Raw genomic sequence first — 57,671 nt, 5'->3', positions numbered from 1 at the left:
TCAGGTGCGCCAGCTGATCGCCGACGGTCGGCTGGGCGATTACCTGAGCCAGCGTTACCCGCAAAAGCATGGGGTGCAGAGTGACAAGGCGCTGTACACCTATGCCCTGGACCTCAAGCAGGAGTTCCTGCGTAATGCTCCGGCCATCGACAAGGTGCTGTTCGACAACCGTCTGGACCTGACCCACCGTGCCCTCGGCCTGCACACCACAATCTCCCGGGTGCAAGGCGGCAAGCTCAAGGCCAAGAAGGAAATCCGCATCGCTTCGCTGTTCAAGGAGGCGCCGTCCGAGTTCCTGAAAATGATCGTGGTGCATGAGCTGGCGCACTTCAAGGAGTCGGACCACAACAAGGCGTTCTACAAACTGTGCGAGCACATGCTGCCGGGTTATCACCAGGTGGAATTCGATGTGCGGGTGTACCTGACGTGGCGGGATTTGTAGGCGCTACCGCAGGCTGCGATCTTATAAGGAGCATTGGATGGACGTAAGCAAGACCAAGAGCAGCTTCTATCGCCGGTTGTACGTGGCGTACCTGATCGACAGCGGGCTGGCCAGCAGCGTCCCGGCGCTGACCGATGTCACCGGTATGCCCCGGCGCACGGCACAGGACACCATTGCGGCGTTGGCGGATTTGGATATCGTTTGTGAATTCGAGCAGGAAGAAGGCGCGCGCAACCATGCGGGGCGCTATCGGATTCGCGAGTGGGGTGCGATCGATCGCGGGTGGATCGAGCGTAACCTGCGGCAGATCAAGGCGGTGCTGGAGTATCCCTGAAGTCTTTCAGTGGTTTGACTGACGCCTTCGCGAGCAAGCCCGCTCCCACATTAGATCAGCAGCGAACACAGGTTTTGTGTGCGATAGATATCAAATGTGGGAGCGGGCTTGCTCCGGGCGGCGTTCCGACGAAGAGGCCCTTACGGACGGCGCATCCCTATGTGCGGAATGCCATCTTCCACATATTCCTCGCCCGTCACGACAAACCCGTACCGCCCGTAATACCCCTGCAAATGCGCCTGGGCCGAGAGGTAGATCGGCGTTTCCGGCCAGCGTTCTTCAATCTGCTTCAACGCCTGCTCCATCAACTCATGTCCAAGCCCGGCGCCTCGTGCGTGGGGAGCAATGATCACCCGACCGATCACTACGTCCCCGCCTTGCAGTTCCGGGTCGAGCAGCCGCAGGTAGGCTACAAGTTGATTGCTGTCCCAGGCCATCAAGTGGCAAGTGTCACCTTCCAGGTCCTGGCCATCCACATCTTGATAAGCGCATTGCTGCTCGACGACGAACACTTCTGCACGCAGCTGCAAAATGGCGTACAGCTGCTCCTTGCCCAGGTCGCTGTGGTGTTTGCAGATCCAGTCGACTGTCATGTTTTGATTCCCTGAAAACGTCGTTCCGATACTAAGCGCACTCACGTCAGAAGTCTTTATGGCGGAAGAATCTGTGACATAGGCCAAAATGCCATCATTCATTTCTCGCGCGGATGTCTTCTTTGTGTAATCTGGATCGAAGCGCTGTGCTGTGGCTTCGATGAGCTAATGTTTAGCACCCGGGTCTTGCCGGTACGGGGCCTTGGGGTTTTGGCTGAAAACACGCCGGGCAATCCGCCCGCTAAGGATTTTCTAGCATGCCGCGATTGCATCGAGCTTTTGCCTTGATTGGATTGCTGTTGCTGGTTCAGGGAGCGGCGGCAGAAAAACTGCGGCTGGTCGCTGATGCCTGGCCCCCCTTTACCGATTCCACGCTCGTCAACGGTGGTCTGGCCACGGACATTGTCAGTACCGCGCTCGCCAGGGCCGGCTATGCCAGTGAGTTCGAACAGGTGCCCTGGGCACGGGCCTTGATGGGATTGGGCGAGGGCCGATACGACGTGCTGGTAAACGCCTGGTACAACGACGAGCGTACAAGACTCGGCCAGTTTTCCGGCGAGTACCTGCTCAATCGCGTACGCTTTCTCAAGCGCAAAGACGTGCCCATCGAGTTCAACAACCTGCAGCAATTGCACACCTATCCGATTGCCATCGTGCGCGGTTACGCCTATTCGCCCGAGTTCGACAAGGACGACTCATTGCAGAAAGTCCCGGTGCACAGCTTCGCCATGGCAGTGCGCATGGTCGCGGCCGACCGGGTCAAACTGACGCTGGAAGATGAGTACGTTGCCCGCTACTACCTGGCCCGCGAGTCACCCAAGGTACGCAACGCCGTGGAGTTCCTGCCCAAGGCTTTGAGCGAGAACAGCCTGCACATTCTGGTCAGCCTGAAGAATCCGCAGCATGAGCAGATCGTCGCCGGTTTCGACCGCGAGATCGCGGCCATGAAGGCGGACGGGAGTTATGAAAAGTTGATGAAACAGCACGGGATGTAAGTGAGTTGATCCGGATTCTGTGTTGTTGCTGGTGGCCTCTTCGCGAGCAAGCCCGCTCCCACACCAGATTTCGTCGTTCACATAACCAATGTGGGAGCGGGCTTGCCCGCGAAGGGGCCCGCCCAGACACCACAAGTCTCAATCTTCGCTGGTGTCCTTGATCAGATGCGCCGCCAATGTCCGCAACGGTCCGAGCTGACGGCAAATCAGTGCCAGTTGCGTCTGCACCAGCCGCTGGCCTTCATCGATTTCATCAGGCATCTGTTCCAGTTCATTGGCCAGTGCTTCCTCTTCATCGCTCTGAATCGCGATCGAAGACTTGCTCGCCAGCCCTTGGGCGATCTCGTCGATGCTGGCGGCCAGTTTCACCCCGGCGCCCTCGATCAAGTGCTCATGCACGCCCGCCGGAAGTTGGGTTTCACGGTGCGCGCCCAGGCCCGACAGGTAACTGAGTAGCGTGTGCGACAGCACCAGGAAGCGAAAGCCCACATCCGCCTCCTTTCGGAAATGCCCGGGCTCCATCAGCATGTTGGCCAGTGTGGTCGACAGCGCCGCGTCGGCGTTGTGCGCGTTGCGGCGGGCCAGGCGGTAGGCCAGGTCGTCGCTTTTGCCCGCCGCGTATTGCTGCATGATCTGGCGCAGGTAAATGCTGTTGCAGGCCAGGGTGTTGGCCAGCACTTTGTTCAGGCGCCGCCCCTGCCAGTCCGGCAGGAACAGAAACACCGCCAACCCGGCGATCAGGCTGCCGAGCAAGGTATCGAACAACCGTGGCAGGAACAGCCCGTAACCGTCACCCACCTGGTTGAAGCAGAACAGCACCATCAAGGTGATTGCTGCCGTCGCCAGGGTGTAGCGGGTGGTGCGGTTGGTAAAGAACACCACCCCGGCGGCAATGGCGAAACACGACTGGATCAGCGGGTTCGGGAACAGGTCGAACAGCGCCCAGGCCAGGGTCAGGCCGATGGCGGTGCCGATGATCCGTTGACCGAGTTTGCGGCGGGTGGCGCCGTAGTTCGGTTGGCAGACGAACAGCGTAGTGAGGATGATCCAGTAGCCTTGGGACGGGTGAATCAAATGCACCATGGCGTAGCCGATGCTCAGTGCCAGGGGCAATCGCAGGGCATGGCGGAACAGCAGCGAGGTCGGCGTCAGCTGCGTGCGCAAACGAAGCCAGACGTCCTTGAGGTTGCGCGGTGAACGGTCAAGCAGGCTGCTGTCGGTGGCGTCGGCCAGGGCGTCAGGGTTACTGGCATCGCTGAGCAAGCGGTCGAGGGTGCCGAGGTTGGCCGCCAGTGCCCGCAGTGAGCGCAGCAAGCCGCGCCAGGCCGGGTTGCTCTGGATGCGCAGGTGTTCGAGGGAGGCATCCAGGTCGCTCAGGGCTTCGGCGAAACCGGCGTCATAGGTGAACGGCTGGCGCATCTGGATCGATTCGGCCAGGGCCCGGCAGGCTTTGCCTTGCTGGCGCAACAGGCGCTGGCAGCGGAACATCACGTCACTGTGGAAGAAGGCCTCGGCCAGGGCGTTGTAAGGGTAGTGCGAAGAGCTGGCACGTTCGTGGATGTCTTGGGCGAGGAAGTACAGTTTCAGGTAGCGGCTGACTTTCGACCCAGGTCGACCGTTACCGACCCGGTGCAGGATGATCTCCTTGGCGGCATTCAGTGCCGCCACCACCCGGCCGTTCTGCTGGGCCAGTTCCAGGCGCCGCGCCTCCACGTCCATCTGCCGGACCGGCTCGAACAGCGAGGATTTCAACTTCAGGTAAAAGCCCAGTTCGCGGAACAACCGCGCCAGGCTCTGTTGTACCGGCTGATTGGAAAACAGCGCCTGCCACAACACCGAGAGCAGGCCGTACCAGGCAGCGCCGGCCACCAGCAGCACCGGCTCATGCCAGACATCGGTGACCGCACCGCCACGCTGGTCCACGCCGATCATGGTGTAGACCGACAGAATCAACGTCGCCGAGGCAATCGCGCCATAGCGCTCGCCGAGGGCGCCGAGCATGGTCAGGCAGAACGCGGCGAGGGCGAAGGCGATGATAAACAGTGAGGGATAGGGGAAGAGCAGTTCGACAGACAGGGCGGCAACGGCGAAACACACCAGCGTCACGGCCAGCGCGTTGAGACGGCCCTGCCAGCTGTCGTCGGTTTCGGCCAGGGCGCTGGCGATAATCCCCAGGAACAACGGGATCAGCAGGCCCATTTCGTCCTGATACCAACACAGCGCCATGGTGCCGGTCAGGGCAATGAATACCCGCACGCTGTAGCTGAACTTATCCAGCGCCCAAAGGCGGCGCAGAGACTGGCGGAATGAAGTCGATGACATGAAATGCGAAGGCCTTCCGAGGCAATGACGCTAAATTGAGCCACTAATGACGCCGACGCAATGGCGCCGATCACATCAGACAGCAAAATCTGTTCCTTTACCGAACAACATAAAACAAATGTGGGAGCGGCGGTGCGACGATTCGACTTGCTCGCGAAGAGGTCAGTACATTCAACATAGATGTTGACTGTCAGTCCGCTTTCGCGAGCAAGCCCGCTCCCACATGTTGTTATGTGTACGGTCAGACGTATTGCGCAGCCGCGTACCCTGACGCCCAGGCCCACTGAAAGTTGAACCCGCCCAGATGTCCGGTCACGTCGAGCACTTCGCCGATGAAATACAGCCCCGGGCTTTTCAGCGATTCCATGGTCTTGGACGACACTTCATTGGTATTGACGCCGCCCAGGGTCACCTCGGCGGTGCGATAGCCTTCGGTGCCCGCCGGCACGACTTTCCAACTCGCCAGTTTTTCCGCGACATCGGCCAGTTCGGCGTGGGTGTACTGCTTCATCGGTTTGGAGACAAACCAGTTGTCCGCCAGCAGGTTGGCCATCTTCTTGGTGAAAATTTCCCCGAGCAGGGTTTTCAACTCGCTGTTGGGGCGTTCGGCCTGTTGCTGTTGCAGCCACTCCGGCACGTCGTGATCCGGCAGCAGGTTGATCTCGACGGTATCGCCGGACTCCCAGAACGACGAAATCTGCAAAATCGCCGGGCCGCTGAGGCCGCGGTGGGTGAACAGGATGTTCTCGCGGAAGCTCTGGTCGTTGCAGCTCACCAGGCAATCCACCGACGTACCGGATAACTCTGTGCACAAAGCCTTGAGCTGGTCGGTGATGGTGAACGGCACCAGGCCTGCGCGGGTCGGCAGCAGCTCGTGGCCAAACTGCCTGGCCACCTGATAGCCGAAACCGGTGGCGCCCAGGGTCGGGATCGACAGACCACCAGTGGCGATCACTAGCGATTCGCAGGTAATCTGGCCCATTGTGGTGTCCAGCAGGTAGCCCTTCTCAAGCCTCTCGATGGTCTGGATCGAGGTGTCCAGGTGCAGGCTGACGCCGACCTGATCGCACTCGTTGAGGAGCATTTCGAGGATGTCGCTGGACTTGTTATCGCAGAACAACTGGCCGAGTTTTTTCTCGTGGTACGGCACGCCATGCTTGGCCACCATACCGATGAAATCCCATTGGGTGTAACGGGCCAGGGCGGATTTGCAGAAGTGCGCATTCTGCGAGAGGAAGTTGCCCGGCTCGGTGTACATGTTGGTGAAATTGCAGCGGCCACCGCCCGACATCAGGATTTTCTTGCCGGCCTTGTTGGCATGGTCAAGCAGCAACACCTCGCGCCCGCGCCCGGCGGCGGTCAGTGCACACATCAACCCTGCGGCGCCAGCGCCAATGATCACGACTTCGGTAGAGCGCAAAACGGTGTCCTCTAAATGTCTCACCACAAAACAGACCTGTAGGAGCGAGCATGCTCGCGATGGTCGTCAACGATAACGCTGGCTGTCTGATGCCCAGCGGTGTTTCATCGTCCATCGCGAGCATGCTCGCTCCTACAGGGGGGGCGTGTTGTTACAGGATGCGCACGCGCAACGAACGGCCCTTGATCTTGCCGTCGTTCAGGCGCTGCAAGGCCTGCTTGGCGACGCCGCGCTCCACGGCCACGTAGGCCTGGAAGTCGAAAATCGCGATCTTGCCGACCTGGGCACCGGGGATGCCGGCGTCACCGGTCAGTGCGCCAAGAATGTCGCCCGGACGAACCTTGTCCTTACGGCCGGCAGCGATGCACAGGGTGCTCATCTGCGGCAGCAGCGGGCCGCCGCCCTTGGAGGTGAGGTTGTCCACCTGATCCCAGGTCAACGGCGTCTTCTGCAGTTGTTCAATGGCTTGTGCACGCTGCGCTTCGGACGGCGCGACCAGGCTGATGGCCAGGCCTTTCTCGCCGGCACGACCGGTACGGCCCACGCGGTGGATGTGGATTTCCGAATCACGGGCCAGCTCAACGTTGATCACCATGTCCAGCGAGTCGATGTCGAGGCCGCGGGCGGCGACGTCGGTGGCGACCAGTACCGAAGTACTGCGGTTGGCGAACATCGCCAGCACCTGGTCGCGGTCACGCTGTTCCAGATCGCCGTGCAGGCCAACGGCGGAAATGCCTTTGGCGGTCAGGTGATCGACGGTTTCCTGAACCTGTTGCTTGGTGAAGCAGAAGGCCACGCAGGACGCCGGGCGGAAGTGACCAAGCACCTTGGTCACCGCACTCATGCGGTCATCCGGGGAAATTTCGTAGAAGCGTTGCTCGATCTGCGTGTCGTCGTGGAACGCTTCGGCCTTGACCTGCTGCGGATTGCGCATGAACTTCGAGGCCAGCTGCTTGATGCCGACCGGGTAGGTGGCAGAGAACAGCAGGGTCTGGCGACGCTCCGGGGCCTGCATGATGATTTCTTCGATGGAGTCGTAGAAACCCATGTCGAGCATGCGGTCGGCTTCGTCGAGGATCAGCGTGTTGAGGCCGTGAAGCACCAGCGAACCCTTGCGCAGGTGCTGCTGGATGCGCCCCGGGGTGCCGACGATGATGTGCGCGCCGTGTTCCAGCGAAGCGATCTGCGGGCCGAGGGACACGCCGCCGCACAGGGTCAGGACCTTGATGTTGTCTTCGGCACGGGCCAGGCGACGGATTTCCTTGGCGACCTGGTCAGCCAGTTCGCGGGTCGGGCACAGGATCAGCGCCTGGCAACCGAAGTAGCGCGGATTGATCGGGTTCAGCAGGCCGATGCCGAACGCGGCGGTCTTGCCGCTGCCGGTCTTGGCCTGGGCGATCAGGTCCATCCCCTTGAGGATCACCGGCAAGCTTTGCGCCTGGATCGGCGTCATCTGGGCATAACCGAGGGAGTCCAGGTTAGCCAGCATGGCGGCGGACAGCGGCAAAGTATTAAATTCGGTGGCGATGGTGGTCACGGGACTGGCCTGCAAAACAAAATGTCGCGCAGTGTACCAGTCCGATGGCCATTCGCCCTAAGGCTCTATGTGTTCTTCCGGACGTTTGACTCGCCGTCCGTCATTCTTTGACAGTTGCGAGAAGATAGTCGCGGCCAGCATGGCCATGATTCCGACGGTCACAAATGTCAGCTGGAAGGCTCCCAGGACCGTGTCTACCCCGTCGTTGCCAATCTCCGCCGTAAAGCCACCGAGCAGCGCGCCCGCACACGCAACCCCCAGGCTCAGGGACAATTGCGCGACCACCGACAGCAGGCTGTTGCCGCTGCTGGCGCTGGCATCGTCGAGGTCGATCAGGGTCACGGTGTTCATCGCGGTGAACTGCAAGGAGTTGATCGCGCCAAGGATCGCCAGCAGGCATAGCAGCAGCCAGTACGGCGTCTGCTCGCTGACCAGGCCCATGGTGGCCAGCATGATCCCCAGCGCCAGGGTGTTGCCGGTGAGCACGATGCGGTAGCCCAGACGCTCGATCAGTGGCCGCGCGACCCACTTGGCGATCATCGCCGCCGCCGCCAGCGGCAGCATGCTCATCCCGGCCTGGGACGGCGAGTAACCCAGCGCCACTTGCAGCAACAACGGCACCAGAAAGGGCAGGGCGCCGCTGCCGAGGCGGGCGAACAGGTTGCCGAGAATGCCCACGGCAAAGGTCCGGGTCTTGAACAGCGACGGCGCAAACAGCGGATTCTCGACATGCCCGGCGCGCAGCCAGTATGCCGCCAGGCAAGCCATGCCGCCGAACAGCAGCAACATCACCCGCAGGTGCGGCAGGTGCAACTCGCCCAGGCCTTCCATGGCGATGGTGATCAGGATCATCGCCGCGCCGAACAACACAAAGCCCAGGCTATCGAAACGGGTGCGCTCGGTACCGCGCAGGTCCGGGATGAATTTCCACACGGCGTAGCAACCGACCACACCCACCGGCAGGTTGATCAGGAAGATCCAGTGCCAGGTCAGGTATTGCACCATCCAGCCGCCCATGGTCGGGCCGATCAACGGGCCGAGCAGTCCGGGAATGGTGATGAAGCCCATGATCCGCACCAGCTCCGAGCGCGGGTAGGCACGCAACACCACCAGCCGCCCGACCGGTAGCATCAACGCGCCACCCAGGCCCTGGATCACCCGGGCACCGATCAACAGGCTCAAGCTGGTCGACAGCGCGCAGAGCAACGAGCCAAGGCTGAACAGCAGGATCGCGCCGAAGAAGATTTTCCGGGTGCCGAAGCGATCGGCAATCCAGCCTGAAGCGGGAATCAGCAAGGCGACCGTGAGCATGTAGGCGATGATCACACCCTGCATGCGCAATGGGTCTTCGGCCAAGTCGCGGGCCATGGCCGGCAGGGCAGTGTTGAGAATCGTCCCGTCGAGGGACTGCATGAAAAACGCGATGGCGACGACCCACGGCACCCAGCGGGCGGTGACGGCGTCGAGAGGCGGGCGGTTGGGCATGGGACCTCTTGTGGATTGGAGTTCTGAGTGCAAAGTCATTGTCGGTCGCACTCACTGTGGGAGCGGGCTTGCTCGCGAAAGCGGTGGGTCAGTCAACATTGATGTCGAATGTTATGGCCCCTTCGCGAGCAAGCCCGCTCCCACAGGGGCCTCTGTGTTTCGTGGAGTTGTGTTTACAGCGTCAGAGTCAATCGGCTGACCAGTGCCCCCGGCAACAACGCCGACGCCGTCGCCCGCTGGCTATAGGTGCTCGCCGACAGCAACAACTCCCGCTCTGCGGTCAGCGCTTCGAGCTGCGAACCGAGCAGGCTGAAGGCGCTGTCATCAAAGCGCATGGTGCTGACCGGCGCCTGAATCTCGCCGTTCTCGACCCAGAACGTGGCAAAGCGGGTCATGCCGGTCAGGCGTGCGGCCGGTTGATCCGAGAAGTTCAGGTACCACAGGTTGCTGATGTACAACCCCGTGCCCAGTTGCTTGAGGATGTCGGTGTCAGGCAATAGCCCGGCTTTCATGTTCAGCGCGCTCGGCGATTCACCGCCGCTGGCGCCATTGGCGGTCAAACCGTATTCCGCCGCGCTGCGCGAGCTGACCAGTTGTGCCCCGGCCTTGCCACCGACGATCAACTCCAGATCACTGCGTGGATAACCTTCATCGGAAAACGCCGGGCTCAGCGAGCCGCTGACTTTTTCATCCAGCGAGACCAGCGGGCTGAAAGCGCTGTCGCCACCATAGAGCTTTTGCAGCGGGCTGCTTTTGCTGGCAATCGACTGTGCCGAGAAGCCACCCCAGCACAGCATGCCCATGATTTCTTCCAGCGCCGCCGGTGCCAGGTAAGCGCGGTACTGGCCGGGCGCCAAAGTGCGCAGTGGTCGGCCCAGAAACTCAAGCTGTTCGCGGGCTTGCCGGAAGCGTTTGGCAAAGCCTTCGCTGCTCCAGTCGTGCCCGGCGTAGCTGGCTTTCACGGCCTGGCCGTTCTCGTGGAACAGGCTGAAGTCGAAATTGAAACTGTTGGCCTGATGCCAGCCGAAGGCACCCGAAGAACTGGCAAAGCCCCGGCTGATCGGTCCGGCAGCGTAAAAACCGACAAGATCCAGTCCTTCGGCGGCCTGGGTAATCTGCGCGACCACCTGCTCGGTGTCCGGCAGTGGATGCGACTGCACGTTGTTGCTCTGCCAGCCATTGTGGTTGAGCAGCAGATAAGGATCCTGAGGCAGCAGCGGCAAGGTTTCCCGCAGCTGTTGCAGGCCTTCGGTCAAGCGTTGCAGATCGACCTGGGGATCGCCGGCCAGGGTGATGTGCAGGTCGGCATGCCGACCTTCGTTGATCAGCTTCAGGCCGATACTCGCCTGCTGCACCTGACCGGCCTGACGTACCTTGGCGTGATTGAAACGCACGAAGGCCGACGATTCGGCAGCATAGCTGAGGGTGAACTGCTCGGGTTCGCGAAGCGCTTCACGCAGGCTGTTGACCAGTGCCTTGAACGACGCGGACGAACTGTTTGAAGGATTCATCAGGCGTCTCCTCCGAATACATCAACGTTGCTGAATACGCAGGCCGGTGACGCGTGGCCGACGCGGATCACCTGGTTCGGTTCACCCTTGCCGCAGTTCGGTGTGCCGAGGACCCTGAAGGTACTGGCATCGCCGACGGCGCTGAGGCTTTTCCAGAACTGTGCGGAGATGCCCCTGTAATTGGGATTCTTCACCACACCCTTGAGTTCGCCGTTTTCAATCAGTTGGCCCCACTCACAGCCGAACTGGAATTTGTTGCGGGCATCGTCGATCGACCAGGAGCGGTTGGTCGACATCAGCACGCCGTGCTCGATGCCGCCGATCAGTTGTTCAATGGACTGGTCGCCCGGCTCGATGTTGAGGTTGGCCATGCGGTCGATCGGCGGACGGTTCCAGCCGCAGGCACGGCTGTTGGCGACGCCGTCCATGCCGGCACGGAATTGTGACAGTGCGCCGCCCAACGGGCGCAGCAACAAGCCTTCGCGGATCAGGAACTGTTTGCTGGCGGGCGTGCCGTCGTCGTCATGGCCGTAGCTGGCGAGCTCCTCGGGGATGTCCGGGTCGAAGGTCACGTTGAGCAGGCCGGAACCGTATTGCAGGCGGCCGAAATCTTCGGCTTTGACGAAACTGGTGCCGGCGTAATTGCGCTCGTCGCCGAGGATGCGGTCCAGCTCCAGCGGGTGACCGATGGATTCGTGGATTTGCAGCATCATCTGGTCGGGCATCAGCAGCAGGTCACGCTGGCCTTGCGGGGTGTTTGGCGCCAGCAGCAATTGCAGGGCCTGATCGGCCACCTGGATACCGGCACCGATCAGCCCGCAGCGGCTGATGACGTCCGCCGCGCCTTGCTGACCGAAGTTCTCGCGACCCAGGCTGCGGGTCTGGCTGTCGTTGCCGTCGTAGGCCGTGACATCCAGGCCGGGGTACACAAAGCGTTGGGCCTGACGCAGTTCGGCACCGGCGCTGTTGAGGTAAATCTGTTCGACGTGGGTGATGCCGAGGCTGACCTGCCAGTTCACCAGGCGCTCGTCCTTGGGCACGGCGGCGGATTCGGCACCGAGTAACGTGTAGCAGTCGCTCAGGGACGGGAAGGCCTGGTCGAGGTTGGGCGAATAGTAATCGGCGCGGTCGCTGGAAACAGCTTGCTCGCGCAGGTCCAGCAAGGCGTGGGGCTTGAGCCGACGGGCCTGGAGTTCGGCGCGTTCGAGGGCGGCTTGCAGGCCTTGTTGCGACAAATCACTGGTCGCCGCATAGGCCTCGACGCCATTGACTCGCACGGTCAGCATCGCCCCTTCGTCACGGCTCAGGCTTGGCGGTTCGGCGACGTTCTTGCGCACCGACAGGTACTGCCCGGATTCGCGCACATAACGCAGGGAAAAGAATTCAGCACCCGTGCGCAAGGCGGCGAAGCGCTGCTTGAGCTGGGGGTAGAAATCGAACATTCGTGAACCTCCTGGGTATGGAGTGGCGGCGCAGCGGTGTTGCGAGGGGGAAGAGGTGAAACGTTTGCGTGGCGCTAGATTAGGCCTGCAAGGGGGGAGGATCAAGGGTGGAGCGGTGTAGAGAGGGATTACCGGGAAGAGGGTGTTGTCTGGTCGGCCCCCTTCGCGAGCAAGCCCGCTCCCACATTTGATTCCGGTTGTTCACAAGATCTGTGTCCACTGGAGATCAAATGTGGGAGCGGGCTTGCTCGCGAAGGCAGCACCGCGGTGTAACTGTCTTACTGTGCAGTAGCGCTCACTTCCCGCACCGGCTTGCCCTTCACCGGCGCTCCAGCCGCCACATAGTAAGTGGCTGTGCTGCGCGGCAACGGCTTGCGGCCACGGATCTTGTCGGCGATTTTCTCGGCCATCATGATCGTCGGGGCGTTGAGGTTGCCGGTGGTGATGATCGGCATGATCGAGGCATCGACCACACGCAGGCCCTGCATGCCATGCACGCGACCTTCGCCATCGACCACGGCCATTTCGTCGGTGCCCATCTTGCACGAGCAGGACGGGTGGAACGCGGTTTCGGCGTGTTCGCGGATGAACTTGTCCAGTTGCTCATCGGTTTGCACTTCGATGCCCGGGCTGATCTCGCGACCACGGAAGGCGTCCAGTGCAGGTTGCTGCATGATTTCACGGGTCAGGCGGATGCCGTCGCGGAATTCCTGCCAGTCCTGCTCGGTGGCCATGTAGTTGAACAGGATGCTCGGGTGCTGGCGCGGGTCCTTGGACTTGACCTGGATGCGACCACGGCTTGGCGAACGCATGGAGCCCATGTGCGCCTGGAAGCCGTGCTCTTTCACACCGTTGCTGCCGTTGTAGTTAATCGCCACCGGCAGGAAGTGGTACTGGATGTTCGGCCATTCGAATTCCGGGCGGGTGCGGATGAATCCGCCGGCTTCGAACTGGTTGCTGGCACCGATGCCGGTGCCGTTGAACAGCCACTCGGCACCGATGGCCGGCTGGTTGTGCAAGAGCAGCGACGGGTACAGCGAGACCGGTTGGGTGCAAGCGTATTGCAGGTACAACTCAAGGTGGTCCTGCAGGTTTTCACCCACGCCCGGCAGGTCGTGGACCACCGGAATGTCGAGGCTTTGCAGCAGTTTCGCCGGGCCGACGCCGGAGCGTTGCAGGATCTGCGGCGAGGCGATGGCGCCGGAGCACAGCAGCACTTCCTTGCGAGCCTTGACCTCAACACGCTCTTCAGCCGCGCCGACCAGGTAACGCACGCCGACCGCACGCTTGCCTTCGAACAGGATCTTGTCGGTCAGGGCGTGGGTGACGATGGTCAGGGTCGAACGCTTTTTAGCCGTGTCCAGGTAGCCGCGAGCGGTGCTGGAACGACGGCCTTTCGGCGTCACGGTACGGTCCATCGGGCCGAAGCCTTCCTGCTGGTAGCCGTTCAAGTCTTCGGTGCGCGGGTAACCGGCCTGCACGCCTGCTTCAACCATGGCGTGGAACAGCGGGTTGTTGCCGGCTTTCGGCGTGGTCACGCTGACCGGGCCTTCGCCGCCGTGGTAGTCGTTCGGGCCGATGTCGCGGGTTTCCGCTTTTCTGAAATAGGGCAGGCAGTCCAGGTACGACCAGTCCTCGAGACCTGGCAATTTTGCCCAGCCGTCGTAGTCCATGGCGTTGCCACGGATGTAGCACATGCCGTTGATCAGCGAGGAACCGCCGAGGCCCTTGCCGCGACCGCACTCCATCCGGCGACCGTCCATGTGTGGTTCCGGATCGGTTTCGTAGGCCCAGTTGTAGCGACGGCCTTGCAGCGGAAACGCCAGGGCGGCCGGCATTTGTGTGCGGAAGTCCAAACGGTAGTCCGGGCCGCCCGCTTCGAGCAACAGGACGGTGACGCCTGCGTCTTCGGTCAGACGGGTCGCCAGGGTGTTACCGGCGGAGCCGGCACCGATGATGATGTAATCGAATTCTTGGGACATTGAATGCACCCTCTTTGAAGTTGGTCAGGTCAGGCCATGGCGAGTGCTGCGCACTCGATTCGCGAGTAAGCCCGCTCCCACATTGGAACGCGTAGTCCTGTGGGAGCGGGCTTGCCCGCGAAGTGGCCTTCGCAGGCAATACAAGGCTCGGGTCTTAGAACACCGAGGCGTAATCGCCCAGCTCGACCTGTACCGATTTGATGCGGGTGAAGTTGTTCAGCGAGCTGATGCCGTTTTCACGACCAACACCCGACTGCTTGTAGCCGCCGACCGGCATCTTCGCGTCGGACTCGCCCCAGGCGTTGATCCAGCAGATACCGGCTTCCAGTTGATGAATCACGCGGTGCGCGCGGTTCAGGTCCTTGGTAACGATACCGGCGGCCAGGCCGAAGTCGGTGTCGTTGGCGCGGCGGATCACTTCTTCTTCGGTTTCGTAGGTGAGGATCGCCATCACCGGGCCAAAGATCTCTTCACGGACGATGGTCATGTCGTCGGTGCAGTCGGTGAACACGGTCGGGGCCACGAATGCACCCTTGGCGAATTCACCGTCGGTCAGACGCTCACCGCCGCACAGTACGCGGGCGCCTTCTTCCTTGCCCTTGGCGATGTAGCCCAGCACGTTTTCCATGTGGGCGAAGCTGACCAGCGGGCCGAAGTTGGTGTTTTCGTCTTCCGGGTTGCCGATGCGGATGCGTGCAACGCGCTCGACGATCTTGGCTTCGAAGGCTGCTTTCAGGTGAGCTGGCACGAACACGCGAGTGCCGTTGGTGCAGACCTGGCCGGAGCTGTAGAAGTTGGCCATCATCGCGGTGTCGGCGGCGCGATCGAGGTCGGCGTCGTCGCAGATGATCAGCGGGGACTTGCCGCCCAGTTCCATGGTCACGTCTTTCAGCGAGGAAGCCGAGGCGCTGGCCATGACTTTCTTGCCGGTGTCGGTGCCGCCGGTGAAGGAGACTTTCTCGATGCGCGGGTGCTCGGTCAGCCAGGTGCCGACTTCACGGCCGCTGCCGGTCAGGACGTTGAACACGCCATTCGGCAGGCCGGCTTCGGTGTAGATCTCGGCCAGTTTCAGGGTGGTCAGCGAGGTGACTTCACTCGGCTTGAAGATCATCGCGTTACCGGCGGCCAGGGCCGGTGCGGATTTCCACAGGGCGATCTGGATCGGGTAGTTCCACGCGCCGATACCGGCCACGATGCCCAGCGGCTCGCGACGGGTGTAGACGAACGAAGTGGTGCGCAGCGGGATCTGCTCGCCTTCGATGGCCGGTACCAGGCCCGCGTAGTATTCCAGCACGTCGGCACCGGTGACGATGTCGACGTATTTGGTTTCGGAGAATGCTTTACCGGTGTCCAGGGTTTCCAGGGCAGCCAGTTCATCGTTGCGCTCGCGCAGGATTTCCACGGCGCGACGCAGGATGCGCGAACGCTCCATGGCGGTCATCGCAGCCCAGATTTTCTGGCCCTTTTCGGCGCTGACCACAGCGCGCTCGACGTCTTCCTTGGTCGCACGTTGTACTTTTGCGAGGACTTCACCGTTAGCCGGGTTGATGGCTTCGAAAGTGGCGTCGCTGCTGGCGTCGCTGTAAGCGCCATCGATGTAGAGTTTTTGCAGTTCGAAACGGGCCATATTGTCCTCGCAAGTGCATTGGTTGTTGGCGCGATTCAGGTGTCGAGCGTTCTATGTGTGCTCTAACTCACCTGCTTGGCCAGTTGTAGATCCATGTATTCGTAAGCGATCCGGTGCGCCTGCTCGGTGTCGAAAGAGTCTCCCGACAGCGCGCCGCGCAACCACAAGCCGTCAATAAGGGCTGCCAGGCCACGGGCTGCACTGCGCGCATCTTCGAGCGGCAGTACGCGGCGGAACTGGCAACACAGGTTGGAATACAGACGGTGATCGTTGATCCGCTGCAACCTGTGCAAAGACGGGTGGTGCATGCTGGTGGCCCAGAAGGCCAGCCAGGTTTTCATTGCCGGGCCATTGACCTGGCTGGCGTCGAAGTTGCCTTCGATGATCACCTGAAGGTGAGCCCGTGGGCTGTTGTCCTTCAGCGCCTGACGGCGCGCGGTGACGTTCTCGCTCAGGACACTCATCAGGTACTGCGCCGTGGCAGCTATCAGGCCATTCTTGTCCTGAAAGTAGTGACTGATGATGCCGTTCGAGACACCGGCCAAGCGGGCGATCAGCGCAATGCTGGCGTCCCCCATTCCGACCTGATCGACGGCCAGCAAAGTGGCTTCGATCAATTGCTGGCGGCGGATGGGTTGCATACCGACCTTGGGCATCTTGCACATCTCCTTAGGCCTTGCGGCAGACGTCAGACGGCTACCGGCTTGAGGGCCAGTCTATTTTGTTTTGATTGAACGTTCAATCAACAAAGAATAAGATCTGCGACAATTCGTCGCTGCTTACAGATTTTTCCTGCGTGTAAATGGCGGCAAACCGACATCCGAAACGGCTCGAAGCCTGTACGCCACGGCGTCTCATGGGCTTCGGGCTTTTTTCGGGCTGTCTTTATATCACCCGCCGGTCGGCTGCCCACTAACCGATTGGTCGGGTAACCCGTTTGTCTTGCGTTCTTCTCTCGCACTGCCCGGAGCATCTGTGCCATGAGTTCTGCCTCGCTAATAAAGACCCCACCCGAGAAGGTGACGGTCAACGGTTGGGTGTTCTACACCTCTACCGCGTTGATTCTGTTGTTGACCGCCATTCTGATCATCGCCCCGCAAGAGGCCGGCAGAATGCTGGGTACGGCGCAAGCCTGGTTGTCCCGCAGCTTCGGCTGGTACTACATGGTGGTGATTGCCGCCTACCTGATTTTTGTCGTCGGCCTGGCGTTTTCGTCCTACGGCAAACTCAAGCTCGGCAGCAAGGATGACACCCCGGACTTCAGCTACGGCGCCTGGGCGGGGATGCTGTTCTCCTCGGGTATCGGTATTTCGCTGCTGTACTTCGGTGCATCCGAGCCGCTGGACCACTACTTCAACCCGCCGGAAGGCGTGGCCGGCAGCAACCTTGCCGCCCGTCAGGCAGTGCAACTGACCTTCTTGCATTGGGGCCTGCATGGCTGGGCGATCTACGCGCTGGTCGGCCTGGCCGTGGCGTACTTTGCCTACCGGCATAACCAGCCGCTGGCGTTGCGCTCGGCGTTGTACCCGCTGGTGGGTGAGCGTTGGGTCAAGGGCGCGGCCGGGCATGCGGTGGACGGCTTCGGCATGTTCGTGACCCTGCTGGGTCTGGTGACCAACCTGGGGATTGGTTCGCTGCAAGTGTCGTCGGGGCTGGAAAACCTGTTCGGCATGGAGCACAGCAACACCAACCTGCTGATCGTGATCATCGTGATGAGCACCGTGGCGACCATCGCTGCCGTGTCGGGTGTGGAAAACGGCATCCGTCGTCTGTCCAACCTGAACATCGTGCTGTTCAGCGGCCTGCTGATTTTCGTCCTGTTGTTCGGCCCGACCCTGCACCTGCTCAACGGCTTCGTGCAGAACGTCGGTGACTACCTGAACGGCGTGGTGCTGAAGACTTTCGACCTCTATGTGTACGAAGGCGACAGTGAGAAGTCCGACCGCTGGCTGGGCCTGTGGACCCTGTTCTATTGGGCCTGGTGGATTTCCTGGGCGCCATTCGTGGGCATGTTCATTGCGCGTATTTCCCGTGGTCGCACCGTGCGTGAGCTGGTCGCGGGCGTGCTGTTGATTCCGCTGGGCTTTACTCTGGCGTGGCTGTCGATCTTCGGTAACTCGGCCCTGGACCTGGTGATGAACCATGGGGCGGTAGAGCTCGGGAAGACTGCGCTGGAACAGCCATCCATGGCGATCTACCAGTTGCTTGAGCATTACCCGGCGTCGAAAGTGGTGATCGGCGTGTCGATCTTTGTCGGTTTCGTGCTGTTCCTGACCCCGGCGGATTCCGGCGCGGTGATGATGGCCAACCTGTCCTGCAAAGGCGGCACCGTCGACGAAGACGCACCGCACTGGCTGCGGATCTTCTGGTCGGTGGTGATCACCCTGGTGACCATCGGCCTGCTGTTCGCCGGCAACTTCGAAGCCATGCAAACCATGGTGGTACTGGCCGGTCTGCCGTTCTCGGTGGTGCTGGTGTTCTTCATGTTCGGCTTGCACAAGGCCATGCGCCAGGACGTACAGATCGAACAGGAACAAGCGGAGCTGGCGGCACGCGGGCGCCGTGGTTTCACTGAGCGTTTGACCCAGTTGGACCTGCAACCGAGCCAGTCGGTGGTCCAGCGTTTCATGGACAAGCACGTGACTCCGGCGCTGGACGATGCGGCTGTGCAGTTGCGTACGCAAGGGCTGCAAGTGCAGACGCTGCTGGGCAAGTCCAAGCGTTGCATGGGCCTGCGGATCGAGATGGATGAGGGCAACCCGTTTGTCTACGAAGTGAGCCTGGACGGCTACCTGGCCACGCCAACCGAATCGGCTCAGTCCGATGAGGCGCGTCAGCGTTACTACCGCGCAGAGGTGTACCTGCACAACGGCAGCCAGGACTACGACTTGATGGGCTTCACCCAGGATCAGATCACCCGTGACGTGCTCGACCAGTTTGAAAGCCATCGGCAGCTCCTTGGCCGGGTTTATAGCTGAGTTCTGAACTGATGCGGTGTTTCTGTCTGAAGCACCGCGTCGCATTCTTCGCGAGCAAGCCCGCTCCCACATTGGATTTGTGAACACCGCAGATCAAATGTGGGAGCGGGCTTGCTCGCGAAGGGGCAATCAGCCGCAAAGCTGCATCACCCGATACCCCACAAACAAAAACGCCGCGATACTCTCGCGGCGTTTTTGCATCTGTTGCCTTACCCCAGGTTCTTGCCGAGCAGTGCGTGATACAGCTCGCTGTCGCCAAGAATCCCCACCACATGGTTGTTATCGTGCAGCACCAGTTTGTTGCCGGTCTGATAACGAATCTGCAGCGCGTCGCGCATGCCGATGTTGGAGTCCACCAGAGTCGGCTTGCGTTCCAGGCCTTCGACGGCTTGCCCCGGCATCCAGTTCTGCAGGTCCATGCTCGAGCCGTTCTTGCGCGCGCCTTTGATGGTGTTGCCTTCTGCCAGGTCCAGCCACGAATCGCCGCCCGGATCCAGGCATACCGAGCCGTTGATGCGTTTGCAGTTGTCCAGGGTGCGCATCAGGCTGCGACCGCACAGTACGTTCAGCGGGTTGGTGTGGGCCACGAAGGTCCGCACGTAGTCGTCCGCAGGGTTGAGGACGATTTCTTCCGGTTTGCTGTACTGGATGATCCGGCCGTCTTTCATGATCGCGATACGGCTGCCCAGTTTCAGGGCTTCGTCGAGGTCGTGGCTCACGAACACGATGGTCTTGTGCAGCTTGCGTTGCAGTTCCAGTAGTTCGTCTTGCAGGCCCTGGCGGATCAGCGGGTCGAGGGCCGAGAACGGTTCGTCCATCAAAAGGATGTCGGCGTCCATCGCCAGCGCACGGGCCAGGCCCACGCGTTGCTGCATACCACCGGACAGCTCGTTGGGCTTCTTGTTGCGCCACTGGGTCAGGCCCACCAGCTCAAGTTTGTCGTCCACCAGCTTGCGGCGTTCTTTCTCGGGACGACCCTGCATCTCCAGGCCGAAGCTGATGTTCTCGCGAACGGTCAGCCAGGGCATCAGGGCGAACTTCTGGAACACCATCGCAATGCGCTTGGTGCGCATCATTTTCAGTTCGGCGGCGGAGCAGGAAGCAATGTTGATCTGCTTGCCTTCGTGCTCGACGAACAGCTTGCCGCGGCTGACGGTGTTGAGGCCGTTGATGCAGCGCAGCAGGCTGGATTTGCCGGAGCCGGACAAGCCCATCAGCACACAGATTTCACCTTTTTCGATATCCAGGCTGGCCTTTTCGACGCCAACGATCTGCCCGGTCTTTTTCAGGATCTCGCTGCGGGTCAAGCCTTGATCGAGAAGTTTCAGTGCCTCGCGTGGATCTTTGGTGAAGATCACGTCGACGTCTTCGAAGCGAATAATGCTCATGCGTCACCCCCTACTTTGGCTTCGGGTTGTTTGCAGATACGGTCGAGCATGATCGCCAGCAGTACGATCGCCAGGCCCGCTTCGAAGCCCAGGGCGATATCAGCGGTATTCAGTGCGTTGACCACCGGTTTACCCAATCCGTCGGCGCCTACCAGTGCCGCGATCACCACCATCGACAACGACAGCATGATGCACTGGGTGATGCCGGCCGCGATGCTCGGCATGGCGTGAGGCAGTTCGATCCGCGTCAGCAGTTGGCGACGCGAGCAGCCAAAGGCCTTGCCGGCGTCCATCAATTCTTCCGGGACATCGCGGATACCCAGGTAGGTCAGGCGGATGGGCGCGGCAATCGCGAACACCACCGTGGAGATCAGGCCCGGGACCACACCCAGCCCGAAGAGGGTCAGGGTAGGAATGAGGTAAACGAAGGTCGGTACGGTCTGCATCAGATCGAGTACCGGACGCATTAAAGTGTAGAACATCGGCTTGTGCGCCGCGACGATGCCCAGTGGTACGCCGATGACCACGCAGACCAGGGTGGCGAACATCACCTGGGCGAGGGTTTCCATGGTTTCCTGCCAGTACCCCAGATTGAGGATCAGCAGAAAGGAGGCAACGACAAACGCGGTCAGGCCCCATTTTCGTTGAATGAAGTGTGCCAGTAGCGCGATCAGGCCGATCAGTGCCAGCGGGTTGAACCAGGTCAGCGCAAACGTCACGCCGTGGATCATCGTTTCCAGTGACACGGCGATTGCGTCGAAGGTGCTGGCGCCGTGTTGCGTCAACCATTCAACGAAGCTCGCGATGTACTGGCCTAAAGGGATTTTCTGATCAATCAGCATGGTAGTGAACGTCCGCATGCAAGGAAATAAACAGCCCGGACGGCCGAAGCCGTCCGGCATAAGCGATTACTGATTCAGCTTGGCTTTCACGGCTTCCAGGCCAGGTTTACCGTCAGTGGTGGTCACGCCAGCGAGCCAGGTATCGAGCACCTGTGGATTCTTTTTAAGCCAGGCCTTGGCGGCCGCGTCAGGCTTCATCTTGTCGTCCAGGATGTTGCCCATGAGTTCGCTTTCCATGTCGACGGTGAACTCCAGGTTTTTCAGCAGTTGGCCCACGTTGCTGCATTCTTCGGCGTAACCCTTGCGGGTGTTGGTCGCCACGGTGGCAGCACCGAAATCCGGGCCAAAGAAATCGTCGCCGCCGGTCAGGTATTGAATCTTGAAGCGCTTGTTCATCGGGTGCGGCGCCCAACCGAGGAAGACCACGGCGGTGTCGCGTTTCTGAGCGCGGTCGACCTGCGACAGCATGCCGGCTTCGCTGGACTCTACGACCTTGAAGCCCGCGTCCTTGAGGCCGAAGGCGTTCTTGTCGATCATCGTCTGGATCAGGCGGTTACCGTCGTTGCCAGGCTCGATGCCGTAGATCTTGCCGTCGAGTTCTTTCTTGAACTTGGCGATGTCGGCGAAGTCATGCAGCCCTTTGTCGTATAGCGCCTGGGGAACGGCGAGGGTGTACTTGGCGCCCTTGAGGTTGGTGCGCACGGTGTCCACGGTGCCGGCATCGCGGTAGGCCTTGATGTCGTTTTCCATGGTCGGCATCCAGTTGCCGAGGAATATGTCCATGTTCTTGCCGTCGGCCAGGGACTTGTAGGTCACGGGCACGGAAATCATGGTGGTCTTGGTCTTGTAGCCGAGGGCGTTGAGCACGACGCTGGTGGTCGCGGTTGTCGCGGTGATGTCGGTCCAGCCGACATCGGAGAAGTTTACGGTACTGCACTGCGCCGGTTCTGCGGCTTGCGCCAGAACCGGCAGACTAAGCATGGCGGCCAACAACAACGACGGGGAACCTTTCATGGATGGACTCCTTGGTGTTTTTTTTGGCAGTGTTCCGACTGGACCACCGCACTTATAGGTTGCGGTTGGATGGCGTTCTGGAGACAGCTCTACCACGGCGCCTTGCAATCGAGTCGATATGATCATGTACCAGTGAAAATCTGACGCCTACAGGGTGCGTCGTATCCAGTACAGGGATGGTCGCATCCAGTGTCGGTGACGTCGTTTACAGATTTTTTCAGCCCATTTTCTCGCTCTGAATCGCAAAAAAACGGCGAAAACACGGCGTAAAAGACACGCGGCGCTGTTGGGCATGAGTGCGTCGGTTAGAGACGTCGAACAACACGATAAAAGCTTGATGATGCGGTCATCTCGGCGGATTGCAGCTTGAGCGTAGCAGCTCCGTTACCGTGCGCTTTTGCGTGCGCAGTAGGCCCATCCAGGAGTTCGGCAGTAATGGCTATCAGTGTTTTCGACCTGTTCAAAATCGGCATCGGTCCTTCCAGTTCGCACACCGTGGGGCCCATGCGGGCGGCGGCGTTGTTTGTGCAGGGATTGCGCGAGCGTGGTTTGCTGGAGCAGGTGCGGCGTGTCGAAGTCCGGCTGTTCGGCTCGTTGTCGGCCACCGGCATCGGCCACGGCAGCGACAACGCGGTGATCATGGGCCTGATGGGCGAGTGGCCGGACGCGATCGATCCGTCGCAAATCGGCATCCGCATCCAGGCCCTGCGCGAAACCCACACGCTGTTGCTCGACAGTCGGCTGTCGGTACCGTTTATCTGGGCCAGGGACATGCGCCTGATCGACGAAAACCTGCCGTATCACCCCAACGCCATGACCCTGATTGTCGAAGGCGATGACGGCGAATTGCATCGCGACACCTACTATTCGGTCGGCGGCGGTTTTGTCGTCGATGAAGCCCAGGCCTCCAGTGGTGTCGTCGACCTCGATCGCACCGAATTGCCCTACGATTTCTCCAGCGCCGCCGAGCTGTTGGAGCTGTGTAAAAAACACAACCTGCGTGTGGCTGAATTGATGATGGCCAACGAGAAAGTCTGGCGCAGCGAAGAGGAAATCCGCAGCGGCCTGATGAAGCTCTGGCGCGCCATGCAGGATTGCGTCGAACAAGGCCTGAAACACGAAGGCATCCTGCCCGGCGGGCTGAACGTGCGCCGCCGCGCGGCCAAGCTGCATCGCAGCTTGCAGGAATTGAACAAACCCAACGTGATCGGCTCGACCTTGAGCGCCATGGAGTGGGTCAACCTGTTCGCCCTGGCGGTCAACGAAGAAAACGCCGCCGGCGGGCGCATGGTCACGGCACCGACCAATGGCGCGGCGGGGATCATTCCGGCGGTGTTGCATTACTTCATGAAGTTCAGCGAAGCGGTGACCGACGCCAATGTCGTCGACTACTTCCTCGGTGCGGCGGCGGTGGGAATCCTGTGCAAGAAAAACGCCTCGATTTCCGGTGCCGAAGTTGGTTGCCAGGGCGAAGTCGGTTCGGCCTGCGCCATGGCGGCGGCCGGGCTGGCGGAAATTCTTGGCGCCACGCCAGAGCAACTGTGCAACGCGGCGGAGATCGGGCTGGAACACAACCTCGGCCTGACCTGCGACCCGGTGGGCGGGCTGGTCCAGGTGCCATGCATCGAGCGCAACGCAATTGCCGCGGTCAAGGCGATCAATGCGGCGCAAATGGCTTTGCGCGGCGATGGCCAGCACTTTATCTCGCTGGACCGGGTGATCCGCACCATGCGCGATACCGGTGCCGACATGCATGACAAATATAAGGAGACATCGCGGGGTGGGTTGGCGGTCAGCGCCGTCGAGTGCTGAGATCTAGCTGACTTCATCGCTGGCAAGCCAGCTCCCACAGGTTCTTTGGTGTGGCTGATATCTTGATCACACCCAAATCCCTGTGGGAGCGGGCTTGCCCGCGATAGCGGCAGACCAGTCAAAACTGCGCGCCAAGTGAACACCCGCTCGAAACCGCGCCGCCTTTTAGTGCGTCGCTCATAGATAAATCGTCCTGCCAGCGGTCGGAGTCATTCAAGGCCTCGACCATTCGTCACCCGTGCCTGCGGTGACACTCTTTTCCAGCGGCTCGTAGCCCTGTTCCCACAAGTGCTACCGAATTGCTCACAGCTTGTGGGCCGGGGCGCTTGCCAGCCCTGATGGCCATTTAAATCCCCACTCCCTGCGCGTCATATATAGACACATTCCGACGTCGTTTTTAGGAGTTATTGAACGCGCATTCAAATTTAGGCATGGCAATTGCTCTGTCATTACAAAGCCCGTCTCCCACGCGAGAACGATGGCAATAACAAGAGCCTCCGCCTGAGGCCATCACCCGCTTTGTGTGAGGAGATACCGCGATGACGTCGTTCAACTCCGGGGCCCAACCCCAGAACCGTGCGCCTCAATCCATCGGCTTTCTGCTGCTGGACAATTTCACGCTGATTTCTCTGGCCTCCGCAGTGGAACCCCTGCGCATGGCCAACCAATTGTCCGGTCGCGAGCTGTATCGCTGGACTACCCTCACCGTCGATGGCGGTCAGGTCTGGGCCAGTGACGGCCTGCAGATCACCCCCGACGCCTCCATGCACAAAGCCCCGCCAATGGACACTGTCATCGTCTGCGGCGGTATCGGTATTCAGCGCACTGTTACCCGGGAACACGTTTCATGGCTGCAAAGCCAGGCCCGTCAGTCCCGCCGCCTCGGCGCGGTGTGCACCGGCAGCTGGGCCCTGGCCTGCGCCGGCCTGCTCGACGGCTTCGATTGCAGCGTGCACTGGGAATGTCTGGCAGCAATGCAGGAAGCTTTCCCGCGGGTAGCCATGAGCACCCGTCTGTTCACCCTCGACCGTAATCGTTTCACCAGCTCGGGCGGCACCGCGCCGCTGGACATGATGCTGCACCTGATCAGCCGCGATCACGGTCGCGAACTGTCGGCGGCCATTTCGGAAATGTTCGTCTACGAGCGCATCCGCAACGAACAGGATCACCAGCGTGTGCCGCTCAAGCACATGCTCGGCACCAACCAGCCAAAATTGCAGGAAATCGTTGCGCTGATGGAAGCCAACCTCGAAGAGCCGATCGACCTCGACGAACTGGCGGTGTATGTCGCGGTGTCCCGTCGTCAGCTCGAACGCCTGTTCCAGAAGTACCTGCACTGCTCGCCATCGCGTTACTACCTCAAGCTGCGCCTGATCCGTGCGCGGCAATTGCTCAAGCAAACGCCGATGTCGATCATCGAAGTGGCGTCGGTCTGCGGTTTCGTGTCCACGCCGCATTTCTCCAAGTGCTATCGCGAGTACTTCGGCATTCCGCCGCGCGACGAGCGCGTAGGCTCCAACACTACCCAGCAAGTGGCGATGATGCCGCTGCCGCAAGCGCTGGTGCTGTCGCCGTTGTCCGGGCCGTTGTCGGCGCTGAGCCAGGCGCGTAACGAGTCGACCTTTGCCAGCGTAAGGCTCTAGACCGAGTCGCTCCCTTCGCGAGCAAGCCCGCTCCCACATTGGAATGCATTCCAATGTGGGAGCGGGCTTGCTCGCGAAGGCTTTTTATCGGCCTGTGTGGCTCTGCTGATACTCCGCCAATGCCGGCAACAACTGCTTGTCGATCGCCTGGCGCACCGCCGGCAGGATGGTCGCGCTGCTGGTGTACATCTGCTTGACCATGGTCCGCAAGGTCATCGCCCGTACATCGTTCAAACCCCGTACCGCACACTCGCAGGCTTGTTCTGCGGTGGCGCCGGTGGGCACTTCGAAACCCAATGACTTGAGCTGGCCCAACAGGTCTTCCTGGTCTATCAAATCGGCGTGCATCATGACGCAATCCTTCTTCAGGGAACGGTGTCGTGGTTCGATTCTGGTGGGGGTGCCGGGTGTCGGCAAGGACGATTTGTCGCAATGGCTCAATTGGTTATGAACATGTCGTTTTCGGCTAACCTGGTCCGCGGGGGAGTGGGCACACTGGACTCAGCTCGCTTCACGAAGGTTTGGTCACCCTCGCACGGCGGCTCCTCAACAGTACCCTCTGCCTCGATCCTGTCACGGCTTGATCGGGGTTTTTTTTGTCTGTGAATCAGTGGGTCTTGTTTTGATTGAGATACCGTCTTCGCGAGCAAGCCCGCTCCCACAGGGATTGCGTATAACCTGTGGGAGCGGGCTTGCTCCGGGCGGCGTTCCGACGAAGAACGATGACGCGGCCTAGCGTTGCAACACCAGGATGCGCGACAACAACTCATCCCGGTCGACATAGCAGCCCTGGAAATGCCGTGCCCCGGTGGCGGGGTCGAAGGCGTTGCGGGCATGCAGGGTGCGGCGGTTGTCAAAGCACCACAGCTCACCGGGATTGAGCCGCTGCATCAATCTGAATCGAGGCTCGCGGGTCATCGCGATAAAGCGTCGGTAGGCCTTGTACAGCCTGGGCATCTGCTCTACCGAGGCATCGAATGGTCCGCGCAGAAAGTTCGCCATGCGGATTTCCGACACCTGCCCCTGCGCATCCAGGGCAATGATCGGCGCGAGACAGCGGTAGTCGCTGTGACGGTCCTTGTTGCGAAACTCCACGGGGATTTCGCAGAGGTTTTTGAAGGACTCGGGGTCTTCCCGGCGCAAGGCGTCGGCAATGGCAAAACCGTCGACAAAGATGCTCTCGCCACCTTCGGCGTCATTGACCAGGCAGTGCAGGAATTGCAGCCCCGGTTGCAGCTCCCGGGTCGGCAAATCGCTGTGCAACGGCAGGTTGAAAGCGGTGTAGGCGTTGCTGTCGGCATCGGCCTTGGATTGCACGTTGAACAGCACGCCGAAATTGCTCTCGCGGATGAAGGAAATCCGTTGGGCGATCAGCTTCAGGGAACCTGGCGCGGTGGGCACGCCACGGACCTGGGTCAATCCGACATCCCGCACCGCCAACAACCATTGCAACAAGGCGTCGGAGTCGTTCATCAGCGCTTGATATTCGAACACCGGCAACTGCAAATCGCTGTGCCAGAGCCTGGCTACAGGCTTGCGCTGCTGGCGCTCGGCGCGGGATTGATCGTCATAGGCGTGGGCGCGTAGCCAGCCGGGGTCGAAGCGGCTGCTGTGGCCGTCCTGCCAGGCAATCGCCAGACAGCCATCGTTGTCGATACTGGCGCTCTCGGGCATCAGATCCTGAGCCACATCGACGATTTCCAGCACTTGCTCGCGGGTTACGGTGTAGACGCACTGCGGGCACGGGCAATTGTCCCGTAGCCATTGATGGTGGAAAGGGCTGACACGATCGTCGGCCCAGCTCACCAGAACACGGTCCGCCAGAGTCTGCACGCCAGCCAGCGCGCTGATCAACGGATAGGTACGAAAGTCAGCAAATGCAGCGGCGGTGTTCATGGCGATCTCCTTGTTATTTTTTTGCGGGTAATGCGATCACTCGGCCAATGTATTCGGGTGTCGGCAGGTCCGCCTGTTCGGCGACGATGGCTTGCAGTCGGCTCAGGGATTGCTCGCTGAACGGTGCCGAACGCGGCCCGGCGAGATCCACGTGCAGCAGCATCTGTTCGTTGCCTGCAAGTTCCTCGGTATCCCCGACCAAATGCAGGCTGTGATAGAGGTGCACGCGCTTGCTGTCGTGGGCGACGATTTGGGTATGCACTTCGACCTGGGCGTCGAGCTTCACTTCGTGCAGGTAGTTCAGGTGCAGTTCGAGGGTGAACAGCGAGTTGCCGCTGGCTTCCCGGCTGTTGCTGTCCAGGCCCAGGCGATCCATCAGGGCATCGGTGGCGTAGCTGAAAATCAGCAAGTAGAACGCATCGCGCAGGTGGCCGTTGTAGTCGACCCAGTCGGGGATGATGGTGGTCTGGTAGGTGGTCAGTGCGGGCATGGTTTAACTTCCAATATGTGTGGTGACGGTACCGCCGCTTTCGCGAGCAAGCCCGCTCCCACAAGGGATTTCTGTCGTGAACACTGTCTATGTCACACCGCAAATCCAATGTGGGAGCGGGCTTGCTCGCGAAGGGGGCAGACCTGCTGCCCCATTGGCTTGAGGCTTACTCGCTGAACGCCATCCCATGCTTCTCTTTGGTGGTCTTCACCGCCTCCAGCACCGCCAGCAGGCAGTCATCACGATAGCGCTCCAGCGCCGAAATGCTGTGTTTACCCAGTTGATCGCTGGTGCCATCGACCACGTCGTCGATCAGCTTGTCGGTCAGTTCCGGAGCCGGCAGGTAAGTCCAGGGTAACTGCAATGCCGGACCAAACTGTGCCATGAAGTGGCGCATGCCGGCATCACCACCGGCCAGGGTGTAAGTCAGGAACGTGCCCATGAACGACCAGCGCAAACCGGCGCCGAAGCGGATTGCATCGTCGATTTCGCCGGTAGTCGCCACGCCGTCGTTGACCAGGTGCAGCGCCTCGCGCCACAGCGCTTCGAGCAGGCGGTCAGCGATGAAGCCCGGTACTTCCTTGCGCACGTGCAACGGGCGCATCCCCAGGGATTCATAGACTTTCATCGCCGCTTGCACCGCTTCAGGTGCGGTGTTCTTGCCGCCGACCACTTCCACCAATGGCAGCAGGTAAACCGGGTTGAACGGGTGACCGACCACGCAGCGTTCCGGATGCGTGGCGCTTTCGTAGAACTCGCTCGGCAACAGGCCGGAGGTGCTGGAGCCGATCAACGCATTGGGCTTGGCCGCCGCGCTGATTTTGCTGTGCAGGTCCAGTTTCAGCTCCAGTCGTTCCGGGGCGCTTTCCTGGATGAAGTCGGCATCGCGCACGCACTCTTCGATGGTCGCGACAAAGCGCAGGCGATCCTGCGACGCACCTGGCGCCAGGCCTTGTTTTTCCAGCGCGCCCCAGGCATTGGCGACACGCTTGCGCAGGGCCGCTTCGGCACCGGGGGCCGGGTCCCAGGCCACTACATCCAGGCCATGGGCGAGGGCGCGGGACACCCAACCGCTGCCGATGACACCGCTGCCCAGGGCGGCGAAGGTTTTGATTTCGGTGATAAAGCTCATGGCGATTTCCTAGAGAATTCGGTGATCTTCTGTAGGAGCGAGCTTGCTCGCGATGGTATTCCAGGCGCTGATTGGCGTCGGCTGTACCTTTTTCGCGAGCAAGCTCGCTCCTACAGGGGGGATGTGTGGGATTAACCGCGCTTTGTCAGGCCCATTTTCTTGCGGCCTTCAGCCGGCGTCAGGACGCGTGCACCGAGGCGGCTGAGGATTTCCGTGGCGCGCTCGACCAGTTGGCCGTTGGTCGCCAGTACGCCCTTGTCCAGCCACAGGTTGTCTTCCAGCCCGACCCGCACGTTGCCGCCGAGCAACACCGCTTGCGCCGCCATCGGCATCTGCATGCGACCGATACCGAAGCCGGCCCAGACCGCGTCGGCCGGCAGGTTGTCGACCATGGCTTTCATGGTGGTGGTGTCCGCCGGCGCGCCCCAAGGGATACCCAGGCACAGCTGGAACAACGGGTTGTCGAGCAGGCCTTCCTTGATCATCTGCTTGGCGAACCACAGGTGACCGGTGTCGAAGATTTCCAGCTCGGCCTTCACGCCCAGCTCTTGAATGCGTTTGGCGCCAGCACGCAGCTGCGCCGGGGTGGAGACGTAAATGGTGTCGCCGTCGCCGAAGTTCAGGGTGCCGCAATCCAGGGTGCAGATTTCCGGCAGCAATTCTTCGACGTGGGCCAGACGGGTCAGCGGGCCGACCAGATCGGTGTTCGGGCCGAACTCCATCGGGTTCTCGCCAGCGCCGATTTCCAGGTCGCCACCCATGCCGGCGGTGAGGTTGACGATGATGTCCACGTCCGCCTCGCGGATACGCTCCATCACTTCGCGATACAGCGCCACGTCACGGCTGAACTTGCCGGTTTGCGGGTCACGCACATGGCAGTGAACCACGGTGGCACCGGCCTTGGCGGCTTCCACGGCGGCAGCCGCGATTTGTTTCGGGGTGACCGGCACGTGTGGGCTCTTGGCGGTCGTGTCGCCAGCACCGGTGAGTGCGCAGGTGATGATGACGTCGTGGTTCATTTGGCGGTTCCTTACAGGCGAGTTTTTGGTTTTGGCCGGGCGTGGTGGTCCAGTTCGCAGCCCGTTGGGGCTGCGAGTCGGTGGTTCAAATCAGGGTTATTTACTGGTCAGTTGCAGGTTTTCAGCGGCCGGTTTGCCATCGAAGGTGGTGACGCCTTCAAGCCAGCGTTTTTTGTCCTGCGGGTGATCCTTGAGCCATTGTTTGGCCGACTCGAAAGCGTCCTTGTGATCCAGCAGCGGCTGCATCATCCGGCTCTCGTCTTCGGCGGTGAACGTCAGGTTGCTCAGCAGGCGACCGACGTTCGGGCATTGTTCGGCGTAGGTCGGTGCGGTGACGGTCCACACGGTGGCCTTGCCTTCGTTCGGGCCGAGGGCGTCGTCGCTGCCGGTGAGGTAGGTCATTTTCACGTTGACGTTCATCGGGTGCGGCGCCCAGCCGAAGAACACCACGGCTTCGTTGCGACGAACGGCGCGGTCCACGGCGGCGAGCATGCCGGCTTCGCTGGACTCGACCAGCTGGAACTTGCCGAGGCCGAACTGGTTCTTGGAGATCATTGCCTTGATCTGGGTGTTGGCGCCCGAGCCAGGCTCGATGCCGTAGATCTTGCCGCCCAGTTCTTTTTCGAACTTGGCGATGTCGGCGAAGGTTTTCAGACCCTTGTCGGCGAGGTAGGTCGGCACGGCGAGGGTCGCGCGGGCGTCTTGCAGGCTTGGCGCTTCCAGCACCTTGACCTGTTTGGCGTCGACGAACGGGGTGATGGTCTGGGTCATCAGCGGGTTCCAGTAGCCGAGGAACAGGTCCAGACGCTGATCGCGGATCCCGGCGAAGATGATTTGCTGGGAGGCGCTGGTTTGTTTGGTGCTGTAGCCGATGCCATCGAGCAATACCTGGGTCATGGCGCTGGTCGCGATCACGTCGGTCCAGTTCACTACACCCATGCGCACGTTCTGGCACGCGGCGGGTTCGGCGGCCATGACACTGGCGCTCAGCAAAGCGGTACCACTGAGTGCAAGAACACAGCTGCTGATCAGTCGTTTCATCTCAGGTTCCTCGGCAGTTCGTTTATTGTGAGTTCCGGTGTCTGATGCGCCGGTGATGCCAAGTTACGCAGCTAAGCGCCCCTGAAAGCGCACTGCGGCGACCGACTCTTGCACTGCAGCGACCTGTGCTCTTGAATGCCACGAGCAAGTGGCGTATCAACGTCCACACGCTGCCCGCCCTCCCGTTACCTGGCCTCTTGTTACCTGCTAAGCGAGTGCGCTCCATGTCCCAGGATTTCTACTTCTTGTTGATGCCGGGTTTCTCGGCCATCGGATTCATCTCGGCCATCGAGCCGTTGCGGGTCGCCAATCGCTTTCGCGGCGAGCTCTATCGCTGGCATGTGCTGAGCGCCGATGGCGGGGCGGTGCTGGCCAGCAACGGCATGTCGGTCAACGCCGATGCGGCGCTGGAGCCGTTGAAAAAAGGCGCGACACTGCTGGTGGTCGCCGGGTTCGAACCCCTGAAATTCGCCACCCCGGCGCTGGAACACTGGTTGCGCCGCCTGGACAACGAAGGCGTGACGCTCGGCGCCATCGACACCGGCAGCTTCATCCTCGCCGAGGCGGGGTTGCTCGACGGCCATCGCCTGACCCTGCACTGGGAAGCCATCGACGCCTTCAAAGAGTCCTATCCACAGCTCAGCGTCACCCAGGAGCTGTTCGAGATCGACCGCCGACGCATCACCTCCGCCGGTGGCACCGCGTCCATTGACCTGATGCTGGATCTGATCGCCCAGGCCCACGGCCCCGAGCTGGCGATCCAGGTCAGCGAACAATTCGTGCTCGGCCGTATCCGTCCGCGCAAAGACCACCAGCGCATGGAAGTCGCCACGCGTTATGGCATCAGCAACAAGAAGCTGGTGCACGTGATCGGCGAGATGGAGCAGCACAGCGAACCGCCGCTGAGTACGCTGGAACTGGCGGAATCGATCAAGGTGACGCGGCGGCAGCTGGAGCGACTGTTTCGGTTGCACTTGAACGACACGCCGAGCAACTTCTACCTGCGCTTAAGGCTGGAGAAAGCCCGGCAGTTGCTGCGCCAGACCGACATGAGCGTGCTGGAAGTGAGCATTGCCTGCGGGTTTGAATCGCCGTCGTATTTCACCCGCAGTTATCGGGCGAAATACGAGCGGTGCCCACGAGAAGACCGGCGTACCGCGAAAGCATGAACACTCGAGATCCGCTGTAGGAGCGAGCTCTGCTCGCGAAAAACGCCTGGGCGACGCGTTCATTCAGGTAGCACGCGTAATCGTTAACGTCCATCGCGAGCAGAGCTCGCTCCTACAGGGTTGAAGGTTACTTTTTCAGTAACGCCGAACAGGCAGCCTTATACGCCTCATGCTGATACTTGTTCAGCGTCGCCGGCAGCTCAAACCCGTGCTTCTTGGCCTGAGCATTGATGGTCTGCGGCGACAGCAAGGTCACTTCGCAATTCTCCAGCAGCTGGAAAACCCCTTCGATCTTGAACGTGGTCGGCCCACCGGCGAATTCGCCTTTCTTGCTGCGCTTCTTGATCGCGATGCGATCGATGGAATTCTCACGGACAAACGAAGCGACCTGAGCGGCGAACACTTTGACGTTGGCGGCTTCGTCGTCATCGTCCAGGGCAATTTTCTTGGTAGCGAGCGCGACATGGCTCAGCGCCTGACCATCCAGCGTGGCCAATGCGATGATCGCTTCGATGCCCTTGATTTCGATGCCGCAGACTTTCATGTTGAATCCCGTTAGTGACAGAAGGTGAGCAGCTTACAGCTCAAGCTGTATGGCGATTGCATTACTCCTGCCCGATCGACTCCAAAAACTCCGACCGTTCGTCACTCATCCGCGCAATGCAATCGTTCTGGGCAATGGTGAACGCCTTGCTGCCATTGGTGGCCGGGAAGGCTTCGACGGCGCAGTCGGCATCCCGGGTCTTCAGCCATTGCTGTTGGGCGGCCTTGAGCTTGGCCGTGATGTCGGCCAGTTGCGACGGGTTCTTGCCGTATTGCGACTGCATGCGATCGGTCAGGCCCTGGAGGTTTTCCTTGAGCAGGTCTTCGGCGGTGGTTTTGCTGAACGCCGAGCACTCGAGGGTCTGGACGTCGTTTTCGACTTTGTCGCACGGGTTGTCGTCGGACACCTCCGCTGCGTGTACGCCGGTCGCAATCAGTGCCAAAGCCAGAAGGATGGATTTCATTCAGGTCGCCGCTCTATTCCAGTGATGCGGCGAATTCTGGCCCAAGCCGAGGGCCTTGAACAGGTCGTTGATTGTGCCTGACTACGACCCTTTGTCGCGGATTGACGCTTTCGGCAAACCCCCTGTCGTTTTTGCACCCGGCTGCCCCTGCACCGAGGCATATGCTGGCCCCAAAGCGCCGGCAGACGATTCGGCGCATGAATCGCTAATAAGGGGACAGCCTGATGAGCCCAGCCGAATTGCACGCCGACAGCATCGTTATCGACGGGCTGATTATTGCCAAGTGGAACCGCGAGCTGTTTGAAGACATGCGCAAAGGCGGTCTGACCGCGGCCAACTGCACCGTGTCGGTGTGGGAGGGCTTCCAGGCCACCGTCAACAACATCGCCGCCAGCCAGAAACTGATCCGCGAGAACAGCGACCTGGTGATTCCGGTGCGTACCACCGCCGACATCCGCAAGGCCAAGGAGCAGGGCAAGACCGGTATCCTCTTCGGCTTCCAGAATGCCCACGCCTATGAAGACCAGATCGGCTACGTCGAGGTGTTCAAGCAGCTCGGCGTCGGTATCGTGCAGATGTGCTACAACACCCAGAACCTGGTGGGCACCGGTTGCTACGAGCGCGATGGCGGCCTGTCGGGCTTTGGTCGCGAAATCGTCGCCGAGATGAACCGGGTTGGCGTGATGTGCGACCTGTCCCACGTCGGCTCCAAGACTTCCGAAGAAGTCATCCTCGAGTCGAAGAAGCCGGTCTGCTACTCCCACTGCCTGCCGTCGGGGCTCAAGGAGCACCCGCGCAACAAGTCCGATGAAGAACTGAAGTTCATTGCCGACCACGGCGGTTTTGTCGGCGTGACCATGTTCGCGCCGTTCCTGGCCAAGGGCATCGACTCGACCATCGACGACTACGCCGAAGCCATTGAATACACCTTGAACATCGTTGGCGAAGACGCCATCGGCATCGGCACCGACTTCACACAGGGCCATGGCCAGGACTTCTTCGAATACCTGACCCACGACAAGGGCTACGCCCGCCGCCTGACCAGCTTCGGCAAGATCATCAACCCGCTGGGCATCCGCACCGTGGGCGAGTTCCCGAACCTGACCGAAACACTGCTCAAGCGCGGCCATTCCGAGCGCGTGGTGCGCAAGATCATGGGCGAGAACTGGGTCAACGTGCTCAAGGACGTCTGGGGCGAGTAAGCCGCAGCACTTCTGAATCTTTTCCCCCGGCCATCCGCGCCGGGGGCAATACCAAAATTCTTCTGGAGTTAAGTTTCCATGGCCAAGATCGCCCCGCAATTGCCAATCGAAGTCGACAGCGAAACCGGTGTCTGGACCTCCGACGCCCTGCCGATGCTGTACGTACCGCGGCATTTCTTCGTCAACAACCACATGGGCATCGAGGAAGTGCTGGGCGCCGAAGCCTATGCCGAAATCCTCTACAAGGCCGGCTACAAGTCCGCCTGGCACTGGTGTGAAAAAGAAGCCGAATGCCATGGCCTGGAAGGCGTCGCGGTTTTCGAGCACTACATGAAGCGCCTGTCGCAGCGCGGCTGGGGCCTGTTCAAGATCCAGGACATCGACCTCGACAAAGGCACCTGCAGCGTCAAGCTCGAGCACTCGGCGTTCGTCTACGTGTACGGCAAGGTCGGGCGCAAGGTCGACTATATGTTCACCGGCTGGTTTGCCGGCGCGATGGACCAGATCCTCGCCGCTCGCGGCAGCAAGATCCGCACCGTGGCCGAGCAAGTCTACGGTGGCTCCGAAGAGGGCCACGAAGACGGCTTGTTCATCGTCAAGCCGTTGTAAGTCGAGGAACCCGCCATGGCTTTCGAAGCAATGTTCCAGCCGATCCAGATCGGCAAACTGACCATCCGCAACCGCGTGCTCAGTACCGCGCACGCCGAGGTCTACGCGACCGACGGCGGCATGACCACCGATCGGTACGTCAAGTATTACGAAGAGAAGGCCAAGGGCGGGATCGGCCTGGCGATTTGCGGCGGTTCGTCCGTAGTCGCCATCGACAGCCCGCAGGAATGGTGGAGTTCGGTGAACCTGTCCACCGATCGCATCATTCCGCACTTCCAGAATCTGGCCGACGCCATGCACAAGCACGGCGCCAAGATCATGATCCAGATTACCCACATGGGCCGTCGCTCCCGTTGGGACGGCTTCAACTGGCCGACACTGATGTCGCCGTCTGGCGTGCGCGAGCCGGTGCACCGTGCCACCTGCAAAACCATCGAGCCGGAAGAAATCTGGCGGGTGATTGGCAACTACGCGCAAGCTGCGCGTCGCGCCAAGGCCGGTGGCCTGGACGGCGTCGAACTGTCGGCTGTGCACCAGCACATGATCGACCAGTTCTGGAGCCCTCGGGTCAACAAGCGTACCGACGAATGGGGCGGCACCTTCGAAGGTCGCATGAAATTCGGCCTGGAAGTGCTCAAGGCCGTGCGCGCCGAGGTCGGTGACGATTTCTGCGTGGGCATGCGGATCTGCGGTGACGAGTTCCACCCGGACGGCCTGTCCCATGAAGACATGAAGCAGATCGCCAAGTATTACGACGACACCGGCATGCTCGATTTCATCGGCGTCGTGGGTTCGGGTTGCGATACCCACAACACCCTGGCCAACGTGATTCCGAACATGAGTTATCCACCGGAGCCGTTCCTGCACCTGGCGGCCGGTATCAAGGAAGTGGTCAAGGTTCCGGTGCTGCACGCGCAGAACATCAAGGACCCGAACCAGGCCACCCGTATTCTGGAAGGCGGTTACGTCGACATGGTTGGCATGACCCGCGCCCACATCGCCGACCCGCACCTGATCGCCAAGATCAAGATGGGCCAGATCGACCAGATCAAGCAGTGTGTCGGTGCCAACTACTGCATCGACCGTCAGTATCAGGGCCTGGATGTGTTGTGCATCCAGAACGCGGCAACCTCCCGTGAATACATGGGCCTGCCGCACATCATCGAAAAAACCACCGGTAAAAAACGCAAGGTGGTGGTGGTCGGTGCCGGCCCGGCGGGGATGGAAGCCGCTCGTGTGGCCGCCGAGCGTGGCCACGACGTGACCCTGTTCGAGAAGAAGGAATTCATCGGCGGGCAGATCACCACGGCGTCGAAAGCGCCGCAGCGCGACCAGATCGCCGGTATCACCCGCTGGTATCAGCTGGAACTGGCACGGTTGAAAGTCGACCTGCGCCTGGGCACCGCGGCGGATGCGCCGACCATCATGGACCTGCGTCCGGATGTGGTGGTACTGGCGGTCGGCGGTCATCCGTTCATCGAGCAGAACGAGCACTGGGGCGCGGCTGAAGGCCTGGTGGTCAGCAGCTGGGACATTCTCGATGGCAAGGTAGCGCCGGGCAAGAACGTACTGGTCTACGACACCATTTGCGAATTCACCGGCATGTCGACCGCCGACTACATCGCCGACAAGGGCAGTCAGGTCGAGATCGTCACCGACGACATCAAGCCTGGCGTGGCGATCGGCGGTACGTCGTTCCCGACTTACTACCGCAGCATGTATCCGAAAGAAGTGATCATGACCGGCGACATGATGCTGGAGAAGGTCTACCGCGAAGGCGACAAGCTGGTGGCGGTACTGGAAAACGAATACACCGGCGCCAAAGAGGAGCGGGTGGTGGACCAGGTGGTCGTGGAAAACGGCGTGCGCCCGGACGAAGAAATCTACTACGCGCTGAAGGAAGGCTCGCGCAACAAAGGCCAGATCGACGTCGAAGCCTTGTTCGCGATCAAGCCGCAGCCATGCCTGGAGCAGAGCGGTGACGGCTACCTGCTGTTCCGCATCGGTGACTGCGTGGCCCAGCGTAACGTACACGCGGCGATCTACGACGCGTTGCGGCTGTGCAAGGATTTCTAAAACCACACCGAACCAATGTGGGAGCGGGCTTGCTCGCGAAGAACGATAACGCGGTACACCTGATACACCGCGTCGCCCGATTCGCGAGCAAGCCCGCTCCCACATGAGACCCCGAGGTCTTTGGGAGCTTCACCATGTTGAACACCCTTCTTCCAATCCTGTTGTTCGCTGCCCTGGGCCTTGCGGTTCTGGGTGCGTTGCGGCGGGTGGCCATGTGGCGCCGAGGCCGGGCTTCGAAAGTCGACCTGATCGGTGGCCTGTTCGCCATGCCCAAGCGCTACATGGTCGATTTGCACCATGTGGTGGCGCGGGACAAATACATTGCCAATACCCACGTCGCCACGGCTGGCGGTGCGGTAGCGTCTGCCGTGCTGGCGATTCTGGTGCACGGTTTTGGCCTGCATAACCGCTATCTCGGCTATGCCTTGTTGTTGATGTCGGCGGTGATGTTCGTCGGCGCGATCTTTGTTTACCTGCGTCGGCGCAACCCGCCGTCGCGCCTGTCGAAAGGCCCGTGGATGCGCCTGCCGAAAAGCCTGCTGGCGTTCTCGGCTTCGTTCTTCCTGGTGACCTTGCCGGTGGCCGGGATCCTGCCGGAAAACTTTGGCGGCTGGCTGGTGGCGGCGATTCTCGGGGTTGGCGTGTTGTGGGGCGTGTCGGAACTGTTCTTCGGCATGACCTGGGGCGGGCCGATGAAGCACGCCTTCGCCGGTGCGCTGCACCTGGCCTGGCACCGTCGCGCCGAACGCTTTGGCGGCGGTCGCTCCACGGGGTTGAAACCGCTCGACCTGAACGACCCGAGCGCGCCACTGGGCGTGGAAAAACCCAAGGATTTCACCTGGAACCAGTTGCTCGGCTTCGACGCCTGCGTGCAGTGCGGTAAATGCGAAGCAGCGTGCCCGGCCTTTGCTGCCGGCCAGCCGCTGAACCCGAAAAAACTGATTCAGGACATGGTCGTCGGCCTGGCTGGCGGCACCGATGCGAAGTTCGCCGGCAGTCCGTATCCGGGCAAACCGATTGGTGAGCACGGGGGTAATCCGCATCAGCCGATCGTCAACGGCCTGGTGGACGCCGAGACCCTGTGGTCGTGCACCACCTGCCGCGCCTGCGTCGAGGAGTGCCCGATGATGATCGAGCACGTCGATGCCATCGTCGACATGCGCCGTCACCTGACCCTGGAAAAAGGCGCGACCCCGAACAAGGGCGCGGAAGTCCTGGAAAACCTGATCGCCACCGACAACCCGGGCGGCTTCGCGCCGGGCGGGCGGATGAACTGGGCGGCTGACCTGAACCTCAACCTGCTCAGTGAAAAGAAATCCACCGACGTGCTGTTCTGGGTTGGCGACGGTGCCTTCGACATGCGTAACCAGCGCACCCTGCGTGCGTTCGTCAAAGTGCTCAAGGCGGCGAAAATCGACTTCGCCGTGCTCGGCCTCGAAGAACGTGACAGCGGTGACGTGGCGCGACGCTTGGGCGATGAAGCGACCTTCCAGCTGTTGGCCAAACGCAACATCCAGACCCTGGCCAAATACAGCTTCAACCGCATCGTCACCTGCGACCCGCACAGCTTCCACGTGCTGAAAAACGAGTACGGCGCATTTGATGGCAACTATCTGGTGCAGCACCACAGCACCTACATGGCGGAAATCATCGATGCTGGCGCGCTCAATCTCGGTCAGCACAAAGGCGACAGCGTGACCTACCACGATCCGTGCTACCTCGGCCGCTACAACGGCGAGTACGAGGCGCCGCGTCAGGTACTGCGCGCCCTCGGGATTGAAGTGAAAGAAATGCAACGCTCCGGTTTCCGCTCCCGCTGCTGCGGCGGTGGTGGCGGCGCGCCGATCACCGACATCCCTGGCAAGCAACGTATTCCCGACATGCGCATGGAAGACATCCGTGAAACCGGTGCCGAACTGGTGGCCGTGGGTTGTCCACAGTGCACCGCGATGCTTGAAGGCGTGGTCGAACCGCGTCCGCTGATCAAGGACATCGCCGAACTGGTGGCCGATGCGTTGCTCGAAGACGCCGCGCCGGGAAAGCCATCGGCACCGGCCAAACGTGAACCTGCGGAGGTGCATTGATGAGTGACATTATCCGCCGCGACCCTCGCGCTGAATGGATCGCCCGCAACCGTCTGCACCCGCTGCACGCGGCCATGCAACCGGCGCAACACAGCTGGATGGGGCCGAACGGTGTCATCCGCAAGAATCCCCACGGGATCGGTTTTATCGGTCCCAACGGGATCAAACGAATCGACCGCAGTGGCGCTCAGCAGGGCGGGACGACTAAACGTTCGGCCGCGGTTGAAGTGCAGTTGCCGCTGCATCAAGTGACTGCACCCGCGTTTTACATCAGCGTGGTGCCGGACATGGTCGGCGGTCGCTTGAGCAGCCACGACCGCGACTTGTTGGGCCTGGCCCACCAGCTGGCTGGCAAGGACGGCGCGGTACTGGCCGTAGTCTTCGGCGAGCACAAGGAAAACGCTTTCGCCACGGCGGGCGTCGACCGCTTGCTGGTACTGGAAGGTGACGAATTCAGCGGTTATGCACCGGAACAACGCGTCCAGGGCCTGCGGGCTGTGGATAACCAGTTCAGCCCGCGTCACTGGTTGCTGCCGGACAGCCGCAGCGGTGGCGGCGAACTGGGGCGGCGCTTTGCCGCGGCACTGGGCGAACGCCCGGCCACACGGGTCTGGCAGGTCAAGGATCAGGAGTGCATCGGCCGCGCCGGCGCGGGTCTGCAGGACCTTGCCCGTCCACTGGCGCGACTGATCCTGGCGGCTGCCGAGTGCGCCGAACCGGTCAGCGAAACCCGTCACGAAGCACTGCCCGTGGAGTTATCCACAACCGTGGCGCGCAGCCTGTCGCGGATCGAAGACCTGGGCGCGGTGGCAGTCGATCCGGCGGCCATCCCCATGGCCGAAGCCGAGTTCATTTTCTCCGGCGGCAACGGGGTCAAGGACTGGGGACTTTTCCACCGGACCGCCGAAGCCCTCGGCGCGACCGAAGGCGCATCGCGGGTGGCGGTGGACGACGGGTTCATGGCCCGTGACCGTCAAGTCGGGGCATCCGGCACCTGGGTCACCGCACGGGTCTACGTGGCGGTGGGGATTTCCGGGGCGATCCAGCACCTGCAAGGCATTGGTGCCTGCGACAAGGTGGTGGCGATCAACCTCGACCCTGGTTGCGACATGATCAAGCGCGCGGACCTCTCGGTGATCGGCGAGAGCGCGGAGATTCTTCAAGCCTTGATCGAGGCGGTAGAGGCTTACCGCAACGACGCCAAGCGCGATGCGGCTTAAGGGAAGGAAAGGGTTATGAGCACGAAAATCATCAGCCTGGTGTCCATCGGCGCCCACCCGACATCCGGTCGGCCGCGTCGCGCGGAACAGGATGCGCGGGCGGTAGAACTGGGCCTGCAACTGGCTGGGGATAACTTGCAAGTGCTGCATGCTGGCGACATCGCCGAGCCTGCATTGCGCGCTTACCTGGGCATGGGGCTTGAACAACTGCATGTGCTGGAGCAACCGCAAGGTGCCGATGCGCTACCGGCGCTGACCGAGTATCTGCGTGATGCCGGTGCTCAGGTGGTGTTGACCGGCAGCCAGGCGGAAACCGGTGAAGGCTCGGGCATGTTGCCCTTCCTGCTGGCCGAAAGCCTGGGCTGGCCGCTGGTGGTGGGGCTGGCACAGGTCGAGTCCATCGATGGCGGTTCGGCGCTGGTGCTGCAAGCCTTGCCGCGTGGTCAACGTCGCCGGCTGAAGGTGCGTCTGCCGTTTCTGGCGACTGTGGATAACGCAGCGCCCAAGCCACGCCAGAGCGCTTACGGTCCGGCCCGGCGCGGCGTGCTGCAAGCGCAGGAAGTTGAAATCATCGATGATCAATTGCTCGCGGTCGCCAGCCTGCAACCGGCCAAGCCACGACCCAAGCGCCTGAAGGTGATCAAGGCCAAGAGCGGCGCCGACCGCATGAAAGCCGCAACGGCGAAAGCCAGTGGCGGAGGTGGACAAGTGCTCAAGGGCGTTACAGCGCAAGCTGGGGCTGAAGCGATTCTCAAGTTGCTGATTGAAGAAGGTGTGGTCCGCTAACCCGGTTTCAGCACAGATCTCCTGTAGGAGCGAGCCTGCTCGCGATGGTGGTCAACGATAACGCGGGATGCCTGAATGACCGTGGTGTCCTCAGGTTTTTCGCGAGCAGGCTCGCTCCTACAATTTTTGATCTTCGATGAGCGCTAAACCCCGCGGCTAACAGTGATCCCACCGGATGTCTGTATTACCAACATTCATGAGAAAACCATGGCAGTTGAATTTCGTTCGGCAGTCCGCGCGGATGCGCGTGAGATTGCGCGGTTGTTCCAGATTTCATCCGAGGGCGCTTCAGACTACATCTGGAGCCAGATAGCAGAGCCCGGCCAGGATCTGTTGGACGTCGGCGCCATTCGATATGCCCGCGACGACGTGGATTTCTCCTACCAGAACTGCCTGATTGCCGAGGCCGATGGCCAGGTCGTTGGCATGATGCACAGTTACGTGATGCGCCACGATCCACTGGCGGTGCCGACGACCGACCCGGTACTGGCGCCGTACGCCGACATGGAAGTGCCCGATACTCTCTACATCTCCAGCCTGGCCTTGCATGAAGGCTGGCGCAATCGGGGGCTGGGCGTGCAGTTTCTCGCCCATGCTCAAGAGCGTGCCGAGCGACTGGGGCTCAATGGCCTGAGCCTGATCGATTATGCCGCCAACACTGGCGCCCGGCGCTTTTACGAGCGACACGGTTTCGCGATCATCAAAACCTGCCAGGTCACCCCTCATCCAATGATCCGTGTCACTGGTGACGCCTATCTTATGCACAGGCCCTGAGCTTGCCCGAGGGTTCGACCAGCGACGGTTATCCACAACGCCACGCCCCTCGTCCCACGCTGACGAGGGCGCTGAGCTACAGTTTTTAATGCGCTGATCAAGGGTGCGACACGCTTTCGGGAGTTTTCAGACGTTCAGCGCTGACTCATGAACCCTGGTGTTTGTGACTGGCTTGAACATGAAGACTTTCGCTCTTCCGGCGCTTTTTGCATTGACCTTGTGGGTATCCACAGGCTTGCTGTCTGCTGTCCCTGCAAATGTGCCCGTGGCTGATCAGGACTTTTATCAGTGGCTGGAGACCGATCAGGGGCGCAACGCATCCCTGGCGCAGCTGCGGCAGCAGTGCGACCAGGTACTGGATGCCGATAAGCACCTCAGCTGTTCGGTAACGGTCCTTGCCAGAATGTTCGAAGCCAAGGCCGCCAACCAACTCCCTGAATACTATCTGGCCATCAAGGGCAAGCATGCCCTGGCGATTGCGGCCGACGCCGACCTGAACGCCCTGTTCTCCATGTTTGGCAGCGAATCGCTGGCTATCCTGGCGACGACTGGCAATTTCTCGGTCAAGGGTTCGGCGCGACATGAGGTGCTGCAGCTCCATCCCTATGCCAATGACTTCTACATCGCTGAACAGGCGCTGCCATTTATCGAGGTCGGAACGGCCAACGGTGTCTCGGCGCGTTTTGTACTGGACACGGGGGCACCGCAAACCCGGGTCAATATTGCAACTGCGAAACAGATGGGCGTCAGGATGCTGCCCGATGCTCATTATCGCTACAGCACGTTTTATGGCGAAAGCGGCTTGGCCGCGAGGTTGGGAATTCTCGGGTCACTGAAAGTTGGCAGCCGTGAGTTCAGGAACGTCCTGGTCTTTGTCAGCGACCGGGATAATCTGTTGGGGCTGGATCTGATCAGCAAGCTGGGGCGCTTGAAGATAACCAGGAGAACACTGGAGCTTAACCCGCCGCCTGCCAGGCGCTGTGATGCGCCAATTGCCTTAAGCCGCCTGGATCTCAACCAGCGGCTGGTAGTCGCCGCACAGCTGGATCGTCGGGCAACGCAGGCCATCATCGATACGGGAAATGTCGACTACCTGACGGCCTCGTCGCCCGGCAGGCAAGTCAGCGTGGCGCAGGCGCTGACGCCGGGAGGCTCGAACGTTTACACCGGCGACAACAGGCACTTTCAACGCTTCACCGGCGTATTGGCCCTGCAAGGCGACACCCTGGTGGTCAGCTACAAATACTACCCGGGCTTTACCATCCCGCCGTCGTTGGTGGACGGGCAATACGTCCCGTCGATATTGCTCGGGTGGCGTGCCTTCAAAGACTTCGAATTGAACCTGGAGCTGGATTCAGGTCGCTCATGCCTCAATAAAGTCTGAACAACTTTGCCATTTACCCACAATCCCTGTTGGCGGTTCTGTGGATAACATGTTCGTCCTTCGCTACACCCCATGCAAATCAAGCCCTGCAGGGCGTCGTACAAAAAACAACCACCATGGCTCGTGGTTTTTCCAAGCTTTTTCAAGGGGATAAGTGCTGCTGTCGATGCAGACTTGCCCCCAATCTCTGTTGGCGCTTCTGTGGATAAGATGTTTGCTATCGTCTGTAGGCCTTATAAACCATGGTGTGCAGGCTCGTGGTTAAAAAATGATCAAAAGACGGTTTTGTGCCGTCAGCTGTCACGCAAACACCGGTTTTCTGCGGGCTTCAGCGGTTTTCCACAGAACCTGCGAAGTTAACCCCAAAGTCTGTTGGCGCTTCTGTGGATAAGGTGTTTGCCATCCTCTGAAGGCTATGTAATCCGTGGCTTTCAGGGTGCTGATCAAAAAACAGCCAGTCTATCCGTGGAAGCATGCTTCTGGATAAGTCACGGTTTTTCTTTGGTTTCAGTGAAGAAAGTTGGCGACATTTCCACAGTTGTCCCCATTAGCTGTGGGTGGAGATGTGGATAACTTGTTCGCGGAAGGCTGGGAGGTGCGGCGGGCATAGGTCTGAACGAGATAGATCATATTTCGTACAGTTTTGAGAGGAGGGCAAACTCCTGTAGGAGCGAGCTTGCTCGCGAAGGTCGTGAACGAAAACGCGGGGTATCAGGCAATCCGCGGTGTTCAGGCATCCATCGCGAGCGAGCTCGCTCCTGCAGGGGGGCATTTAGCCTTGAACAGGAACCCCTTTGAGGTACGGCGCAGGCTCGGCCCCCAGGTTGCTCAGCAGGCGTTCGCTGTACCAGTCCACGAAGTTCACCACGCCGAACTCATAAGTCTTGGAGTACGGGCCAGGCTGGTACGCGGTGGAGTTGATGCCGCGCTGGTTCTCTTCGGCCAGGCGACGGTCCTGGTCGTTGGTGGCGTCCCAGACCTGGCGCATGCGCTCCACGTCGTAGTCCACGCCTTCGACCGCGTCCTTGTGCACGATCCACTTGGTGGTGACCATGGTTTCCTGGGCGCTGATCGGCCACACGGTGAACACGATGATGTGGTCGCCCATGCAGTGGTTCCAGGAGTGCGGCAGGTGCAGGATGCGCATCGAGCCCAGGTCCGGGTTCTTGATGCGACCCATCAGCTTGGCACAGCCCTGTTTGCCGTCCATGGTCATCGATACGGTGCCCTTGAGCAGAGGCATGCGCACGATGCGGTTACGCAGGCCGAAGCTGGCGTGGGCGTAAGGGATCTTCTCGGCTTCCCAGGCAGCGGCGGAGGCGGCTACGTGGTCCTTGAACGCCTGGTCGGCACGCGGGTCGGTGACGTCGTCCCATTCCAGCAGGGTTTTCAGCAGTTCCGGGTGCGATGCGTTGCAGTGGTAGCACTCGCGATTGTTCTCTAGCACAAGCTTCCAGTTGGCCTTTTCCATCAAGGTGGTTTGCACCGCCACCTTGGTGTTCTCCATGTCGTACGGTTCCATGTAGTGGCTGAGCGTCGACAGGAAGTCGTCGATGGCCGGAGGGTTCTCCGCCAGGCTGATGAAGATGTAGCCGCCGGCGGTCTTCACGTTCACCGGTTTGAGGCCGTACTGGTTCATGTCGAAGTCGGCGCCCATTTCGGTGCCGGCGAACAACAGGCGGCCGTCGAGCTCGTAGGTCCACTGGTGGTAGTGGCAAACCAGCTTGGCGACCTTGCCCTTGTCGCTGGTGCACAGGCGCGAGCCACGGTGGCGGCACACGTTATGGAACGCATGCACCACGCCGTCGGCGCCACGGATCACGATGATCGGGTTCTTGCCGACTTGCAGGGTCAGGTAGTTGCCCTTGGCGGGGATTTCGCAGGTCATGCCGGCGATCAACCACTCTTTCTGAAAGATTTCCTGCATGTCGATATCAAACAGGCGGTCGTCGGAGTAAAACGGCTGCGGCAGCGAAAACGTGCGCTCGCGTTCTTGCAGCATCTGTGCAGTGGCCTTGCGTGCGGGTTCCAGCGGATCGCCCAGGCTCAGGGTAGTAGTGACGTCCATCGTTTAATCCTCAAGGCCATCTGCGTGGCCGGCGAAAGTGGCTAATCAGGTGTGCTGTTCAGGGTTGCTACGCAAGGTGTAATGGTTATGTCTTGGTATGGGGCGAGTGTGGGGCCGGCGCAGGCCAGAACCTTATCCATGGGCGACATGGTGCAATCTGTTCCCGACGCGCAAGCCCCGGCAGTTGGGGGCTGGTCGCGATAAGCATGTCAATGTCGCAGATAGGTAAATGGGTGATTCGCGCTATACGCAGAATCGCCAACATGAAGGCCGACAGTCGGCCGTGGAGATCAGCATGTCCAACAACTTCCTGAACCCGGTAACCACCCAGACCTGGGCCAATGGTCGGCACATCGTCCGTTGCGTCAAAGTCATCCAGGAAACCTGGGATGTGCGTACCTTCTGTTTCATGGCCGACCAGCCGATCATGTTCTTCTTCAAGCCGGGGCAGTTTGTCACCCTGGAGCTGGAAATCGAAGGGCAGCCGATCATGCGCTCGTACACCATTTCCAGCTCGCCGTCGGTGCCTTACAGCTTTTCGGTGACCATCAAGCGGGTTCCGGGCGGCAAGGTTTCGAACTGGCTGCACGACACCCTGCATGAAGGCTACGAGCTGGCGGTGCATGGCCCGGTGGGGCTGTTCAACGCCATTGATTTCCCAAATCCGAAAGTGCTGTATCTCAGCGGCGGTGTGGGGATCACACCGTGCATGTCCATGGCTCGCTGGTTCTTCGACACCAACGGCAATGTCGACATGGCATTCATCCACAGCGCCCGCTCGCCCAAGGACATCATTTATCACCGCGAGCTGGAACATATGGCGGCGCGGATCGAAAACTTCAGCCTGCACCTGATTTGCGAGAAGCACGGTTTCGGTGAGCCATGGGCCGGATATCGCGGTTACCTGAACCACAGGATGCTCGAACTGATGGTTCCGGACTTCCTTGAGCGCGAAGTGTTCTGCTGCGGTCCGACACCCTACATGAACGCGGTCAAGCGCTTGCTGGAAAACGCCGGCTTCAATATGAAGCGCTACCATGAAGAGTCCTTCGGAGCGACCCCGCCAGAGGCTCGCGCCGATGCCGAGGAGCACGCCGAACAAGCGGCCGAGGCACCGGAAGTGGACGCGGCGGATCTACATCAAGTGGAATTCACCGCCTCCGGCAAGAGCATCCGCGTGGCCCCGGGCGAGACCGTGCATGCGGCGGCAGCCAAGGTTGGCCTGATGATTCCCAAAGCGTGCGGCATGGGTATCTGCGGCACTTGCAAAGTGATGAAGCTGGGCGGCGAAGTGGAGATGGAGCACAACGGCGGGATCACCGAGGAAGACGAAGCCGAAGGGTTCATCCTGTCGTGCTGCAGCGTGCCGAAAGGCGACGTGCGCATCGAGTACTGATCCACACCGATGACCCTTGCAGGAGCGAGCTTGCTCGCGATGGACGTCAACGGTAACGCTGGCATCCTGATGCCCCGCGTTGTTCTGTCGTACATCGCGAGCAAGCTCGCTCCTGCAGAGGGAGGGGGCTTCAGTCGATAAACAGATCCGTCATCAGCTTGTCGCTGCTGTCGGGCGCGAACCGATAGTGTTCGAACTCAGTCACACCGTTTTCTCGCAGTATTTCCTCATCGATCAGCAAGCGCCCGGTCAGGCTGCGGTTTGCGCTGCTCAGTATCACATGGGCGGCATCGGCCATGATCGCAGGCGTACGTGCGTGCTTGAACGACTCCCGTGATCCCAGCTGAAACTCGATGGCCGCAGTGGCGATCATCGTCTGTGGCCACAGCGAGTTGACGCTGATCCCGTAATTCCTGAATTCCTCACTCATGCCCAGGGTCAGCATGCTCATGCCGTACTTGGTCACGGTGTAGGGGCTGTATTGGGCGAACCATTTGGTGGCGAGGTTCAGTGGTGGCGACAGGTTGAGGATGTGCCCGGCGGACTTCTTCAAATAGGGCAGCGCAGCCTGACTGCACAGCAATACGGCGCGAGTGTTGATCTGGTGCATCAGGTCAAAGCGCTTGAGCTCAAGGTGCTGGACCCCGGTCAGCTTGATCGCCCCGGCGTTGTTGATCAGTGCATCGATACTGCCGAAATGTTCGTTGGCCTGGGCCAGCGCCTCACGTACGGCATCCTCTTCACGTACATCCACCTGCAAGGCCAGCGCCTTGCCTCCCGCGGCTTCCACTTCCCCGGCCACGCTGAAAATCGTCCCCGGCAGCTTGGCGTGGGGTTCGGCGCTTTTGGCGGCAATCACAATATTGGCCCCATCGCGCGCGGCCCGCAGCGCGATCTCGCGGCCGATCCCCCGGCTGGCGCCGGTGATGAACAGGGTTTTGCCTTGCAATGACATGCACACGCTCCTGATTGTTGTTATGTGAGCGGAGGCTCGACACACAATGTAGACCAAGTCTTTCAGGAGCTGCCGTGAGAAAGATGAGATGAAAAAAATCCTGCATGGCGAAGAGGTATCTTTCTTCGCCATGCAGGATTTGGCTGTGAATCAGTTCGCCATCAATTGACGAAATGGATTACCGGAATCATGAGTTATTTATCAGCTCTAAACAGCTTTATTTCGAATGAGTTGTCCATTTGCTGCACGAACTCCTTACGCGCGAGTTCAAACGTGTTCCCGTGCTGTTTAATGATGTCGCCGACCTGTGCGATTTTTTGAACTTCGTCCCAGCTCACGTTAGTGACAGTAGGTTTCGGGGTGTTTGCCAGGACCTGCTTCAGGGCTTGATTGCTCATTTGAATTACTCTCTGCTAGAACATTGTTTTGCATCGAAAGTTCGACACATGGTTGTTCCCGAAAGACTGCGTGAACTCCTTTTCAGGTGCTCACACGCTACGCCGGCGATGCAGAGACGGTGAACTGTCAGAAATGCCAGTTCGGATGAACGGCGCTGCCGAGATGTGCAGCGCCGTTGACAGCGACTTCAGACGCTCATCACCACGCGAATGTCCCGAGCCAATTCCCGCACACGCTCTTCCTCGGTGTCCCACGAACACATGAAGCGTGCGCCGCCGTTGCCGATGAAGGTGTAGAAACGCCAGCCCTTGGCGGTCAGTGCGGCGATGGCCGGTTCCGACAGTTGCAGGAATACGCCGTTGGCCTGAACCGGGAACATCAGTTCCACACCGGGAATATCGCTGACCAGTTCGGCCAGCAATTGCGCGCAGCGGTTGGCGTGGTTGGCGTATTTGAGCCAGGCGTCGTTTTCCAGGATGCCGACCCACGGCGCCGACAGGAAGCGCATTTTCGACGCCAGTTGCCCGGCCTGTTTGCAGCGGTAATCGAAGTCTTCGGCAAGTTTGTGGTTGAAGAACAGAATCGCCTCACCCACCGCCATGCCGTTTTTCGTGCCGCCAAAGCACAGCACGTCGACACCGGCCTTCCAGGTCAGGTCAGCCGGGGTGCAGCCCAGGAATGCGCAAGCGTTGGAGAAGCGCGCTCCGTCCATGTGCAGGTTCAGGCCCAGTTCCTTGCAGGTGGCGCTGATGGCGCGGATTTCGTCCGGGGTGTAGACGCTGCCGACTTCGGTGGCCTGGGTCAGGGTCACGACGCGGGGTTTGGGGTAGTGGATATCCTGGCGCTTGAGCGCGACCTCGCGGATCGAGTCCGGGGTCAGCTTGCCGTTTTCAGTGCGGGCGATCAGCAGTTTGGAACCGTTGGAGAAGAATTCCGGGGCGCCGCATTCGTCGGTTTCGACGTGGGCGGTTTCCGAGCAGATCACGCTGTGGTAACTCTGGCACAGCGACGACAGCGCCAGCGAGTTGGCGGCGGTGCCGTTGAAGGCGAAAAACACTTCGCAGTCGGTTTCAAACAGTTTGCGGAAATCGTCGGAGGCGCGGGCGGTCCACTCGTCGTCGCCGTATGCGCGCTGGTGGCCGTGGTTGGCCTGTTCCATGGCCGCCCAGGCTTCAGGGCAGATACCGGAATAGTTGTCGCTGGCAAATTGTTGGCTCTTGTCGGTCATGGCCTGCTTCCGTGGTCGAGATGCCTATGGTGAAGCGTCCCGTGGTCAATGAGGGTGCGCACTATTCCCAAGATCGTCAGGTGAAGTGCACAGGATGTCGCTGTTTGGAAAATACACAGTCGAAGGGCAATTATGCACGTGACGATGCACAAGGCCATGCACTTAAAGCAACGAGATGGAGCGCTGGATCTGCTCAAGTGGCTGGCGCTTTTGAGCATGCTGCTCGATCACTTGCGATATGTCGGTTATTCCGCCGATTTGCTGTATGTGCCGGGACGTCTGGCGTTTCCGTGGTTCTGCCTGGCGATGGCGGTCAATCTGGAGCGTGTGCGGACTACGACGACCGGTGGCCAGTGGCGCTACCTGGGTTGGCTGTTGCTGTTCAGCGCGGTGAGTGAAATTCCTTACCGAATGTTCATACCCGATCCCGGCACCTTGAATGTGCTGCCCACCCTTGCCCTGGGCTTGCTGGTGGTTCGTGGCTGGCAGCAACCGGGGCTTGCGTCGCGACTGCTGGCGGCCGGCGCGATATTGCTGGCAGCGTTTTTCTCCCAGCGATTGATGTTCGGTTTTTTTGGTGTTCTGTTGCCGCTGGCCATGCTGCTGATACTCCAGCGACCTTGGTATTTCGCGATATTGGCGGGGCTGGTCTGTCTGGCGGCCAATCAATGGCAGGTGCTGTATCACGCCGCTCGCCTGGGCAATATCGCGGCGATTCCGGCCATCGTCACGTGTCTGATTGCGCCATGGCTCGGATTGTTCCTGTTGCGACACGCAGGGGGCGTAAAACCACCACCGATGCGGCGCTGGGCGTATGCCCTGTATCCCGTGCATTTCGTCGCTTTGCTGGCTTTGCGTCAGGTGCTCGCATAACCCTGTGGGAGCGGGCTTGCCCGCGAAAGCGGAGCGTCAGTCACTTCACTGCTTACTGATGCATCGCATTCGCGAGCAAGCCCGCTCCCACAAGGGATCCAGGCTGATTTGCGGTTTGTGTCCGGCTTGCCATTTCCCGCCATGTCGTAAACGCACCTTTGCGTGGCGCCCGTAGGCATTTGACGACTCGACGCCGGTCATACCATCGCTATCAAAGGGCACTGCCGAAAAGCCAGTGCCTCACCGAGACGAATGGCGCACCGCCGCCGCTGGGAGAGACGCGATGTTCAGCAAGCAAGACAAGATCCAGGGTTACGACGATGCACTGCTGGCGGCGATGAATGCCGAGGAGCAACGTCAGGAAGATCACATCGAGCTGATCGCGTCGGAGAACTACACCAGCAAGCGCGTGATGGAAGCGCAAGGCAGTGGCCTGACCAACAAATACGCTGAAGGTTATCCGGGCAAGCGCTACTACGGTGGCTGCGAGCACGTCGACAAGGTTGAAGCCCTGGCCATCGAGCGCGCCAAGCAACTGTTCGGCGCCGATTACGCCAACGTCCAGCCGCACTCCGGTTCCTCGGCCAACAGCGCCGTGTACCTGGCCCTGCTGCAAGCCGGCGACACCATCCTCGGCATGAGCCTGGCCCACGGCGGTCACCTGACCCACGGTGCCAAGGTGTCGTCCTCGGGCAAGCTGTACAACGCCGTGCAGTACGGCATCGACACAAAGACCGGCCTGATCGACTACGACGAAGTCGAGCGCCTGGCCGTCGAGCACAAGCCGAAGATGATCGTCGCCGGCTTCTCGGCCTACTCCAAGACCCTCGACTTCCCGCGCTTCCGCCAGATCGCCGACAAGGTTGGTGCGCTGCTGTTCGTCGACATGGCCCACGTGGCTGGTCTGGTCGCTGCCGGCCTGTACCCGAACCCGCTGCCTTACGCCGACGTGGTCACCACCACCACCCACAAGACCCTGCGCGGTCCGCGTGGCGGGCTGATCCTGGCCAAGTCCAACGAAGAAATCGAGAAGAAGCTCAACGCAGCCGTGTTCCCCGGTGCCCAGGGCGGCCCGCTGATGCACGTGATCGCCGGTAAGGCGGTGTGCTTCAAGGAAGCGCTGGAGCCAGGCTTCAAGGCCTACCAGCAACAAGTGATCGACAACGCCCAGGCGATGGCCGGCGTATTTATCAAACGCGGCTACGATGTAGTGTCCGGCGGCACCGACAACCACCTGTTCCTGGTCAGCCTGATCCGTCAGGGCCTGACCGGCAAAGAGGCGGACGCCGCCCTCGGTCGTGCCCATATCACTGTGAACAAGAACGCTGTCCCGAACGATCCACAGTCGCCGTTCGTGACCTCCGGCCTGCGCATCGGCACCCCGGCGGTGACCACGCGCGGCTTCAAGGTGACCCAGTGCGTCACGCTGGCCGGCTGGATCTGCGACATCCTCGACAACCTCGGCGACGCCGATGTCGAGGCCAATGTCGCCCAGCAGGTATCGGCCCTGTGCGCGGACTTCCCGGTTTATCGCTGAGTGCGGTTTTGGAGTAAATGACTATGCAACGCTACTCGGGCTTCGGCCTCTTCAAACACTCTCTCAGCCACCATGAAAACTGGCAGAAAATGTGGCGCACGCCGACCCCTAAAAAGGTCTACGACGTGGTCATCGTCGGCGGTGGCGGGCATGGTCTCGCCACGGCTTACTACCTGGCCAAGGAACACGGCATCACCAACGTGGCCGTGGTCGAGAAAGGCTGGCTGGGCGGCGGTAACACCGCGCGCAACACCACCATCGTTCGCTCCAACTACCTGTGGGACGAGTCGGCGCACCTGTACGAACACGCGATGAAACTGTGGGAAGGCCTGTCCCAGGACCTCAACTACAACGTGATGTTCTCCCAGCGCGGTGTCTACAACCTGTGCCACACCCTGCAGGACATCCGTGATTCCGAGCGTCGGGTCAGCGCCAACCGCCTCAATGGCGTGGACGGCGAGCTGCTCGATGCCAAGCAGGTTGCCGACGAGATCCCGTATCTCGACTGCTCGAAGAACACCCGCTACCCGGTGATGGGCGCTACCGTCCAGCGTCGCGGCGGCGTGGCCCGTCACGATGCCGTGGCCTGGGGCTTTGCCCGGGCCGCCGATGCCTTGGGCGTGGACCTGATCCAGCAGACCGAAGTGATCGGTTTCCGCAAGGAAAACGGTGTGTGCATCGGTGTTGAAACCAACAAGGGCTTCATCGGCGCCAAGCGCGTCGGCGTGGTCACCGCCGGTAACTCCGGGCACATGGCCAAACTCGCCGGTTTCCGTCTGCCGATCGAATCCCACCCGCTGCAAGCGCTGGTGTCCGAGCCGATCAAGCCGATTATCGACAGCGTGATCATGTCCAACGCCGTGCACGGCTACATCAGCCAGTCCGACAAGGGCGACCTGGTGATCGGCGCCGGTATCGACGGCTACAACGGCTACGGTCAGCGCGGTTCCTATCCGGTGATCGAGCACACCATCCAGGCCATCGTCGAAATGTTCCCGGTCCTGTCGCGCGTGCGCATGAACCGTCAGTGGGGCGGCATCGTCGACACCACGCCGGATGCCTGCCCGATCATCTCGAAAACCCCGGTACCGAACATGTTCTTCAACTGCGGTTGGGGCACCGGTGGCTTCAAGGCAACACCTGGCTCGGGCAACGTGTTTGCCGCAAGCCTGGCCAAGGGTGAAATGCACCCATTGGCCGCACCTTTCTCCATCGACCGCTTCCACAGCGGTGCGTTGATCGACGAACACGGCGCTGCAGCAGTCGCCCACTAACAGGAGAAATCCCTATGTTGCATATCTTCTGTCCTCACTGCGGCGAACTGCGCTCCGAAGAGGAATTCCATGCATCCGGCCAGGCGCACATCCCGCGCCCACTGGACCCGGGCAGCTGCACCGACGAGGAGTGGGGGGACTACATGTTCTTCCGCGACAACCCTCGCGGCCTGCACCACGAGCTGTGGGATCACGTTGCCGGTTGCCGCCAGTACTTCAACGTCACTCGCGACACCGTGACCTACGAGATTCTCGAAACCTACAAGATCGGCACCAAGCCACAATTCACCGACAAGACCGATAGCCCGAAAGCGGCCAGCACGGCTCTGGGAGAGAAGGTATGAGCCAGATCAATCGCCTGTCCAACGGCGGACGGATCGACCGCAACAAAGTCTTGAGCTTCACCTTCAACGGCCAGAACTACAAAGGCTTTGAAGGCGACTCCCTGGCCGCTGCACTGCTGGCCAACGGCGTCGACATCATCGGTCGCAGCTTCAAGTATTCCCGTCCGCGCGGCATCTTCGCCGCCGGTGCCGAAGAGCCGAACGCGGTGCTGCAGATCGGCGCCACCGAAGCCACGCAGATCCCGAACGTGCGCGCTACGCAACAGGCGCTGTATCAGGGCCTGGTCGCCACCAGCACCAACGGCTGGCCGAGCGTGAACAACGACATGATGGGGATTCTCGGCAAGGTCGGCGGCAAGCTGATGCCACCGGGCTTCTACTACAAAACCTTCATGTACCCGCAATCGTTCTGGATGACCTACGAGAAGTACATTCGTAAGGCCGCCGGTCTTGGCCGCTCGCCGACCGAGAACGATCCGGACACCTACGACTACATGAACCAGCACTGCGACGTGCTGATCGTCGGCGCTGGTCCTGCCGGTCTGGCGGCTGCCCTGGCGGCTGCGCGCAGCGGTGCCCGGGTGATCCTCGCCGATGAGCAGGAAGAGTTCGGCGGCAGCCTGCTCGACTCCCGCGAAAGCCTCGACGGCAAGCCTGCCGTGGAGTGGGTTGCCAGCGTCGTCGCCGAACTGAAAAACACCCCGGACGTGCTGCTGTTGCCGCGCGCCACAGTCAACGGCTACCACGACCACAACTTCCTGACCATTCACGAGCGCCTGACCGATCACCTCGGCGACCGCGCACCGATTGGCCAGGTGCGTCAACGCATCCACCGTGTTCGTGCCAAGCGCGTAGTGCTGGCGACCGGCGCTCACGAGCGTCCACTGGTCTACGGCAACAACGACGTGCCGGGCAACATGCTCGCTGGCGCTGTCTCGACCTACGTGCGCCGTTATGGCGTGGCACCGGGCAAGAAGCTGGTGCTGTCGACCAACAATGACCACGCCTACCGCGTTGCCCTGGATTGGCTCGATGCCAGCCTGCAAGTGGTGGCCATCGCCGACGCCCGCAGCAACCCGCGTGGTGCGCTGGTGGAAGAAGCGCGCGCCAAAGGTATCCGCATCCTTACCGGCAGCGCCGTGATCGAGGCCCGTGGCAGCAAGCACGTGACCGCTGCCCGTGTGGCCGCCATCGATGTCAAAGCCCACACCGTGACCAGCCCAGGCGAATGGCTTGAGTGCGACGTGGTGGCCAGCTCCGGTGGTTACAGCCCTGTGGTTCACCTGGCTTCGCACCTGGGTGGCAAGCCGATCTGGCGCGAAGACATCCTCGGTTTCGTACCGGGTGAAGCACCGCAGAAACGCGTGTGTGTCGGTGGCATCAACGGCGTCTACGGCCTTGGCGATTCTCTGGCCGACGGTTTTGAAGGCGGCGCCCGCGCCGCTGCTGAAGCCGGGTTCCAGACAGTCGAAGGCGTACTGCCGAAAGCCCTGAGCCGCCTCGAAGAGCCGACACTGGCGCTGTTCCAGGTGCCCCATGAAAAGAGCACCGCACGGGCACCGAAGCAATTCGTCGACCTGCAAAACGATGTCACCGCCGCCGCCATCGAACTGGCGACCCGCGAAGGCTTCGAATCGGTCGAGCACGTCAAGCGCTACACCGCACTGGGCTTCGGCACCGATCAGGGCAAGCTCGGCAACGTCAACGGCCTGGCCATCGCTGCCCGCTCGCTGAACGTGACCATCCCGCAGATGGGCACCACCATGTTCCGTCCGAACTACACGCCAGTGACCTTTGGCGCTGTGGCCGGTCGTCACTGTGGGCACATCTTCGAGCCAGTGCGCTACACCGCTCTGCATCATTGGCACCTGAAAAACGGCGCCGAGTTCGAAGATGTCGGCCAGTGGAAACGTCCATGGTACTTCCCGAAGTCCGGTGAAGACATGCACGCAGCGGTCAAGCGCGAATGCAAAGCCGTGCGCGACAGCGTCGGCCTGCTGGACGCTTCGACCCTGGGCAAGATCGACATCCAGGGACCGGACGCCCGCGAGTTCCTCAACCGCGTCTACACCAACGCCTGGACCAAGCTCGACGTGGGCAAGGCGCGTTACGGCCTGATGTGCAAAGAAGACGGCATGGTGTTCGACGACGGCGTGACGGCATGCCTTGCCGACAACCATTTCGTCATGACCACCACCACCGGCGGCGCGGCACGCGTGCTTCAGTGGCTGGAGCTGTACCACCAGACCGAATGGCCGGACATGAAGGTGTACTTCACCTCCGTGACCGACCACTTCGCGACCATGACCCTGTCCGGGCCGAACAGCCGCAAGCTGCTCAGCGAAGTCACCGACATTGACCTGGCCAACGAAGCCTTCCCGTTCATGACCTGGAAAGAAGGTCTGGTGGGTGGTGTGCCAGCGCGGGTGTTCCGGATTTCGTTTACCGGTGAGCTGTCGTACGAAGTCAACGTGCAAGCCGACTACGCCATGGGCGTGCTGGAAAAAATCGTCGACGCCGGCAAGAAGTACAACCTGACGCCATATGGCACCGAAACCATGCACGTGCTGCGGGCCGAGAAGGGCTTCATCATCGTCGGTCAGGACACTGACAGCTCGATGACCCCGGACGACCTGAACATGGGCTGGTGTGTCGGTCGCACCAAACCGTTCTCGTGGATCGGCTGGCGTGGCATGAACCGCGAAGACTGTGTGCGTGATCAACGTAAGCAGTTGGTTGGCCTCAAGCCGATCGATCCGAACAAGTGGCTGCCGGAAGGTGCGCAACTGGTGTTCAACACCAAGCAGGCGATCCCGATGACCATGGTCGGTCACGTGACCTCCAGTTACCTGCACAACTCCCTGGGCTATTCGTTTGCCATGGGCGTGGTCAAGGGCGGCCTGAACCGCATGGGCGAACGTGTGTTCGCCCCCCTGGCGGACGGCAGCGTGATCGAGGCGGAAATCGTTTCTTCGGTGTTCTTCGATCCGAAGGGTGAGCGCCAGAACGTTTAATTGCCTCCGATCGTTCCCACGCAGAGCGTGGGAACGATCAATACAGAATTCAGGACAGGTGCTTTATGACCGCAGCCAATGTTTACCAACAACGCCCAACCTCCGGGGCCAAGGCCGAGTCGTCGCTGCATCACGCCGACCTCGCCAGCCTGGTGGGCAAGGGCCGCAAGAACGCCGGCGTGACCGTGCGTGAGAAAAAACTCCTCGGCCACCTGACCATCCGCGGCGATGGCCACGACGCCGCGTTCGCCGCAGGCGTGCACAAGGCCCTGGGCATCGAGTTGCCGGGCGCGCTGAGCGTCATCGTCAAAGGCGAAACCAGTTTGCAATGGATGGGGCCGGATGAGTGGCTGCTGATCGTGCCAACCGGTCAAGAGTTTGCCGCCGAGAAAAAACTGCGCGAAGCGCTGGGCAATCTGCACATTGCCATCGTCAACGTCAGCGGCGGCCAGCAGCTCCTCGAGCTGAGCGGCCCGAACGTGCGCCAGGTACTGATGAAGTCCACCAGCTACGACGTGCACCCGAACAACTTCCCGGTGGGCAAAGCCGTCGGTACGGTGTTCGCCAAGTCGCAGCTGATGATCCGTCACACCGCCGAAGACACCTGGGAACTGCTGATTCGTCGCAGCTTCTCGGATTACTGGTGGCTGTGGCTGCAGGATGCTTCTGCCGAATTCGGCCTCAGCGTTCAGGCTTGATCACCACCGTCACTGTAGGAGCGAGCTTGCTCGCGATGGACTTCAAGGCAACGCGTTGAATCAGACAGTACGCGTCGTCGTTGGCCCCCATCGCGAGCAGGGCTCGCTCCTACAGTAGGCATCCACCGAATTCTCAGGAGTCACCGCACCATGAGCCGCGCCCCAGACACATGGATTCTGACCGCCGACTGCCCAAGCCTGCTTGGCACGGTGGATGTGGTGACCCGCTTTCTGTTCGAGCAGGGCTGCTACGTCACCGAGCACCATTCCTTCGATGACCGGCTTTCGGGCCGTTTCTTCATTCGTGTGGAATTCCGCCAGCCCGATGGTTTCGACGAGAAGTCGTTCCGCGCGGGGTTGGCCGAGCGTGGTGATGCCTTTGGCATGAACTTCGAACTGGTCGCGCCGAACTATCGGCCGAAAGTGGTGATCATGGTTTCCAAGGCCGATCACTGCCTCAACGATTTGCTTTATCGCCAGCGCATCGGCCAGTTGTCGATGGACGTGGCCGCCGTGGTCTCCAACCACCCGGACCTCAAGCCACTGGCCGACTGGCACCAGATTCCGTACTACCACTTCCCGCTGGATCCGAACGACAAGCCGGCGCAGGAACGCCAGGTATGGCAGGT

Annotated in this window: 48 protein-coding genes and 1 pseudogene (2 of these 49 running past the window's edge); 24 read left to right on the top strand and 25 right to left on the bottom strand. The window is 60.8% G+C overall.

What is annotated here, in order from left to right; genetic code table 11:
* Both AC06G5_RS28195 and AC06G5_RS28190 read left to right on the top strand, forming a co-directional pair.
* Positions 1 to 442, top strand: the 3' portion of a protein-coding gene (locus AC06G5_RS28195; RefSeq protein ID WP_413426387.1) for a M48 metallopeptidase family protein. Its footprint begins 47 nt before the window's first position; 442 of the gene's 489 nt are visible here — the last part of the coding sequence; its start codon lies beyond the left edge, outside the window; it ends in the stop codon at positions 440 to 442.
* A gap of 37 nt (positions 443 to 479) precedes the next feature.
* Positions 480 to 776, top strand: coding sequence for a winged helix-turn-helix domain-containing protein (locus AC06G5_RS28190; RefSeq protein WP_008033286.1), 297 nt, complete (start codon positions 480 to 482; stop codon positions 774 to 776).
* 140 nt (positions 777 to 916) lie between these two features.
* On the opposite strand, the gene AC06G5_RS28185 is transcribed toward AC06G5_RS28190, so the two are convergent.
* On the bottom strand, positions 917 to 1,369 hold the full coding sequence (locus AC06G5_RS28185) for a GNAT family N-acetyltransferase (protein ID WP_413426389.1): 453 nt from the start codon (positions 1,367 to 1,369) through the stop codon (positions 917 to 919).
* A gap of 257 nt (positions 1,370 to 1,626) precedes the next feature.
* Between AC06G5_RS28185 and AC06G5_RS28180 the strand changes: the two genes are divergently transcribed.
* Complete coding sequence (locus AC06G5_RS28180; RefSeq protein WP_413426391.1) at positions 1,627 to 2,364, top strand: substrate-binding periplasmic protein; 738 nt, start codon at positions 1,627 to 1,629, stop codon at positions 2,362 to 2,364.
* 138 nt (positions 2,365 to 2,502) lie between these two features.
* On the opposite strand, the gene yccS is transcribed toward AC06G5_RS28180, so the two are convergent.
* From yccS to betI, 9 genes are all read right to left on the bottom strand, one after another.
* Entirely contained in the window at positions 2,503 to 4,686 is a 2,184-nt protein-coding gene (yccS, locus tag AC06G5_RS28175; RefSeq protein WP_413426393.1) for a YccS family putative transporter, read from the bottom strand.
* Between the two features lie 241 nt (positions 4,687 to 4,927).
* Entirely contained in the window at positions 4,928 to 6,106 is a 1,179-nt protein-coding gene (locus AC06G5_RS28170; RefSeq protein ID WP_413426395.1) for a BaiN/RdsA family NAD(P)/FAD-dependent oxidoreductase, read from the bottom strand.
* 151 nt (positions 6,107 to 6,257) lie between these two features.
* Positions 6,258 to 7,595, bottom strand: a complete 1,338-nt coding sequence (dbpA, locus tag AC06G5_RS28165) for an ATP-dependent RNA helicase DbpA (protein ID WP_230853210.1) — start codon at positions 7,593 to 7,595, stop codon at positions 6,258 to 6,260.
* A gap of 105 nt (positions 7,596 to 7,700) precedes the next feature.
* A complete protein-coding gene (gene mdtD, locus AC06G5_RS28160) occupies positions 7,701 to 9,128 on the bottom strand; it encodes a multidrug transporter subunit MdtD (RefSeq protein ID WP_480458617.1) in 1,428 nt (475 codons plus the stop codon).
* Positions 9,129 to 9,301: 173 nt separating this feature from the next.
* Positions 9,302 to 10,639 (bottom strand): TldD/PmbA family protein, encoded by a 1,338-nt coding sequence (locus AC06G5_RS28155; protein WP_413426399.1) that lies wholly within the window; start codon positions 10,637 to 10,639, stop codon positions 9,302 to 9,304.
* Positions 10,639 to 12,081, bottom strand: a complete 1,443-nt coding sequence (locus tag AC06G5_RS28150; RefSeq protein WP_413426401.1) for a TldD/PmbA family protein — start codon at positions 12,079 to 12,081, stop codon at positions 10,639 to 10,641. The genes AC06G5_RS28155 and AC06G5_RS28150 overlap by 1 nt, the downstream gene beginning before the upstream one ends.
* 278 nt (positions 12,082 to 12,359) lie before the next feature.
* Entirely contained in the window at positions 12,360 to 14,063 is a 1,704-nt protein-coding gene (betA, locus tag AC06G5_RS28145; protein ID WP_413426403.1) for a choline dehydrogenase, read from the bottom strand.
* 154 nt (positions 14,064 to 14,217) lie between these two features.
* Entirely contained in the window at positions 14,218 to 15,690 is a 1,473-nt protein-coding gene (gene betB, locus AC06G5_RS28140) for a betaine-aldehyde dehydrogenase (protein WP_413426405.1), read from the bottom strand.
* Between the two features lie 62 nt (positions 15,691 to 15,752).
* Positions 15,753 to 16,346, bottom strand: coding sequence for a transcriptional regulator BetI (betI, locus tag AC06G5_RS28135; protein WP_085716437.1), 594 nt, complete (start codon positions 16,344 to 16,346; stop codon positions 15,753 to 15,755).
* 381 nt (positions 16,347 to 16,727) lie between these two features.
* Between betI and AC06G5_RS28130 the strand changes: the two genes are divergently transcribed.
* The gene (locus AC06G5_RS28130; protein WP_413426414.1) at positions 16,728 to 18,668 is read left to right on the top strand and encodes a BCCT family transporter; all 1,941 of its coding nucleotides are present in this window, start codon (positions 16,728 to 16,730) and stop codon (positions 18,666 to 18,668) included.
* A gap of 209 nt (positions 18,669 to 18,877) precedes the next feature.
* Here AC06G5_RS28130 and choV read toward each other — a convergent pair whose 3' ends face one another.
* The 3 genes from choV to AC06G5_RS28115 form a co-directional block, all read right to left on the bottom strand.
* Positions 18,878 to 20,056 (bottom strand): choline ABC transporter ATP-binding protein, encoded by a 1,179-nt coding sequence (gene choV / locus AC06G5_RS28125; RefSeq protein WP_413426407.1) that lies wholly within the window; start codon positions 20,054 to 20,056, stop codon positions 18,878 to 18,880.
* Positions 20,053 to 20,898 (bottom strand): choline ABC transporter permease subunit, encoded by an 846-nt coding sequence (gene choW, locus AC06G5_RS28120; RefSeq protein WP_413426409.1) that lies wholly within the window; start codon positions 20,896 to 20,898, stop codon positions 20,053 to 20,055. Before choW ends, choV begins: the two co-directional genes overlap by 4 nt.
* A gap of 66 nt (positions 20,899 to 20,964) precedes the next feature.
* On the bottom strand, positions 20,965 to 21,912 hold the full coding sequence (locus AC06G5_RS28115) for a choline ABC transporter substrate-binding protein (RefSeq protein ID WP_008019483.1): 948 nt from the start codon (positions 21,910 to 21,912) through the stop codon (positions 20,965 to 20,967).
* Positions 21,913 to 22,347: 435 nt separating this feature from the next.
* Here AC06G5_RS28115 and AC06G5_RS28110 point away from each other — a divergent pair, with 435 nt between their 5' ends.
* Positions 22,348 to 23,724, top strand: coding sequence for an L-serine ammonia-lyase (locus tag AC06G5_RS28110; RefSeq protein ID WP_413426412.1), 1,377 nt, complete (start codon positions 22,348 to 22,350; stop codon positions 23,722 to 23,724).
* Between the two features lie 539 nt (positions 23,725 to 24,263).
* Complete coding sequence (gene gbdR, locus AC06G5_RS28105; protein WP_090325880.1) at positions 24,264 to 25,367, top strand: choline metabolism transcriptional regulator GbdR; 1,104 nt, start codon at positions 24,264 to 24,266, stop codon at positions 25,365 to 25,367.
* An 84-nt stretch (positions 25,368 to 25,451) separates the two neighbouring features.
* Here gbdR and AC06G5_RS28100 read toward each other — a convergent pair whose 3' ends face one another.
* The 6 genes from AC06G5_RS28100 to AC06G5_RS28075 all read right to left on the bottom strand — a co-directional run bounded on the left by AC06G5_RS28100 (position 25,452) and on the right by AC06G5_RS28075 (position 30,945).
* Complete coding sequence (locus tag AC06G5_RS28100) at positions 25,452 to 25,718, bottom strand: hypothetical protein (protein WP_007995656.1); 267 nt, start codon at positions 25,716 to 25,718, stop codon at positions 25,452 to 25,454.
* A gap of 381 nt (positions 25,719 to 26,099) precedes the next feature.
* Entirely contained in the window at positions 26,100 to 27,263 is a 1,164-nt protein-coding gene (locus AC06G5_RS28095) for a gamma-butyrobetaine dioxygenase (RefSeq protein WP_480458616.1), read from the bottom strand.
* Between the two features lie 13 nt (positions 27,264 to 27,276).
* Entirely contained in the window at positions 27,277 to 27,753 is a 477-nt protein-coding gene (locus AC06G5_RS28090; protein ID WP_413424861.1) for a thioesterase family protein, read from the bottom strand.
* A 166-nt stretch (positions 27,754 to 27,919) separates the two neighbouring features.
* The gene (locus tag AC06G5_RS28085) at positions 27,920 to 28,885 is read right to left on the bottom strand and encodes an L-carnitine dehydrogenase (protein WP_095964145.1); all 966 of its coding nucleotides are present in this window, start codon (positions 28,883 to 28,885) and stop codon (positions 27,920 to 27,922) included.
* Between the two features lie 131 nt (positions 28,886 to 29,016).
* The gene (gene cdhC, locus AC06G5_RS28080) at positions 29,017 to 29,904 is read right to left on the bottom strand and encodes a 3-dehydrocarnitine:acetyl-CoA trimethylamine transferase CdhC (protein ID WP_103396696.1); all 888 of its coding nucleotides are present in this window, start codon (positions 29,902 to 29,904) and stop codon (positions 29,017 to 29,019) included.
* Positions 29,905 to 30,000: 96 nt separating this feature from the next.
* Positions 30,001 to 30,945, bottom strand: coding sequence for a choline ABC transporter substrate-binding protein (locus AC06G5_RS28075; RefSeq protein ID WP_413424858.1), 945 nt, complete (start codon positions 30,943 to 30,945; stop codon positions 30,001 to 30,003).
* 224 nt (positions 30,946 to 31,169) lie between these two features.
* Between AC06G5_RS28075 and AC06G5_RS28070 the strand changes: the two genes are divergently transcribed.
* Complete coding sequence (locus tag AC06G5_RS28070) at positions 31,170 to 32,114, top strand: GlxA family transcriptional regulator (protein WP_085716447.1); 945 nt, start codon at positions 31,170 to 31,172, stop codon at positions 32,112 to 32,114.
* Between the two features lie 127 nt (positions 32,115 to 32,241).
* Here the strand turns inward: AC06G5_RS28070 and AC06G5_RS28065 are convergent, their stop codons facing one another.
* Positions 32,242 to 32,658, bottom strand: a complete 417-nt coding sequence (locus AC06G5_RS28065; RefSeq protein ID WP_413424856.1) for a DUF3010 family protein — start codon at positions 32,656 to 32,658, stop codon at positions 32,242 to 32,244.
* Positions 32,659 to 32,719: 61 nt separating this feature from the next.
* On the bottom strand, positions 32,720 to 33,121 hold the full coding sequence (locus AC06G5_RS28060; RefSeq protein WP_413703899.1) for a lysozyme inhibitor LprI family protein: 402 nt from the start codon (positions 33,119 to 33,121) through the stop codon (positions 32,720 to 32,722).
* A gap of 224 nt (positions 33,122 to 33,345) precedes the next feature.
* Between AC06G5_RS28060 and AC06G5_RS28055 the strand changes: the two genes are divergently transcribed.
* From AC06G5_RS28055 to AC06G5_RS28015, 9 genes and pseudogenes are all read left to right on the top strand, one after another.
* Entirely contained in the window at positions 33,346 to 34,323 is a 978-nt protein-coding gene (locus AC06G5_RS28055) for a dipeptidase (RefSeq protein WP_096514542.1), read from the top strand.
* A 78-nt stretch (positions 34,324 to 34,401) separates the two neighbouring features.
* Positions 34,402 to 34,932, top strand: a complete 531-nt coding sequence (locus AC06G5_RS28050) for a DUF5943 domain-containing protein (RefSeq protein ID WP_008019495.1) — start codon at positions 34,402 to 34,404, stop codon at positions 34,930 to 34,932.
* A 15-nt stretch (positions 34,933 to 34,947) separates the two neighbouring features.
* On the top strand, positions 34,948 to 37,008 hold the full coding sequence (gene dgcA, locus AC06G5_RS28045; RefSeq protein WP_413703900.1) for a dimethylglycine demethylation protein DgcA: 2,061 nt from the start codon (positions 34,948 to 34,950) through the stop codon (positions 37,006 to 37,008).
* 134 nt (positions 37,009 to 37,142) lie between these two features.
* On the top strand, positions 37,143 to 39,092 hold the full coding sequence (dgcB, locus tag AC06G5_RS28040) for a dimethylglycine demethylation protein DgcB (RefSeq protein ID WP_413424851.1): 1,950 nt from the start codon (positions 37,143 to 37,145) through the stop codon (positions 39,090 to 39,092).
* The gene (gene etfA / locus AC06G5_RS28035; RefSeq protein ID WP_057398233.1) at positions 39,092 to 40,312 is read left to right on the top strand and encodes an electron transfer flavoprotein subunit alpha; all 1,221 of its coding nucleotides are present in this window, start codon (positions 39,092 to 39,094) and stop codon (positions 40,310 to 40,312) included. Before dgcB ends, etfA begins: the two co-directional genes overlap by 1 nt.
* A gap of 15 nt (positions 40,313 to 40,327) precedes the next feature.
* Entirely contained in the window at positions 40,328 to 41,098 is a 771-nt protein-coding gene (gene etfB / locus AC06G5_RS28030; protein WP_413424847.1) for an electron transfer flavoprotein subunit beta, read from the top strand.
* 44 nt (positions 41,099 to 41,142) lie between these two features.
* A pseudogene (locus tag AC06G5_RS28025) lies at positions 41,143 to 41,226 on the top strand (outer membrane lipoprotein carrier protein LolA); the annotation flags it as partial.
* Between the two features lie 79 nt (positions 41,227 to 41,305).
* Positions 41,306 to 41,872, top strand: a complete 567-nt coding sequence (locus AC06G5_RS28020) for a GNAT family N-acetyltransferase (protein ID WP_413424845.1) — start codon at positions 41,306 to 41,308, stop codon at positions 41,870 to 41,872.
* A 178-nt stretch (positions 41,873 to 42,050) separates the two neighbouring features.
* Positions 42,051 to 43,256, top strand: coding sequence for a retropepsin-like aspartic protease (locus AC06G5_RS28015; protein WP_480458615.1), 1,206 nt, complete (start codon positions 42,051 to 42,053; stop codon positions 43,254 to 43,256).
* 772 nt (positions 43,257 to 44,028) lie between these two features.
* Here AC06G5_RS28015 and gbcA read toward each other — a convergent pair.
* Positions 44,029 to 45,324 carry a glycine-betaine demethylase subunit GbcA gene (gbcA, locus tag AC06G5_RS28010; RefSeq protein ID WP_413703902.1) on the bottom strand — a complete coding sequence of 432 codons (1,296 nt, stop codon included), beginning with the start codon at positions 45,322 to 45,324 and terminating at the stop codon, positions 44,029 to 44,031.
* Positions 45,325 to 45,619: 295 nt separating this feature from the next.
* Here gbcA and gbcB point away from each other — a divergent pair, with 295 nt between their 5' ends.
* Positions 45,620 to 46,720 carry a glycine-betaine demethylase subunit GbcB gene (gene gbcB / locus AC06G5_RS28005; protein ID WP_413424839.1) on the top strand — a complete coding sequence of 367 codons (1,101 nt, stop codon included), beginning with the start codon at positions 45,620 to 45,622 and terminating at the stop codon, positions 46,718 to 46,720.
* A gap of 130 nt (positions 46,721 to 46,850) precedes the next feature.
* Here the strand turns inward: gbcB and AC06G5_RS28000 are convergent, their stop codons facing one another.
* The 3 genes from AC06G5_RS28000 to AC06G5_RS27990 all read right to left on the bottom strand — a co-directional run bounded on the left by AC06G5_RS28000 (position 46,851) and on the right by AC06G5_RS27990 (position 49,302).
* Complete coding sequence (locus tag AC06G5_RS28000) at positions 46,851 to 47,675, bottom strand: SDR family oxidoreductase (RefSeq protein ID WP_413424837.1); 825 nt, start codon at positions 47,673 to 47,675, stop codon at positions 46,851 to 46,853.
* A 194-nt stretch (positions 47,676 to 47,869) separates the two neighbouring features.
* Entirely contained in the window at positions 47,870 to 48,073 is a 204-nt protein-coding gene (locus AC06G5_RS27995; RefSeq protein ID WP_413424835.1) for a hypothetical protein, read from the bottom strand.
* Between the two features lie 188 nt (positions 48,074 to 48,261).
* Complete coding sequence (locus tag AC06G5_RS27990) at positions 48,262 to 49,302, bottom strand: threonine aldolase family protein (RefSeq protein ID WP_413424833.1); 1,041 nt, start codon at positions 49,300 to 49,302, stop codon at positions 48,262 to 48,264.
* 156 nt (positions 49,303 to 49,458) lie between these two features.
* Between AC06G5_RS27990 and AC06G5_RS27985 the strand changes: the two genes are divergently transcribed.
* The 7 genes from AC06G5_RS27985 to purU all read left to right on the top strand — a co-directional run.
* Positions 49,459 to 50,175 (top strand): TraX family protein, encoded by a 717-nt coding sequence (locus tag AC06G5_RS27985; protein ID WP_413424831.1) that lies wholly within the window; start codon positions 49,459 to 49,461, stop codon positions 50,173 to 50,175.
* Positions 50,176 to 50,458: 283 nt separating this feature from the next.
* Positions 50,459 to 51,712 (top strand): serine hydroxymethyltransferase, encoded by a 1,254-nt coding sequence (glyA, locus tag AC06G5_RS27980; protein ID WP_413424829.1) that lies wholly within the window; start codon positions 50,459 to 50,461, stop codon positions 51,710 to 51,712.
* A 23-nt stretch (positions 51,713 to 51,735) separates the two neighbouring features.
* A complete protein-coding gene (locus AC06G5_RS27975) occupies positions 51,736 to 52,986 on the top strand; it encodes a sarcosine oxidase subunit beta (protein WP_007907561.1) in 1,251 nt (416 codons plus the stop codon).
* Positions 52,987 to 53,000: 14 nt separating this feature from the next.
* On the top strand, positions 53,001 to 53,330 hold the full coding sequence (locus tag AC06G5_RS27970; protein ID WP_053163068.1) for a sarcosine oxidase subunit delta: 330 nt from the start codon (positions 53,001 to 53,003) through the stop codon (positions 53,328 to 53,330).
* Positions 53,327 to 56,344, top strand: a complete 3,018-nt coding sequence (locus tag AC06G5_RS27965) for a sarcosine oxidase subunit alpha (RefSeq protein WP_413424826.1) — start codon at positions 53,327 to 53,329, stop codon at positions 56,342 to 56,344. The genes AC06G5_RS27970 and AC06G5_RS27965 overlap by 4 nt, the downstream gene beginning before the upstream one ends.
* A 65-nt stretch (positions 56,345 to 56,409) precedes the next feature.
* Complete coding sequence (locus AC06G5_RS27960; RefSeq protein WP_057398241.1) at positions 56,410 to 57,042, top strand: sarcosine oxidase subunit gamma; 633 nt, start codon at positions 56,410 to 56,412, stop codon at positions 57,040 to 57,042.
* 150 nt (positions 57,043 to 57,192) lie between these two features.
* Positions 57,193 to 57,671, top strand: the 5' portion of a protein-coding gene (gene purU / locus AC06G5_RS27955) for a formyltetrahydrofolate deformylase (RefSeq protein ID WP_085716468.1). Its footprint extends 379 nt past the window's final position; the window shows 479 of its 858 coding nt (coding positions 1–479); its start codon is at positions 57,193 to 57,195; the stop codon falls past the right edge of the window.

The organism is Pseudomonas sp. WT-JTC (assembly GCF_056711565.1).
This window is presented reverse-complemented; position numbering and strand designations above follow the sequence as displayed.

What these genes read in the sequence shown, in the direction of transcription:
- cdhC (WP_103396696.1), bottom strand. Translation starts at nt 29,904, where the DNA reads ATGAACCACGACGTCATCATCACCTGCGCACTCACCGGTGCTGGCGAC.
- AC06G5_RS28075 (WP_413424858.1), bottom strand. Translation starts at nt 30,945, where the DNA reads ATGAAACGACTGATCAGCAGCTGTGTTCTTGCACTCAGTGGTACCGCT.
- etfB (WP_413424847.1), top strand. Translation starts at nt 40,328, where the DNA reads ATGAGCACGAAAATCATCAGCCTGGTGTCCATCGGCGCCCACCCGACA.
- betB (WP_413426405.1), bottom strand. Translation starts at nt 15,690, where the DNA reads ATGGCCCGTTTCGAACTGCAAAAACTCTACATCGATGGCGCTTACAGC.
- dgcB (WP_413424851.1), top strand. Translation starts at nt 37,143, where the DNA reads ATGTTGAACACCCTTCTTCCAATCCTGTTGTTCGCTGCCCTGGGCCTT.
- AC06G5_RS27985 (WP_413424831.1), top strand. Translation starts at nt 49,459, where the DNA reads ATGCACTTAAAGCAACGAGATGGAGCGCTGGATCTGCTCAAGTGGCTG.
- AC06G5_RS28065 (WP_413424856.1), bottom strand. Translation starts at nt 32,658, where the DNA reads ATGAAAGTCTGCGGCATCGAAATCAAGGGCATCGAAGCGATCATCGCA.
- AC06G5_RS28155 (WP_413426399.1), bottom strand. Translation starts at nt 10,639, where the DNA reads ATGAATCCTTCAAACAGTTCGTCCGCGTCGTTCAAGGCACTGGTCAAC.
- AC06G5_RS28055 (WP_096514542.1), top strand. Translation starts at nt 33,346, where the DNA reads ATGAGCCCAGCCGAATTGCACGCCGACAGCATCGTTATCGACGGGCTG.
- etfA (WP_057398233.1), top strand. Translation starts at nt 39,092, where the DNA reads ATGAGTGACATTATCCGCCGCGACCCTCGCGCTGAATGGATCGCCCGC.
- AC06G5_RS28150 (WP_413426401.1), bottom strand. Translation starts at nt 12,081, where the DNA reads ATGTTCGATTTCTACCCCCAGCTCAAGCAGCGCTTCGCCGCCTTGCGC.
- AC06G5_RS28060 (WP_413703899.1), bottom strand. Translation starts at nt 33,121, where the DNA reads ATGAAATCCATCCTTCTGGCTTTGGCACTGATTGCGACCGGCGTACAC.
- AC06G5_RS28185 (WP_413426389.1), bottom strand. Translation starts at nt 1,369, where the DNA reads ATGACAGTCGACTGGATCTGCAAACACCACAGCGACCTGGGCAAGGAG.
- AC06G5_RS28115 (WP_008019483.1), bottom strand. Translation starts at nt 21,912, where the DNA reads ATGAAAGGTTCCCCGTCGTTGTTGTTGGCCGCCATGCTTAGTCTGCCG.
- AC06G5_RS27975 (WP_007907561.1), top strand. Translation starts at nt 51,736, where the DNA reads ATGCAACGCTACTCGGGCTTCGGCCTCTTCAAACACTCTCTCAGCCAC.
- AC06G5_RS28090 (WP_413424861.1), bottom strand. Translation starts at nt 27,753, where the DNA reads ATGCCCGCACTGACCACCTACCAGACCACCATCATCCCCGACTGGGTC.
- AC06G5_RS27970 (WP_053163068.1), top strand. Translation starts at nt 53,001, where the DNA reads ATGTTGCATATCTTCTGTCCTCACTGCGGCGAACTGCGCTCCGAAGAG.
- AC06G5_RS28180 (WP_413426391.1), top strand. Translation starts at nt 1,627, where the DNA reads ATGCCGCGATTGCATCGAGCTTTTGCCTTGATTGGATTGCTGTTGCTG.
- AC06G5_RS28085 (WP_095964145.1), bottom strand. Translation starts at nt 28,885, where the DNA reads ATGAGCTTTATCACCGAAATCAAAACCTTCGCCGCCCTGGGCAGCGGT.
- AC06G5_RS27995 (WP_413424835.1), bottom strand. Translation starts at nt 48,073, where the DNA reads ATGAGCAATCAAGCCCTGAAGCAGGTCCTGGCAAACACCCCGAAACCT.
- AC06G5_RS28015 (WP_480458615.1), top strand. Translation starts at nt 42,051, where the DNA reads ATGAAGACTTTCGCTCTTCCGGCGCTTTTTGCATTGACCTTGTGGGTA.
- mdtD (WP_480458617.1), bottom strand. Translation starts at nt 9,128, where the DNA reads ATGCCCAACCGCCCGCCTCTCGACGCCGTCACCGCCCGCTGGGTGCCG.
- AC06G5_RS27965 (WP_413424826.1), top strand. Translation starts at nt 53,327, where the DNA reads ATGAGCCAGATCAATCGCCTGTCCAACGGCGGACGGATCGACCGCAAC.
- dgcA (WP_413703900.1), top strand. Translation starts at nt 34,948, where the DNA reads ATGGCTTTCGAAGCAATGTTCCAGCCGATCCAGATCGGCAAACTGACC.
- AC06G5_RS28110 (WP_413426412.1), top strand. Translation starts at nt 22,348, where the DNA reads ATGGCTATCAGTGTTTTCGACCTGTTCAAAATCGGCATCGGTCCTTCC.
- gbdR (WP_090325880.1), top strand. Translation starts at nt 24,264, where the DNA reads ATGACGTCGTTCAACTCCGGGGCCCAACCCCAGAACCGTGCGCCTCAA.
- gbcA (WP_413703902.1), bottom strand. Translation starts at nt 45,324, where the DNA reads ATGGACGTCACTACTACCCTGAGCCTGGGCGATCCGCTGGAACCCGCA.
- choW (WP_413426409.1), bottom strand. Translation starts at nt 20,898, where the DNA reads ATGCTGATTGATCAGAAAATCCCTTTAGGCCAGTACATCGCGAGCTTC.
- glyA (WP_413424829.1), top strand. Translation starts at nt 50,459, where the DNA reads ATGTTCAGCAAGCAAGACAAGATCCAGGGTTACGACGATGCACTGCTG.
- dbpA (WP_230853210.1), bottom strand. Translation starts at nt 7,595, where the DNA reads ATGCTGGCTAACCTGGACTCCCTCGGTTATGCCCAGATGACGCCGATC.
- AC06G5_RS28050 (WP_008019495.1), top strand. Translation starts at nt 34,402, where the DNA reads ATGGCCAAGATCGCCCCGCAATTGCCAATCGAAGTCGACAGCGAAACC.
- betI (WP_085716437.1), bottom strand. Translation starts at nt 16,346, where the DNA reads ATGCCCAAGGTCGGTATGCAACCCATCCGCCGCCAGCAATTGATCGAA.
- choV (WP_413426407.1), bottom strand. Translation starts at nt 20,056, where the DNA reads ATGAGCATTATTCGCTTCGAAGACGTCGACGTGATCTTCACCAAAGAT.
- AC06G5_RS28000 (WP_413424837.1), bottom strand. Translation starts at nt 47,675, where the DNA reads ATGTCATTGCAAGGCAAAACCCTGTTCATCACCGGCGCCAGCCGGGGG.
- AC06G5_RS28095 (WP_480458616.1), bottom strand. Translation starts at nt 27,263, where the DNA reads ATGAACACCGCCGCTGCATTTGCTGACTTTCGTACCTATCCGTTGATC.
- betA (WP_413426403.1), bottom strand. Translation starts at nt 14,063, where the DNA reads ATGTCCCAAGAATTCGATTACATCATCATCGGTGCCGGCTCCGCCGGT.
- AC06G5_RS27990 (WP_413424833.1), bottom strand. Translation starts at nt 49,302, where the DNA reads ATGACCGACAAGAGCCAACAATTTGCCAGCGACAACTATTCCGGTATC.
- AC06G5_RS27960 (WP_057398241.1), top strand. Translation starts at nt 56,410, where the DNA reads ATGACCGCAGCCAATGTTTACCAACAACGCCCAACCTCCGGGGCCAAG.
- AC06G5_RS28020 (WP_413424845.1), top strand. Translation starts at nt 41,306, where the DNA reads ATGGCAGTTGAATTTCGTTCGGCAGTCCGCGCGGATGCGCGTGAGATT.
- yccS (WP_413426393.1), bottom strand. Translation starts at nt 4,686, where the DNA reads ATGTCATCGACTTCATTCCGCCAGTCTCTGCGCCGCCTTTGGGCGCTG.
- AC06G5_RS28070 (WP_085716447.1), top strand. Translation starts at nt 31,170, where the DNA reads ATGTCCCAGGATTTCTACTTCTTGTTGATGCCGGGTTTCTCGGCCATC.
- AC06G5_RS28100 (WP_007995656.1), bottom strand. Translation starts at nt 25,718, where the DNA reads ATGATGCACGCCGATTTGATAGACCAGGAAGACCTGTTGGGCCAGCTC.
- AC06G5_RS28190 (WP_008033286.1), top strand. Translation starts at nt 480, where the DNA reads ATGGACGTAAGCAAGACCAAGAGCAGCTTCTATCGCCGGTTGTACGTG.
- gbcB (WP_413424839.1), top strand. Translation starts at nt 45,620, where the DNA reads ATGTCCAACAACTTCCTGAACCCGGTAACCACCCAGACCTGGGCCAAT.